We start from the raw sequence: 55,129 nt of genomic DNA, 5'->3' as shown, positions 1-55,129 counted from the left end.
TGTATAGTGCGGAGACTCCCTCAGCAACAAAACTTTGTAGGAGGCACGTCAGTGCCGTATCTAGACCTTAACAAACACATTCATGGCTAAAGTCATTCCTACAACGACACTTTGCCTAGAGCCTAGAGCCTTTATGACTTTACACTCGCAACTTGCTAACTAAAAAAGCCCATACTCTTCGGTTTCTTCTGCCTCGTGGCGCATTAGGTGTTCTGGACGGAAGATGGCGCTTGGGTCTAATAATAAGCTGTGTTTATGCTTCATTTTAATTAGTCCGCGCATCATGTTTTTAGTTTGCGGGTCAACATCAAAACCAACAGAGGTTAATTGATCTAGCGGTTTAATGTCTTCTTTCTTAACGTTGATGCTGTCTTCTACTTTGTCGACTAATAAGCCTATATGTGGCGTAACGCCATCTTTAGTAGTGAAGATGATTATTGGCTTGTAATCAAGAATGATCTGCTCACGTGCCGATTCAAATAGCCTAATAAGCTGATTGAATGTTTGGCGCTTTTTCTCTGCAAATAAGCTAATGACTTTGTCGTGAGGTTGGCTTTTTTGCAATTCTAATAACTCACCAGCCATGGCATGTAATTCGCGGTGTGGCTTATCGAACTTAGCTAATATACTTTTTAAGTCTTCATTATCTGTTTCGAAGTTATTATACCAACGACCAAAAGCACATTTATCTGGATCAGTGGCTTTTGTAAAAGGCGCGCCGGTAACTAAGCTATTTTCTAAGGCATCTAGCCAATCTAAGTGGTCTTTTTCTCTTTCAACTAAAAGGTCAGATAACTCGGCATTGGTGTCTTTGGTGGAGTGATTGTTTAATACAATTCCTAAATCAAAAATAGGCGTAGGAGTTTCCATGTAATCTTTAACCCCAATGAAGCTTTTATTTTCATTTGGCAAAGACGTGAGATTTCCTTCGTAACGCTCAGTTAGAAGAATATCGAGAATTTTTAGTGAAATGGTCTTTTGCCCAACTCGAAAATTAATCAGATCCATATTTCCCTCAAAGCCTTGTTAAGTCTCTATAGCATAGAACATTATTGTATTTTAGTCGTAGTTTAACCTAATTACTTTTAAAATATGAGCGGTAGATTTTTTTGTTATTTCCTGCGGAGTGGGTGTTAAATAAATCAGCGAAATCAGACGTGTCAGTAAACAAACGATTTAATTCGGTAAGTAAGCATTGATTGTTTAATGGTGTTGGACATTTCTTGGCAGCGCTAACCAATGCAACGGCATTCAAATAACCTTCAAAAATAATTCTATTTGCACTAGTGTGATATGGCTCGATATCTTCAATAAACTGCTTACACCAAGAGTTTTTACAGTTATTTGGGTCGGGAACCACTTCGGTGACCATAATGTTGGCGGGTTGTTTGACACGCTTGTATAAATCATGACTGGAAACGAAAGACACAGAAGTATAGTCAGGGTTGAAGCCTTGTTTGTTTGCTGCATTAATAAATTCAGCGAGAGGCTCGTAGGTGCCAACTAAACAAATTGCGGTTGCATTACTTTCCTTTAACAGAGTTAATGCCTTAGAGATATCCTGACTATTACGCTTAAATCGAGCAACTTCTACTGGCTTAATTCCATGTATTTTTAGTGCGTTAACCAGGTTGCTCTCAACCATATAACCAAATTCATCAGCCTGGATCATTAGCCCAATTTTTTCATGCTTTTGCTCTTTGATTAAATAGTTAATTTGCTCAATCGCTTCATCTTGGTAGCTGGCACGGAGGTTAAATACATTTGGCATTGAACTGTTATGTAAAAAGTCAGCGCCCGTAAATGGCATTAGAAATGGAATGCGGTGCCTATCTAGCAGGGGTTTAATTGCATGGGCTGTCGGTGTTCCCATTGAGCCAAAAATTGCATGGATCTTTTGGTCAAATAAAAACTCGCGGGTATTCACTACGGCATTTTTTGGCTCATAGCCATCATCAGCTAATATTAGATCGATACTTTGCCCATTAATACCGTTTTCTTTGTTGATCTTATTGAAGTAAATATTACTGCCAAGCGCTAGTTGTTCGCCTATTTGCTTAGCAGGTCCAGTCAGTGCTGTAGACATGCCAAGTTTAATAGTTGGTTGTTTAAGCTCAGCGAAAGCGAACTGAGATAGCAGTAAGGTATATATACAGAAACACTTAATGGCTGTTATTTTGAAGAGATTTATAGTGAGCATACCAACCTTGCACTGCGGTTTTGAACTTTAAGTCTAAGTCTTTTTTACCTGTAAAACCGGCTTCTTCGATCAAGCTATTTACAGAGGTTTGCTGTAATACTAGTCGAATTAGGATGAATTTTGTATTTTCATCTAATAAATTTAGACTAATTGGTGTGCACCAAATCATTTGCCATAGCAATGGCTGTACTTGAAAGTGGTTAATATCGCTTGTTAAGAGCCGTTCTGCTCTTTCATTTAAGCCTTCAGGACAGTCACTTCTAGGGAGGCCTTTAAATAGTTCCATAATAAGCTGCCAAGGAAGTGAGCTAAAATGGCTGAGTAGTTGCAAAGAGAGGTCTTGTTTAAATTCTTCAATGAATTGTGCAGCTCTATCTTTGCTTTGCTCATCTAAAGCTTTCATCACTAAGGCAGCATGTTCCGCGGTCGCTTTATCGTGACTAAATCCAAGTTTAACAACATTAAAGCCATTACTTTGCCAAAACTTAACTAAAGCAGCGTTTGCCCCAAAGCTGGCTCCGAAATAACTACAATCTTTTAATTGGTTCTCACAAAAGTTTAATAGGGCTGAACCTATACCTTGTTGATGGGACTCTGGTGCGACCGCTATTCTTACCACTCTCGCTGAGCGTTTACACAAATCTTCTGTATTTCGGCTCAATTGAGTCAGAGTTTGCGCCATTAAATGACCATGTGGTCGACGCTTTCCTTTTATTACTTGCTCTGCGATTTCTGCTGTTAAGCCACCCTCAATAGCAATTAAGCAAACGGCTTTTAACGCATTTTCTTGTTTACAGATAGATAGCTGTAACTCAGGGGCATCAAGCAATTGCCGTAAGTCGTTTACCGTGGTTTGGTAATGAGCCAACGCCAATAGCGCCATAATTTGGCTAAGTAGCTGCTCATTATCAATAAGTTGTTCTTTGCTTATATTTTCAAATTCGTATGCTTCACTACTTTGCGTGTCTAGGTACTTTGCATCGAGTAGTAATAGTTCACGTATGATATTTTCTAGCGGGTCATGGTTGGCAAAACGAATTGGCTCGCCCAAAGTGATTGTCTTTAGTGATTTAAATTGGCCACGTAAATAATGTAAAAAGCGTAACGTATAACCACGCCCATTCCCTTCATAACCAATCATAGTGCTAGCAAATACGATTCGTGGGTAATTTTTCAGGATCTGCAATAACATTGGTACAGGAATAGCGGCAGCTTCATCGACAAATAGCAGATCACAGTCTGGTTTTTCGTTTAACAGTGTATCTGGCGCAACATAGCTGAGGTTAGCTAGTTGTTTACAGTTTTGTTCTTTGCTGATACCAAGCTTAGCGGCTAAATGTTTAAAGCTTGTTTGTACGGCTTTAGCTTGTGTTGCACAAATAAGGATTTTCTTATCTTGAAGATTTGCTGCTGCAAGCCCTAAAGCGGCTGACTTACCACGACCTCGATCTGCACTAATAACTAAAGGTCGATTAGCGCGCCCTGTCGCGGTTTTAATTATTTGCTCTACACATAGCTGTTGTTGCTGATAGTTTATCTCAGCAGTTGCTGGCGATACCGGCTGGTAAGCTGGGAGAGAATGCTGAGTTAAATAATGTGGCTGCAACTTTAGCTTGGCGAAAAAACGCTGATTAAAAAAACTGTGTGTAATCTCTTCGCCATAGGAGGTAATACTCCTTAGTGCAGGGTCTTGCCAATGACTGTCATTGGGCAGTAATAATATCAGTACACCACCTGCTTTTACGGTACCTGCAAGCGCTGCTAGTTTATCGACATATAAGCCGCTAAAACCATCAAAAATTGCGTGCTGAAACTCTTGGCCAAGAATTTGGTGAGCATGTTTTGGAAACTCACTACTCACTAATTGTGAGCTACTGCTGAAAACATAGCTATTTTTAAGCGCTAGTTGGCTAGCAAACTGATAGCACCAAGTTTCGCTTCCTTGCACTATGACAAGCTGGCGATGCTTTGCAATCGTCAGCTCGTTGCACAGTGCTGTTATATACTCATTATAAGGCTTGAAGTCTTGCATACTGTGTTACAAGCCATTTGCTGCCTAAGTCATCAAAGTTCACTTGAATACGTGACTGTGCGCCGCTACCCTCGTAATTGAGTACGGTCCCTGCACCAAACTTGGCGTGCAATACACGTTGTCCTAAGTTAAAGCCGCTATCTTCAAATGCTGCATGCGTCACTGATGGACTAAAGCGACCTGCCGCAGGTGGCCTTGAGACCTGGGTTTTAATACGAATTTCTTCGATACAGTCTTCAGGCATTTCACGTAAAAAGCGTGATGGACTATGGTATTTTTCTTGTCCGTATAAACGGCGACTTTCCGCGTGGCTAATGTATAGTTTTTCCATTGCGCGAGTCATACCTACATAGCACAAGCGGCGTTCTTCTTCTAAACGGCCAGATTCTTCATTACTTTGCTGTGACGGGAACATGCCTTCTTCAACACCGACCATAAATACCAGCGGGAACTCTAAGCCTTTTGCTGAGTGCAGGGTCATCATTTGAACCGCGTCTTCGTGCTCATCGGCTTGGCCCTCGCCTGATTCTAGTGAGGTATAAGCCAAAAAGCCCTGTAGTGGCGAGCTGAATTCTTCATCTTCCGGTAGTTCATATTGGCCACACGCACTAATAAGCTCTTCTAAGTTTTCTACGCGAGCACGGCCTTTTTCACCTTTTTCAGCTTGATACATAGCCATTAACCCAGAAGTTTGAATGGCGTATTTAGCTTGCTCTTCTAAGGTCAGATCGCTGATTTTATCTTCGATATGTTCAACAAGTTCTAAGAACTTAGTGACTGCACTCGCTGCTCGGCCAGATAGGTGTTGTTGCTCTACAATTGCTTTTGCGGCATACCAAAGCGGCAGTGACTCATTCCGCGCGCAATCACGAATGTGGCTTAACGTTTTATCACCAATGCCGCGTGCTGGGGTGTTAATAACACGCTCGAAAGCGGCATCATCTTGGCGGTTACCGACTAAACGTAAATACGAAAGTGCATCTTTGATCTCTTGGCGTTCGAAGAAGCGCATACCACCGTATATGCGGTATTTTAAGCCTTCTTGCAACATTGCTTCCTCGAGTACACGAGATTGCGCGTTGTTACGGTATAAAATGGCGGCGTCTTGTAATGCATTACCTGCATTTAGCCAGCTACGTAGCTTGCTGCTAACAAAGCGTGCTTCGTCTAATTCATTAAAAGCGGCATAAACAGAAATAGGCTCACCATCATTGCCGTCTGTCCAAAGGCTTTTGCCCATGCGTTCAGCATTGTTTTTGATCAGCGCATTTGACGCTTTCAAAATGGTTGCTGTTGAGCGGTAATTTTGTTCAAGGCGAATGGTTTCGGCTTCGAAGTCAGTTAAAAAGCGTTTGATATTCTCAATTTTTGCGCCACGCCAGCCATAAATACTTTGGTCATCATCACCTACGATCATAATACTATTCGTATTACCCGCGAGTAATTTTAGCCAAGCATATTGAATAGTATTGGTATCCTGAAACTCGTCTACCAGCATGTGGGCAAAACGCTGTTGATAGTGACGTAAAAGTGTCGGATGATTCTTAAGTACTTCGTAGCAGCGTAGCAGTATTTCTGCAAAGTCGACTAAACCAGCGCGGTCACAAGCCTCTTGATACGCAGCATAGACTTTCAACATCATTTGCTCGTTAATATCGTAGGCTTGAATGTCTTTAGGACGTAGGCCTTCATCTTTTTTCGCACTGATATACCAGCCAAACTGTTTTGCAGGCCACTTTTTGTCATCGATGTTCATCGCTTTAAGCAAGCGTTTGATCATACGTTGTTGATCATCAGAATCTAAGATTTGAAAGCTTTCAGGCAAGTTCGCTTCACGGTGATGGGCGCGCAAAATACGATGAGATAAGCCATGGAAAGTACCAATCCACATACCACCAACCGGTGCTTTTAACGTTTCTTCTACACGGGTGCGCATTTCTTTCGCGGCTTTGTTAGTGAACGTTACCGCAAAGATACTATATGCAGAAGCTTGCTCAACTTGCATAAGCCATGCGATGCGATGGACAAGTACTCGAGTTTTACCAGAACCCGCACCTGCAAGTACTAGCATGTTTTGCAATGGGGCTGCGACTGCATCCCGTTGTTTGTCATTTAAGCCATCGAGTAATTCAGAAACGTCCATCGTTACGCCTTTTCAATCTATAATGAGTGGAGTATAACAGGTGTTTATGCAAGGCTAAATAAAATACTGTTTTTATAAACAGCTATTTTGGCAAGTCATTAAAATTGTAAATAAAAATTGTGAATTTGACCGATTTTTAGCAAAAAGAACTAAAATCAAAAAAACGCTATTTTTTAACGCTTTGATTTGTAAGCCATAATAAGTTGGCATAAAGTATGTTTACTAAAAGTATAATCATTAAAAACTATAGAGGTTAGTATGGCAGAGCAAGGTTCTGGCGGTAATGTAATCGCAGCAATATGTAATATCTTTTTTCCTGGTTTAGGGCAATTGGTACAAGGTCGTTTAATGGCGGCTATTGCATTCTTTTTAGCATGGGTTATTAGTGGTGCACTAATTTATGTGGCAGTTGGTTTTATTTTACTGCCAATCGTATACCTATGGGCGATTATTGATGCTGCACGCTTCAAATCGCGACTCTAGCTATTTAAATAGCACAAACACGAGCGCCACTTAGGCGCTCGTGTTGTTTTAAGGTTGCAAAACTCGCCACGTTTAGCTGCAAACGGTATAATTAGCAGATAATGTATTATGAGTACCCTCCATGGAATATCAATTTATCCGCGACCCTATTAGCGGTTTACGCATTAAAATTTCTTCTGAACATGCCATCATAGGCCGTTGGCTAAACGAAGAAGTTGGTAAAGAAAAAATAGCGATGGTGCAAGCTTTGATCGCTGCGGTTAACACCTGCCATGAGCCTTTAACCTTACAAGGTCAAGAAATTGATTTGATCTTAAGTAAAGACGAAGCATTATTCGAAGCACATGCATTACATCAAGATAATGAAGACTTAGTTGCCTACCAAGATGATGATTTAATGCTTGAAGAAGAAGGCCTGTGCAGTGGCTGCGGCTTTGAAGACTTTGTTGATTTAATTGAATCTTGGCAAGAATTTACACAAGGCCGATAAGCAGAAGCATGTTCTGCTTATCCCTTGCTAATTTATTGTTCGCTCACTGATTTAACAGCTGCTAGTAATAAATCCTCTGTTAAACGTACTTTGTAATTTGGGTTAGCATATTGAAAATGAACTAACCCATTTGTGTCGATTACAAACACTGCAGGTACTGGTAACGCTACTTTCGCTTCACCATCTAGCGACACAAAGTTAACCCCAAGCTTATTGCGGTAAATCTTTGCTGTTTTGTCATCTAAGTAAAATGCTAAACCTAACGTTTGCGCCAAAGTGAGGCTGTCGTCAGAAAGCAATTGATAGCTAGGAGCTGTAATTTTTGTTTCAGCAAGTTTTTCAGGGCTGTCTGGCGAAACGGCAATTAATTGCGCATCTAAATTAGCTAATTCTTTCTCTATTTTTTGTACGCTGGCCAATTGTTTTGAACAATATGGACACCAGCCACCACGATAAACAATCAGCACTGTGGTTTTTTCTTTAAAGCGCTCACTTAATGAGACGGTTTTGCCGTATTGGTCTTTTAATTCAACATTTGGCACCGCTAATCCTGGTAATAATGGACTGACTTGCTCTGCAGATTCGGCAATATTAGAGGCAGTTGCAGCAACAACTTGGCTTGATAGCACAAACAGTGCGCTAATAAGTAGAGATTTAAACATGGGCTTCCTCGGTTATTTTTATCAACTGCAAAGATGACCTGATTGTTGCGGTATTTATTTCATCTTTACTGTAATATATAGGCAAATAAAAAATGCAAGTTGGGATAAAAAATGTCTGCTAATTTACAAAAACTCGTTGTCATGCTCGAGATGCAAAATGCGATGAATACCAAAGTACATGAGCAATGGTTTAGCCAAGGTTTTGAATGGTATCGTGCAATTTGGGTTGAGTGTGCTGAAATGCTTGATCACTATGGTTGGAAGTGGTGGAAGAAACAAACTCCAGATACTGAACAAGTTATTTTAGAGTTAGTTGATATTTTCCATTTCGGTTTATCTTTACGTATCGATGGTGAAACCAGCTATGAGCAGTTAGCAGCACAACTTGAAGCAGAGTTAAGTGCGCCAGTTCAAGCTGATGACTTTAAACAAACACTCGAATTATTAGCTGCTTCAGCTGTCGCTGAAAAGAGCTTTAATGCTGCTGCATTTGCTGGTTGTATGGCACAAATCGGTATGGATATCGACGATTTATACCGTGGTTACGTAGGTAAAAACACTTTGAATTTTTTCCGCCAAGATCATGGCTACAAAGACGGTAGTTATATCAAAGTGTGGAACGGTCAAGAAGATAATGAGCACCTAGTTGAAGTGGTAAAAAGCCTAGATACAGAGCACGCGGATTTCGCAAAGCTTGTATACCAAGGCTTAGAGCAGCGTTACCCTAAATAAACGTGTTTATGCTCATTTTATAACGGGCATAAACTCTCGAAAATCGATGGTCGATAAAAAGCCATCGAACTGCTTGTGCGGTTGCTGACTATCTGGGTTGGCAACCGCAAGAATATGACCAATACCAAACTCTTTTGCCGCATCGAGTACTGCCGGGCTGTCATCCACAAATAAAGTCCGTTCCTTATCAAACTGCCATTCTTGGTGTACTTGTTGCCATAATGGTTGATGCTCTTTACTCACGCCATATTGGTGAGTTGAGATCACGCCATCTAAGTAGTTATCAATCGCAGTTAGTTCAAACTTTAACATGGCACAATCTGGGTGTGCGTTAGTGAGCATGATCAATTGCTTGCCTGCTTTTCTTAGTTCCGTTAGAAATGGCGGAACATCTTCACGAATTCTGATTAAATGTTGAATGTCACGTTTTAACGCCATAATTGGTAAGTCAAGTTGCTGTTGCCAATAATCTAAGCAGTACCAATTAATTTGTCCGTGAACTTGTTGATAACGGTGCAAAATGTCAGCTTTTGCTTCGTCTAAACTGATTTTATGTTTATGCGCATATTGCTCGGGAATAACAGTAAGCCAAAAGTAATTATCAAAATGCAAATCGAGTAGGGTGCCATCCATATCTAACAACACAGTATCGATTTTTGACCAATTTAACATAGGCAATTCACTTTAAAAGATTTATGATGAGCATAACTGCCATGATAGCAAATTAATGCCAATGACACAGAAAAAGCATCCTACACCACCGCAAATTTTGTCTAATGAAGTTGTCGCTAAAAGCCGACTATTTACTGTTGAATCTCTCGAATTGAAGTTCTCAAATGACGAGCAAAGGCAATACGAAAGAATTCGTGGCGGTGGCAGAGGTGCCGTTATGATTGTGCCTGTAACGGCCGATAACGAACTGTTATTAGTGCGAGAGTATTGTGCGGGTACCAATGATTATCAGTTGGGTTTTCCAAAAGGTTTAATTGACCCAGGTGAAACACCTGAGCAAGCTGCCGACCGCGAGCTCAAAGAAGAGGTTGGCTTTGGTGCTAAGCATTTCGCTGAACTTAAAAAAGTCAGTATGGCACCTAGTTACTTTAATGCCACTATGCATATTTTGTATGCCGAAGATCTTTACCCTGAAACCTTGCCTGGTGATGAGCCAGAACCGCTTGTTGTGGTGAAATGGCCAATGAGTGATTGGCAATCATTATTGCAACAAGAAGACTTTACTGAAGCACGAAGTGTCGCAGCTTTGCTATTATTAACAAAGTACTTAGAGTCGGGAGCGGGCAATGAATGATTTTTTAGAACCGTGCATTCGGTTAGCTGAGCAAGCGGGCGATGCCATTATGGCAATTTATCAGCAGGATGATATTGGTGCTGAGCAAAAGTCAGATCATACTCCGGTCACCAAGGCCGATTTAGCATCTAACGATGTATTAATGGCAGGCTTAAAGGCTATAGCACCTGATATTCCAATTATGTCAGAAGAAACACCCATTCCAGCACTTGCAGACAGAAAAGATTGGCATCGTTATTGGTTACTTGATCCAATGGATGGTACGGGTGAGTTTATTCTCGAAAGTGGTGATTTTGCAGTAAATATCGCTTTAGTTGAAAATAATCGTCCAGTTCTTGGCGTTATTCATTGGCCAGCGAAACAAATAACTTATTTTGCAAGTTACCAAAATGGTGCATTTAAACGTGAAAATGGCCAAGATCAGCAAATTTCAGTAGCAACACCCGATAATTTAACCTTAGCTGTAAGCCGCAGACAAAAAATTGAAGCTGTAAGCCAGTATCTAAATACTCAGTTTGCGACTGTGGCATTAGGCTCATGTTCACTAAAAGCTTGTATCATAGCAGAAGGTAAAGCCGATTGTTTTTTACGAATAGGGCCAACAGGTGAGTGGGATACCGGCGCTTCGCAAGTGATTGTTGAAGAAGCCGGAGGATGTATTACGGATGCTGAATTTAACCCACTCACTTATAATCAACGTGAAAGTACCGAGAATCCAGACTTTATCGTCATGGGGCACCCTGATTGGGAATGGCAAAAAATGATTAGTCCTCATCAGCGCGGATTTTAGTGTAGTTTTGTGTGCTTTTTGTTCGGTTGAGGCTCTATTTCAATTATAACGCTTGATTTCTAATTTAATTGCTATATTATAGCGCTCTCTTCGGAACAAGGCATGGTTAACATGTTAACGTTGCTTAGAGATTACAGGCGCGGGATGGAGCAGCCTGGTAGCTCGTCGGGCTCATAACCCGAAGGTCGTCGGTTCAAATCCGGCTCCCGCAACCAATTTTCTGAATTGGCTGACTTCTTAAATTAAGTGAGAAGTAAAATAAACTTAATAATTACAGGCGCGGGATGGAGCAGCCTGGTAGCTCGTCGGGCTCATAACCCGAAGGTCGTCGGTTCAAATCCGGCTCCCGCAACCAATTTTCTGAATTGGAAGCCAAGTTGTCATGTAAAGCAACTTTAAATAAATCTACAATTTCAGGCGCGGGATGGAGCAGCCTGGTAGCTCGTCGGGCTCATAACCCGAAGGTCGTCGGTTCAAATCCGGCTCCCGCAACCAACTGAAATTAAAATTTATAGTAATCAGGCACGCGAAAGCGTGTTTTTTTATGCCTGAAATTTAGGCGCCATGCGCCGAAGGCCGTCGGTTCGCTCTCATTAGCCACAGCTCCCGCAAGCAACTGAAATTAAAATTTATAGTAATCAGGCACGCGAAAGCGTGTTTTTTATGCTTGAAAAAGTTTTAAGCCCTAAGCCCTAAGCTTTAAGCAGATCGAATGGGTGGGTTTTAGACAGAGAACACTTGACTCAAGTTTGTTATTAGTTAGTTTTTTACCGCTTACCGCTTACCGCTTACCGCTTACCGCTTACCGCTTACCGCTTACCGCTTACCGCTTACCGCTTACCGCTTACCGCTTACCGCTTACCGCTTACCGCTTACCGCTTACCGCTTACCGCTTAATTTCCGATGAACTTATTCGTTCATTTGTCACTCTTATAAACAAAAACGGAGCGCTTGGGTGTTAAAAAGGAATTATAAAGCATGGATCATTTCAATTACGCTGCATGTTTTGTTATTGCTGCTATTTATTCAACATGGCAAATTTGTGAAGCTGCCTTCAGTTGTCGAGCGACCAAAAGTAATCAACGCTTATGTGAGTGTTGATTTAACTGCGTTACCGAGTGTGAAGAAAACCCAAGAAAAACCTTCACCAGAACAGCCACAAATAATGCCAGATGAGGCTAAGCCTGTGCCACAAAAAGAAGGTATACCGAAGAATGGCTCTGAACAGATAAAAGATGCTAAAGCACTTGAAAGCTTGGTTAGTGAGCAGAGACAAGTGAGCACTGAAAACTCAAAAGCAGCTGCGATACCCTTTAAAAAGCTCAACCCTTATGCGCCAATTCCACAGCTTAATTTTGAAAATAGCGCTACTAGTGCCTCTGCATTTGGACAGGTTGAAGCCGCACATAATAATTCGTCTGTAGGCAGGGTTACAGTGCCTGCGCAATTAACCGTCTCTGATAAAGCAACCGTTGTTTGGCAAAGTGGCGATGGTAGCAAGCGTACCGAGATGCTTAATGGTCAGTGCTATGACATTGACCTTAATTCGGTGTTTGGTAAATCTGGAGTGCCAAGCGGCTCCCCAAGACCCTGTGAAGATAAAGAAGCAAAACTATTTAAACAAATTATGAATAAATGGGGTAAAAAATAATAACAAAACACTTTACCTCAACTTAACTTGAGCTTTTAAAGTGATTTTTTTTGTTATGGATATCCCTATGAGCTCACTAGAAAACTATTTATTAAGCCTACAGATCAATTGCTATCACACGTCAGTGATACAGGTTTATCAAGTGCAAAAGCACATTTGGCAGTCATTACAAAATAATTCTAGTTATGCGCAGAATGTAATCGAAGAGTTTCAATTAAATGGGCAACCTATGGGTTACCAGCAGAAAGCGCTATTTACACTGGTTTTACAGCACCTCGGTTACAAAATACAGCCAACACCAGAAAACACTTTGTCGGTAAGGCATAACCATTTGTTACATGACATTCGTCTCGTCGAGCAGTTAAACGTATTCGAGGGTTAGGTCATGTTTTGTCGTTTAAAAAGGCACTTAGCCGAAACTAAGCGCCTTGGCTTAACGAAGTTACCAAATCATTTCTACAAATTCTGGGTGATCCACAAATGGGTTGCGGTTACCTTGATGTTCATAAGCAGCTTGGTTACGGTCAAGCTCTAATTGGCTAACAGGATCCTCATTATGCCATTTTAATAACATAGCAACGACCCAGCTCTCAAATACCTGATTTGATGAACCATTCAGTACAGCGTTACTGTAGGTTGTGTTGTTTTGCCATGAGCCAATCACGTTTTCATAGCGTGTTGCCATATAGAAATACGCTCTTGCAAAGTCACCTTTAAATTCATCAATAGGTTCAAAAACCGTTCCTGAGTAATTTAATGAGCTAGCAGCGCTGCCTAATTTGCTGCCGTTACTAGAGGTATAGCTTGCACTAGCTACTTCACCAAATGGGTAGTTACTACGTTTTGAGTTGACATAACCATCAGTGGCAAAAATGTGATGTACGTCTGAATTCATTGGTTCAACTGTTCCACCAAACCAACTTTTCGGGAAAGAATGCTCACGGTTATAGCAATCTGCTTCGCTGTTGTATGTACCACATTGATCGCTCACAGCAACATAGTTGTAGCTGTCTTGGCCTGCCGGGTTTTCTGAATAACGGTCTAAAATTGAGTTGTCATTTTCAAAATACTTATCGCGTGAAGCAACATCGTAAAAACTCCAAATTGCTGAATAGCCCTGCGAGTTGTGACCTTTAATGATGTTGTATAACTCTGTTTTCAGTGCATAACCACTAAGGCCTTGCGTTGTAACATAGTATCCAGTTGGCTCAGTTGGTGTCGTACCACCACCGTCACCGCCGCCTGAGCTATCACCTAAACTAAACGGCGTAGCTTCTGAGCTTTGGAAGCTTGCACCACTAGCAAGTACTGTTTGACCTGACGAAAGGCTATAGCTACCGTTACCGTAAGAGCAACATATGCCATCACCATAACTATCAAAAATAGTAAAGGTATAGTCACCATCAGTTAAACATGCTTGCTCACTGTACTGAGTATTTGCTGCATAGCTGCCGCCTGCTGCCACTGCACTACCTTGGCTATTAGTGATTTGCCAGCTGGTTTCTTCCCCATAGTTATCGGTAGTGAGGGTCAAAGATACTTGGTTATCTGCGCAGCTGCCCATAGGAGGTGGGGTTGAGCCTGTGCTTGGTGCCAAGTTATCTACATAAACTACTTCGCTGCCATCAAAACCTGCGACGTCGTAAAAGCGTAAGCCAACATTAATAGACGTTGTTGCAGAGGCTGTATACTGGTAACTGACTTGTTGCCACTGATTAGTTAATGCTGAATTAGAATAGCCTTGATAGCCATCAACCACTAAGCGTGCTTTTACGCCGCCTTCTGTATGGTAAACCCAAGCAGAAAACTCATAACTTTCGCCCGCCACAACATCAACTAATTGTTGTAAATCGGTATTACTTTGCGTGCCAGTATTTACCACGACTTGCGCTGAGTAATTACCTGAGTAAACCACATTACTATTAGCGCTAAGACTAATACCGCTATCTATGATGCTCCAGTTTGCAGGGCTATTTGCTGACCAAGTTTCGAAGTCGGCATTATTAACATTTGCAAATGCTGAACTCGCTAGACACAGTAAGCCACTGGCTAGCATATATTTATTACATGTCCCGTGTGACATTGTAGTTTCCTTTTTATATTTTAATAGTTTTTGCTGTTCTCAAAATGAACACAGCGAGTATAGGCTAACTGGCTTATGTTGCAATAATGTTAATTAATAAAAGTTTCTTATTTAGGAGTTTTTGCTTTTAACATGTTTTTTTTGGATAAATGCTAAATTAATAACTAAATGGAATATAAAAGCAGATTCTATTCTTTTTTAATCGCATCAGACCTCGTTATTCTTCACGCTCAGATAAACCTTTAAAGCATTTCTATTTGGTCTTTAAAGTCGAAAAAATTGTTCGCGAAATGACAGTAGCAAGTTCATTTCGCAGTTAACTTTTCAGGGTTACGAGGAATAAATTCATGTTGTTAAGTCAACTAAATGCAGCGGCGAGCCCGCTATCGCAAGAGCAAGTACAAAAGCTGCAAGGCTTAGTGGCTGAACTTAATCCAATTCAGCAAGCGTGGGTAAGTGGTTACTTAGCTGCTAATTCCAACGCAGGTGCAATAACGGGTGGTGTTGCTGCCGCTCCAGCTGCTAGTGATGCTGCACCGTTAACTATTTTATACGGCTCTCAAACGGGTAACGCAAAAGGCGTTGCGACTAAGTTAAAAGAGCAAGCAGAGTCGCGCGGTCTAACTGTTAAGCTAGTAAACATGGCTGATTACAAACCAACTGCCCTGAAAAAAGAAAAGTTCATTACTGTTGTTGTTTCAACCTATGGTGAGGGCGAGCCACCAGAAGATGCTGAAAGCCTACATGAATTCTTAACTACTAAAAAAGCACCAAAACTAGATGGTGTTAAAGTGGCTGTGATTGGCTTAGGTGATTCAAGCTACGAGTTCTTCTGCCAAACAGCAAAAGATTTCGAAGAGCGTTTTAACAAGCTTGGCGCAGAAACTATTTTCCAGCGTGCTGACTTAGACGTTGATTACGATGATGAAGCTGCGAAGTGGATTGATGGTGCTCTCGATGCGTTCGAGCCAGATCTTAAAGCGCAGCAAACGAGTGGTGGTCAAGTTGTAGCTATGCCATTTGGGGCAGCTGCACCAGCAGCAAGTCAGTACACTAAGCAAAATCCATTTGCTGCAGAACTAAGTGTTGTACAAAAAATTACGGGTCGTGACTCAAGCAAAGATGTTCGTCATGTTGAAATTTCTTTAGAAGGTTCAGACATCACCTATACACCGGGTGATTCGCTAGGTGTTTACTTCTTAAATGACGAAGCACTTGTAGATGAAGTACTTTCGCTTACACAAATCGATGCATCTAGCACGATTAAATTAGGCGACGAAGAGCTGAGTATTCGTGATGCATTAATCGAAAAATTAGAATTAACCCAGTCATACCCAGGTTTTGTTGAAAAATACGCAACAGCAACTGGCAACCCTGAATTATTAAAGTTAGTTGAAGATAAAGCAGCAATGCGTGAGTACATCGAACCTCGCCAAATCTTCGATATTATTCGTCAAAACCCAGCTCAGCTTGAAGCGCAAACTTTAGTAGATTGCTTACGTAAACTACAAGCACGTTTATATTCGATTGCATCTAGCCAAGCCGAAGTTGAAGAAGAAGTTCACTTAACTGTGGGGCTGGTTGAGTTTGATGCATTCGGTAGCGAACACTTAGGTGGTTGTTCTGGCTATTTAGCACGTCGTGCTGAAGAAGGCTGTAAAGTAAAAGTATTTAGCGAGCATAACGATAATTTCCGTCTACCGGCTAATGATGAAACGCCAATTATCATGGTAGGCCCGGGAACTGGTATTGCACCATTCCGTGCGTTTTTACAAGAGCGTGATGCCCGCGAAGCAAGCGGTAAAAACTGGTTATTCTTTGGTAACCCACATTTTACTCAAGACTTCTTATACCAAGTTGAAATTCAAGGTTACTTGAAATCAGGCTTGCTCACTAAAGTGGATGTGGCGTTTAGTCGCGATCAAGCCGAGAAGGTATATGTTCAAGATAAACTTCGCAAAAACAGCCAAGAAATATTTGCTTGGCTAGAAGCGGGTGCTCATTTCTATATCTGTGGTGATGCAAACCGTATGGCGAAAGATGTTCATCAGGCGCTTGTTGATATCATTAAAGAAAATAGCGGTAAAGATGACGAACAAGCAGAGCAATATTTAAAAGATTTACGTAGCGCAAATCGCTATCAGAAAGACGTGTACTAATCACGTTTAAAAGCTAACAGCCGTCACTGTAACAAATTTAGGAAATACCATGAGCGAACAAGACAAAAACGTAAAGCTTTCTGATAACGAGCGTTTGAAAAGAGAAAGTAACTTTTTACGTGGCACAATTGAACAAGATTTAAAAGACGAGATCACCGGTGGTTTCACTGCTGATAACTTCCAACTGATCCGTTTCCACGGCATGTACCAGCAAGATGACCGTGATATTCGTCCTGAGCGAGCTAAACAAAAATTAGAGCCGTTACATAACGTTATGTTACGTGCTCGTATGCCAGGCGGCATCATCAAACCAGAGCAATGGTTAGCGATTGATAAGTTTGCTGAAGAGAAAACCAGCTATGGCAGTATTCGTTTAACGACGCGTCAAACGTTCCAGTTCCATGGTGTGCTTAAGCCAAACATTAAAGGCATGCACCAAATGCTTAATAGCGTGGGCATTGACTCAATTGCAACTGCTGGCGATGTAAACCGAAACGTATTATGTACGACGAACCCAGTTGAATCTGAGCTTCACCAAGAAGCTTACGAATGGGCTGCTAAGATCTCTGAACACCTATTACCAAAAACCAAAGCGTACGCTGAAATTTGGTTAGATGGTGAAAAGAGTGAAACCACTGAAGAGCCAATTTTAGGTTCAACTTACTTACCGCGTAAGTTTAAAACCACAGTAACAATTCCACCGAACAATGAAGTGGATGTTCATGCTAACGACTTAAACTTCGTGGCGATTGCAGAAAACGGCAAGTTAGTTGGTTTTAACGTGTTAGTCGGTGGTGGTCTTGCGATGACTCACGGTGATACAGCAACGTATCCTCGTAAAGCGGATGACTTTGGCTTTATTCCACTTGAGCACACCCTAAAAATTGCTGAGCACGTTGTGTCTGTACAGCGTGATTGGGGTAACCGCTCAAATCGTAAAAATGCGAAAACTAAGTACACACTAGACCGTGTAGGTTCTGATGTATTTAAAGCAGAAGTTGAAAAACGTGCCGGTGTTCAGTTCGAGCAGAGCCGCCCGTATGAGTTTACTCACCGTGGTGACCGTATCGGTTGGGTTGAAGGTATTGATGGTAAGCACCACTTAACGCTGTTTATCCAAAGTGGACGTATTTTAGATTACCCAAATCAACCTCTTAAAACAGGCTGCCGTAAAATTGCAGAAATTCACCAAGGTGATTTCCGTATGACGGCAAACCAAAACTTGATCATCGCAGGTGTTCCTGCGGATCAAAAAGCCGTGATCGAAGAGATTGCGCGCAACCATGGCTTAATTGATGACAGTCATACAGAGCAGCGTAAAAATTCAATGGCGTGTGTGGCATTACCAACTTGTCCATTAGCGATGGCAGAAGCTGAGCGTTATTTACCAAGCTTAATTGAGAAGACTGAAGCGCTATTAGCTAAGCACGGCATTAGTGATGACAATATCATTATGCGTGTTGTTGGCTGCCCGAATGGCTGTGGCCGAGCAATGTTGGCTGAAGCGGGTCTTGTTGGTAAAGGTCCGGGTAAATACAACGTGTACTTAGGTGGTAACCGTGAAGGTACGCGTATTCCTAAATTGTATTTAGAAAATGTTGGCGAAGAGGTATACCTAGACGCATTCGATAAGCTAATCGGCCAATGGGCAAGTGAGCGTAATGACGGTGAGTGTTTTGGTGATTTTGTAATTCGCAAAGGCATTGTTGCTGAAGTCAAAGTTTCAGTAACCGATTTTCACGCATAATTTTATAAGCGACACCGCTTTAAGGTTTGGAATTAACCATGAGTGAATTTAAAGACATCTTAACGATGAGCAAAGAAGACCAAACAGCCATGCTGGCTGATATTAATGGTCTTCTGGCTGATAAAAGCGCTGAGGAGCGTGTTGCGTGGGCACTTGAAAACTTACCAAGCACGCACTTTTTGTCGTCTAGTTTTGGTATTCAAGCGGCTGTGATGTTGCACTTAGTGACATCACAGCAGCCAGATATTCCAGTGGTACTGACTGACACTGGTTATTTGTTTCCTGAAACCTACCAGTTCATCGAGCAAATGACAGAGCGACTTGCGCTTAATCTTAAAGTTTATAAAGCTGAGCTTAGTCCTGCGTGGCAAGAAGCGAAGTTTGGTAAACTTTGGGAGCAAGGTGAAGCTGGCATCAAACAGTACAATCAACTTAATAAAGTTGAGCCAATGAGCCGCGCATTAAACGAACTGGAAGCCGGTACGTGGTTTAGCGGTTTACGCCGTGACCAATCATCAAGTCGTGCTGATAAGCAGATTGTTGAAATTAGCCGAGGTACAGTGAAAGTGTATCCACTTATTGAGTGGAACAACCGAGATATTTATCAGTACCTAACTAAGCACGATTTGCCGTATCACCCACTTTGGGAGCAAGGCTATGTGTCGATGGGGGATGTACACACGACCCGTAAACTTGAGCCTGGAATGACAGAAGAAGAGACTCGTTTCTTCGGTTTAAACCGTGAATGTGGCTTACATATTGATGGTGATGGTATCTAATCCTAAATTCCTATCAGAATTTTCGTAAAGCGCGACCTAGGTTGCGCTTTTTTTGTATTATTTATATACAATTCTCAGGCGTAATTTTGTGAGAGAAATCTATGACTCGTGTTGTTGCTTTATTACTGTTAATTATTGCGCCATTGACTCGGGCTGAAATGCTCAAAGTTGCGCTGTATGACACAGATTATCCCCCTTATCACTTCGCCGATAGTGGCCAGAAGGGACTTGTTGATGAGCTATTAATTCGTTTTGCTGAAAAATACAATCATAATATTCAATATATCCTTGTACCAGAGGTGCGCTCGCAGCACTTACTTGATGAAGGCAAAGTCGACGCTCGTTTAGAGTCTGAACAATGGTATCGAGGAAACAACCAATATTATTGGAGTGATAGTATTTCCGTTGTTGAGGATATTCTTGTAATGCCAACTGGTTGCCATATTCCTAAACTTGATAAGCTCAATGGCTATGTTTTAATGGCTCGGTTTGGTTATACCTACCCGCAGTTTGAATCTATGTTTGCTTCAGGAGAGCTACATCGCGAGGACTTTTATTCTGAGATTGAAATGCTTAACGCTTTGGTTGATATGGAACAAAACCAACGCGTTGCCGTCATCGCAGAAAATACACTACAGTGGTATAAATCGAAGAATAAAGTTTTTAACAAATTCACTGTGAGTGATTACAGTGTTGGCAAAGCGCCGATGCAACTACAGTTTGCTTATAATGAAAAAGGAAAACGAATGAGTGAGCAATTCAGTAAGTTTATTAAAAATCTTAAATCAACTGGTGAATTTACTAAGATTGAGAGTAACTACCAATAATAGGTAAATGGAATGATTAAGCGTTTTTGTTATCTTGCCGTTATGATGTTACTGACCAGTGTGGCGCTGCTATTTTACATTAAAAAGCCAGACGGTAGGCCTTACCTAGAGCTTAGTATGTTTGAGCGTTACTCAGAAAAAGTCAGCGATGATGTGAGTGATTTTGCTTCGCAGGGTGCCGATACCTTAAGCATTCAAGCTAAAAAACTAACTGAGAAATTGAACTTTAACAAAGATGTAAATGCACCTGTTTTAGTTTATAAATGGCAAGATGAACAGGGTCAGTGGCACTATGCTGATACACCTCACCCAAATTACGCTAGTACCGCGGTAAGTTTAGATCCGAACGACATAACGGTGTTACCGGCAGAGACATTTCAAGCTGATGAAAAGCAACCAGCAGTAGTTAAAGCTGACGAAAAATCTTCAGCACTTGGAGTATACGACCCTAAAAATGTACAAAAGATGATGCAAGAAGCCGAGCAGGTAAAACAGCTCATGGAGCAGCGTACTAAGCAGCTTGAAAAGCAGCTAAAAGAGCAAGGTGGCAATTAACTTTGCTTGTTCTGTGCGGTGAGGTCACTTTCCATTTTCATCAGTAAAATAGTGAGATAAATTTTTGTTGGCAGTGAGAATAGCACACCAACAGCAATACACGCTGCGCTGATCATTATGCCATGCACACCCATGCTATCACCTAAGTAATTGCCGGCTAATAAAGAATGCCCCAAAACGATTAAGCATAAACCTAAAATGATGAAGGTTTTTAAGATTCGAATGATGGTTCGTTCAGTCATACAAGCACCTCACTTTAGCCTTAATTAAAGTGTAGGTGCTGTGGTTATTTAATAGATTGTTCTAAATCAAGCAATTGTTGATTATCTATCCAGTTTTACAGGACCGTTGATGTTATCGATACTTAAATCACCTGAACCTGCTTCGATAATTGTCAGGCCTAGTGTGTCATCAACATAAATACTGCCAGAGCCATCGGTAATAATAACAAGTCCTTTGATTTGTCTTACATCTATATCACCAGAGCCGTCTTCGATAGTAAGTGCACCCGCCAGTGTTTTAACGCTGATACTACCTGATTCATCAATAATACGTGCTGGACCTTGGCTGTTCTCGATGCGGATATCTCCTGAGTCATCTTCAATATCAATACGTCCTTGGCCTTGGTCTATCATAATTGAACCAGAGTCATCTTCAATGTTGATATTTCCACTTACATTGCTAATGCGAATATCGCCAGAGTCATCATCAATATTAATATTGTGACCACCTTCGATCAAAATTGATCCTGAGTCATCATCAATGCTGATATCGTTTTGCATTGCACGTATAACGATGTCACCTGAGTCATCATCGATATCCAGTTTAAGGTTGCTAGGTACAGAGACAATTAAATCAATATGAGGTGATGAACCACTGTAAAACGACAAGCTACCATTATTGAGCTTGCTGATAAGCTCTGCGGTGTCGCCGTGCTTTTCGAGGGTTAGTGTATAGGTTTCATCGCCTTTAGCCGCATAGATATTGGCATTCACAGTGATAGCTGTGGCGTTATGGTCGCCTTTGATGATCAGAGAACCTGCTTCGGCATCAATTTTTAATTCGCTTATATCTGCAGCCGAAACGTTTAAGTCTTGTTGTTTTTGTTCTGCGATTTGACCCGGAGAGACATGAATAACACAGCCAGTTAATAATAAACTTGATGAGATGGCAGTCGCGCAAATTGCGCGTTTGAATGAGGCAATAGTCATATGGATTCCAAAATTATTGTGATTTTTATCTGGTTAGTATTTGCAAACTATGGTCCAATTTTAACATGCTGATTTTTATGTGCTTTTCATTTTTTGTAAATAATTGTGTTGGTCTAAACTGCAATTAATTGGTGTTTTAAACAAAAAAAGGGGCTGAAAATTCAGCCCCTTAGTTAACTTAAATCAATTACTGCTCAGCCAGCATATTACGCAGTACATACTGTAAAATACCGCCGTGCTTGTAGTAATCCCATTCTTTAGGGGTGTCTATACGCACATCAACACTAAAGCTAATTTGTTTGCCTTCACTGTTAGTGGCAATTACGCTTACTTCATTGGTTTTGTCGTATAAACCTTCAAAATCGAATGACTCTTGACCTGTTAGGCCCAGTGATTCATAGCTTTCACCTTCTTTAAATTGCAGTGGTAATACACCCATACCAATGAGGTTAGAACGGTGAATACGCTCATAACTTTGTGCAATAACGGCTTTAACACCAAGTAATAGTGAACCTTTAGCTGCCCAATCTCGTGATGAACCTGTGCCATATTCCGCGCCTGCTAAAATAATGAGTGGCGTGCCATCTTGTTGATATTGCATGGCTGCATCATAAATACTAGCGAGCTCATCGTTTGGTTGTATACGGGTAACACCGCCTTCAGTACCCGGTGCTAATAGATTACGTAAACGCACATTGGCAAAGGTGCCGCGCATCATTACTTCGTGATTACCACGGCGCGAACCATATGAGTTAAATTGTGCTTTTTGTACGCCATGCTCTTGCAAGTAAAGACCTGCTGGGGCATCTGCTTTAATCGCACCCGCTGGTGAAATATGGTCAGTGGTTACTGAGTCACCTAGTTTAGCTAAACAGCGTGCACCACTTATGCTTGGGATCCCTGGAGGCTCAATCTCCATGCCATCAAAGAATGGCGCTCTTTTAATATAGGTTGACGCATCATCCCAATCATAAAGTTTGCCATCAGGAATTTGAATTTTTTGCCAACGATCATCGCCTTGATACACATTGCTATAGCTTGATGCAAACATTTCTTTGGTTACTGTTTCACGGACTAGCTCGCTAACTTCACTGACACTTGGCCAGATATTTTTTAGGTAAATGTCATTACCATTAGGATCTTGTGCAAGGGGCTCGTTATAAACGTCTATATCTGTACGACCAGCTATAGCGTATGCAACCACAAGTGGTGGTGACGCTAAGAAGTTCATTTTCACATCTTGGTGAATACGGCCTTCAAAGTTACGATTACCCGATAAAATAGAGCTGACTACTAGTTTATGTTTTTGAATTGCATCAGTGATTTCATCAGCTAAAGGTCCAGAGTTACCGATACAGGTTGTACAACCATAACCAACAAGATTAAAGCCTAAAGCATCTAAATCATCCATTAAGTCGGCTTTTTTCAAGTAATCAGTCACGACTTGTGAGCCTGGAGCAAGTGAGGTTTTTACCCATGGCTTAACCTTTAAGCCTAATTGCTTGGCTTTTTTAGCAACTAAACCTGCAGCTAAAATAACACTTGGGTTTGAGGTGTTTGTACAGCTTGTAATTGCTGCAATCACACAAGCACCATCTTTAAGCTCAAACTCTTCGCCTTTAAAGTTAACTTTAGCTGCACCCATATATTGCGCTTCGTTCACTGGCTCATCAGGATTGGTTGCTGGGCCTTCATCTTCAATGCGAGCCTCTTGAACATCACTTTTATCACGGTGTTGCATGCGCTCATCTTGGAAGCCTTTTAAGTGCTCACCAATGATATCACCAGCTTTGTCTAGGGCGATTCTATCTTGTGGGCGTTTCGGGCCGGCAAGGCTCGGCACTACATCATCAAGCGATAGCTCAAGTGTGTCGGTATAATGAGCTTCATCGCCAGGATTACGCCACAAGCCTTGATGCTTCGCATAGTCTTCGATGAGTTTAAGTTGTTTGTCATCGCGGTTTGTTAAACGCAGGTAGTTAATGGTTTCATCATCGATTGGGAAAATACCGCAGGTTGCTCCATACTCCGGCGCCATGTTTGCGATAGTTGCACGGTCTGCAAGTGGTAAATCAGCAAGACCATCACCATAAAACTCAACAAATTTACCCACGACGCCATGCTTGCGCAGCATTTCTGTCACGGTTAGCACAAGATCTGTTGCGGTCGTACCTTCAGGCAGGCGACCATTGAGCTTAAAGCCGACGACCTGTGGAATGAGTAAGCTGATTGGTTGACCAAGCATTGCGGCTTCAGCCTCAATACCACCCACTCCCCAACCAAGTACCCCAAGACCATTGATCATGGTGGTGTGCGAATCGGTTCCGACTAGGGTATCTGGGTAGGCGAGTGATTTACCATTTTTACTATCGTTAAACACCACACGGGCTAAATATTCTAAATTAACTTGGTGTACGATGCCGGTAGCTGGTGGCACGACTTTCAAATTATCGAAGGCGGTTTGTCCCCAGCGTAAAAATTCGTAACGCTCTTTGTTACGCTCATATTCAAGTTTTGCATTTAAGTCGAATGAGCCATCTTCACCATAGCCATCAACTTGCACTGAGTGGTCTATTACCAGCTCAGCAGGCGATAGCGGGTTAATTTTCGCAGGGTCGCCACCAAGTTTTTCCATGGCATCACGCATCGCAGCTAAATCAACAATGGCTGGAACACCCGTAAAGTCTTGCATTACAACACGAGCAGGCGTAAACGCCACTTCTGCTGACGGTTTGGCTTGTGGGTCCCAGTTTAATAAGGCATCGATGTCTTGCTTTTTAATATTTACGCCGTCTTCATTGCGCAATAGGTTTTCAAGTAAGATTTTTAATGAGAATGGCAGACGTTTTGCTTTGTCGCCTAACCCTTGTAAAGAGTGAATATGATATTGCTCACCATTAATCGTAAGCTGCTTTTGGGTATCAAAACTGTTATTCATTATTTGCCCCTGTGGTTTGAGCAAGCAGTTTGGCTTGCCTTGTTGTTTCCTTTTCGAAATTGACACAGCGTTATTGCAAACTTAATACCAGCTGAGAAATTCATCTAGCTGATGAAAAAATATGCTATCTAATATAGTTGATGCCGATGTGATTTATTTCAAGGGATAGGGACAGATAAATGGGTAGTTATTTTAAACTACCCTCAGAAATAAGTGCTTTTAGTTGAGCCAGTTTTGTTGTTTACCTTTATGGCTAATAAACAGTAATAGTAAACCAATAACGATCACGCAGAATGGCATTGCTAATGCGCTAGTACCAAACATGGCAAGGCTATCTATCACCACAAAATTATAATATTGCTGGACTAATACGGCGATAAACGAGATTAAAAATAGCTCGCGTGCCAGGGCTTTTTTTGCCAGTAATAAGATGCTCGCAAAGCTTGCTGCAAACACGGCTATTGCAAAGGCAGCCGTTGACCAGAGCGGGATGTCGCGGTATGCGGCTTGTTGTGCTTCAGGGAGTTGGCTAATCATTTCGGGTGTTATAAACAGCTGCATTACAAATGCAATGACGCCTAAAAGATTCCAAACAAATGCTGCCCAAGCAAGTGGCTTGAGCCAAGACGGAGGAGCCATAAATCACCTTTTATTGTTGTTATTATCGCATCCAATTAAAGGTGATTTATGCTAACTAAGCAAGATTTAGTTAACCAAAAGAGATAGGGCGGCGGCCGGTTTTTTCGTCCACTTTTGGCTTTCTAGTACGTTTACGCTTTGATTTTTTTGGCGCTTCTTCACTGTTTTGTGGTTGTGCATTTTGAACAGATTCCGGTGGGCGAGGGTTCGGTGTAGCATCTTCACTTAATGTAAGTTGGAACAACTCACCATCAAAAGCCAGCACGTCACCACTGTATAATTTTTTCCGCTTTATTGTACAAATTTCATAGTTAACCCCAACATAACCTTCACCAATTAAGGCTTTTGCTTGGCCACCTGTTTCGACTAGGTCGAGCACTTTTAGCAAGTTGCATAGTTCTATTGGCTCTTCTTCTAGTTCAATTTCGATGAAATCTTCGTTCATGTTGGTCTCTCTTAATTCAATCGCAGCCATTATAAAGCCTAGCACTCAATTGAACCAAGATTAAATTTTTAAGCTCTTCAAGCGGTTAAAATTTACAGCAATAAATAATCTTAAATTTTTACAAAAAGTAAAAAAACTGCAGTATTTACTGAGTACACTGCGCGCGTTTGGAATTGGTGTACAAATTGCTAAATGCATGTCCGTTTCATTTTTTATTCGTTCAGGAGAAGTTGTAATGGGCGTAAGATCAGCGCTAAGAAAAGAGTTAATGGGTTTGCAAGATTCGTCATTGCTTGCAGCAGATGATGTGCGAGCTTTGTTAACACAAACAATTAAGTCTCAGCCTGAAAAATCAGAACAAGGTTTTGCGTTAATTTCGCGATTTAATGATAATCATAGCCAGCTGAGTTCAGGGGAAACAAATAAAGAAAAACTGCTCCAGCATCAAACCCACCGTTTATTTAAAGATATTCTATATACCCGTCAAAGTGTTAATAGTTGGCTGAAAAAACATCTTAATTAATTGATTTATTGTTTTTCTCACTTTAGACTACAGTTGTAATCCAAAGTGAGAAAGAAAATGAAAAGGATAATTTCAGCAGCCCTATTTTTAATTTTGGCAGGTTGTCAGCAACCAACAGTGTACGTATACATTGAAAAACTTGATGAACAACAGCTGCACACATTAGAGCAAGCTTTAAATAAGCAAAGCTTACCTTATGAATACACAAAGCTACCTATTCCAAGAGACTTTGCTGATGCGACCTTAATGTTATCGAGCGATAAAATTCTGACTCATGAAACCGAGCAACTTGCAGAAATTATGCAGGGGCTGGGTTATCAAGCTGAAATTAAGTACACCACAGATGCCAATCACTTTTACAATCATGGAAATATTGGCTTTTACTTAAGAGCTAAAAATACTGCAACTAGTTTTACTATGCCGACTCGTGTACTCACCACTGGATGTGTTGAAGACAAGTACAATGATCTTGCTGTTACATTTAATGACAAGCAGGCACACTTTACCCTTGCAAGCGGTAGAAAAGTCTCACTAGATTGGGATTATTTATATGGCTACTTAGTCATTTATTATAAAAATTACTCGCAAACATACAGTCATTTAACGCCAAAAGTGAGTACCCCTTTTGGTCTAAAACCATCTGATACTTATCGTTATACGGCTCGCGTTAATAAGCCCAGTTGGTTGAATTGCTCATTGCAAGTGGTGTATATGGACTAACTACCTGATTCGAGGTAATTACTGAGTTTAGTAATACGCTCACTCATGCCTTCGATTATGCGATCTTTAATTTTCTCGCGGATCACATTGGGTAAGCGGATGAGTGCTTCAGGGGTGATAGCTAACAAAATGGTATCGACTCTAGCGCGTGCACTGGTGCTGTGCTCTCGGTTATTAATAAATGCGCCTTCACCGATAAACTCACCGGGCTCGATTGTGCCAAGTTCAAGTAAGTGACTTTGTTTGAACACCATGAGTGAGCCACTTAGCACAATATAAAGTCGTTTATCAGTATCATATTGTTTGAAAACTGCGCGGCCCTGTTTGACCAAATATAAATGACTGAAGGACTCTAATAACACTTGTCGCTCACTGAGAGTAAACTCCCTAAAAAACGGCAATCTGTTAATAATTTCCATTTGTTTAATGAGTGGAATGTGCTCGATTAAATTCATTGACTCACATCGGTATAGCTTAAAATTAGCTAATATTGCGCTCTTTTAGCTTGCGGGTCAATGTATTGCGACCCCAGCCAATCTTTACTGCGGCTTCTTGCTTGTGGCCAGCACAGTTGGCAAGAGCTGTTTTAATCAAGCGAGTTTCAAGTTGAGCTTGAATAGCTGGCCAAATATTTGTTTTGCCTTGCTTAAGTTCAAGGTTAAGCCATTGTTGAAATGCATCCAGCCAATCACCTTCTTGCTCAGTAGGCTCGACAGCAACAATCTCCGGTGGTAAATCTTGTTCACTGATAAGCTCACCCGGTGCCATTACGGTTAACCAGCGGCAAGTATTCTCTAGTTGTCGCACGTTACCAGGCCAATTAAACAAGCGTAGCTGCTCTGTGGCTTTTGGGCTTAATATTTTGCTTTCAACTTGTAGCTCTTTGGCACTTTTATGTAAAAAGTGTTGTGCTAGTCGTTCAATATCTTCAGTACGTTCGCGTAGGGCAGGTAAGCGTAAGCGCACAACATTCAAACGATGAAATAAATCGTCACGAAATTTGCCTTGTTTTACTAAATCTTCTAGATTCTGGTGCGTAGCAGCAATAATACGTACATCAACTTTAATGCTTTGATGACCACCAACACGATAAAACTCGCCATCAGCTAAAACGCGCAATAAACGTGTTTGTACGTCGAGTGGCATGTCACCAATTTCATCTAAAAATAAGGTGCCGCCATTTGCTTGCTCGAAGCGGCCTTTACGGATGCTGTCTGCCCCTGTAAATGCGCCTTTTTCGTGACCAAATAGCTCTGACTCTACTAACTCTTTAGGAATTGCAGCCATATTCAGGGCGATGAATTGGTTTTCTTTGCGTGGGCTGTGATTATGAAGGGCACTGGCGACAAGCTCTTTACCTGTCCCTGACTCACCGTTAATCAACACACTCATACTTGATGCTGATAATTTACCAATCGCGCGAAACACCTCCTGCATAGCGGGTGCTTCACCTATTATATGTGCATTAGTTTGTGGTGCTTGTTTTCGCTTAGTTTTTTTCGTGGAATTAGCTCGGCATGCACTTTCTACCAGCGCTACAGCTTCATCTAAGTCAAACGGTTTGGCAAGGTACTCAAATGCGCCTTTTTGGAATGCATTAACCGCCGAATCTAAGTCAGAGTGAGCAGTCATGATGATCACCGGTAAGCCCGGGTTTTGTTCAGCAATGGTTTCAAGTAACGCCATACCATCCATACCTGGCATACGCACATCAGATACCAATACCGTGGGCTGGCTAAACTTTAATGCATTAAGCACATCTTGTGCGTTTGCATAGCTTTCAGTTTCAAATCCTGCACGTGCCAACGCTTTTTCTAGTACAAAGCGAATTGAGGCATCATCATCAACTAACCAGACTGTTTTCATGACTACTCCAAAAAACCATTAATCCGTAAAAGGCAAATAGATATTAAACTCTGTATGGCCTGGCCAACTGTCACAATCAATGTGGCCGTCATGTTGGTCAACCAAGGTTTGCGCTATCGATAAACCAAGCCCTGATCCATTTTCTTTGTTGGTGATCATTGGGTAGAACAAGGTTTCACGTAAACTCTTGTCTATACCTGGGCCGTTATCTGAAATTTGTATCAGCAAGGTCTTTTTCGGTGCTTTACCAGGGCGTCTGTGTTGATGATTGATGCGGGTTTTTATTCTTATCTCACCACCATCAACGAGTGCCTGTTGTGCATTACGAATAATGTTCAGTACCACTTGTTGAATTTTACTTTGATCGATGTATACGCTTGGTATACTTGGATCATAGTCTTTCACTAAAGTGATATTGGCATTGTTGTCTAACATGCTCAGTTTAATCACTGACTCTAAAGCTTGGTGAATATTGCCATAAGATTTATGTGGCAATTGATTCGGACCAAGTAAACGGTCTACAAGCTCGCGTAAACGGTCGGCTTGTTCAATGATTAATTCAGCACATTGATCTCGTTCTTGCTGATCAACCTCATACTGCAATAATTGCGCCGCTCCGCGAATTCCACCTAAAGGATTTTTAATTTCGTGTGCTAAACCACGAATTAAGTTTCGTGCAGCTTGATATTGATGCATTTGATTAGAGGCCTGATCGTGACGGATTTCATCATCCATTTGACGGCATTCGAACAATATATAGTGACTATCGTTGTGACTTATACGTCGTGTACTAATGGTCAATTTTGCATGACGAGAATCAACGAACACTACGTCAGCTCTATGCTGATGGCAATCGACACCATCGAATAATGAATACTGAGCTATGCGCTTTAAGTCTATTGAGTGGTAGTTAAATAAGTTGTCGAAAGGTTGATTGATGATTCGCTTCGGGCCTAAACCTAAAAGCTCACTGGCGCTATCATTGGCATAAACCAGTTTAAAATCATGGTCGAGTAGAATAACGGCAGTACTTAAATTTTTCCAAATACTGTCGAGCAATTCAGAATTAAAGTGTGTATCACTGAGCATGGTTGCACCATTTTAGTGCGTTTCGATTTATTGCAGCTTAGCATATTCTTTTTGCGTTGCGAGACGTTAAGTTGAAATATTAGTTTCCACTAATTACAGAAGCTCTATGCATGAAAAAGGTGCTGATTGGGCTAACCGAAACGAGTTTATTATTAGCATCATAAAGTTTTGCTTGTAATGTGTGTTCACCGCGGTTGACCTCTCTTAGTGCAAAGGTCGTACTATTACTAGGTTCACTATGGGGCGTACCGTCAAGTAAAAGCTGTACTTTAAACCCTGTTTCAAAGCGTGGGCTAATTCGCGCAGTAACGTATACTGAGCCGGTATTTTCGCGAACAGTGGCTTCGTTTTTAGGAGATGAAATACTGACTTTAAATTTAATAGGTGTGGTGTTTGGCGCGCCCCTATCAAGTATACTGGTATCGGTAGCTGGCATAGTCAAATTTTGGGTATTTATTTTTACTTCGATAGCACCAGGTCGCGGTGTATCAGAAAATACTAAAACGCCGTTCTTATCTTTCCAAGAATATACTTTTTGCGCTGCACTATAGCCAAAAAAGCTTATAAAAATCAGCAATAATACTAATAAAGTTGTGCTTTTCACCCTGCAACCCTGCATTTTTTATTTAAATAAAACTGTAGAGTAGAACCCGCTCAATTACCATTAAAAAAGCCCGCAAAGCGGGCTTGAGAACACACATTTATTATCTTTCAGATAATTCTGATACAGCGTTAAATTAAACGCTGTAGTACATTTCGAACTCAACTGGGTGAGTTGTCATGTTAAGCTTTTCAACTTCTTGGCTCTTAAGAGCAATGTAAGCATCGATTAGGTCATCAGTGAACACACCACCTTGAGTTAAGAACTCACGGTCAGCGTCTAGTGATGCAAGTGCTTCAGATAAAGAAGATGCAACTTGTGGGATCTCAGCAGCTTCTTCAGCAGGTAGATCGTACAAGTCTTTGTCCATTGCATCGCCAGGGTGGATCTTGTTTTTGATACCGTCAAGGCCCGCCATAAGCATTGCTGAGAATGCTAAGTATGGGTTTGCTGTTGGATCAGGGAAACGAATTTCGATACGACGTGCTTTTGCAGACGGTACCACTGGAATACGGATTGAAGCAGAACGGTTACGTGCAGAGTATGCAAGCATTACTGGTGCTTCGAAGCCTGGAACTAGGCGCTTGTATGAGTTAGTAGACGCGTTAGCAAATGCGTTGATTGCTTTAGCGTGCTTGATGATACCACCGATGTAGTAAAGAGCTTCTTCAGAAAGGCCAGCGTATTTGTCACCAGCGAAGATGTTTACACCATCTTTACCTAAAGATTGGTGACAGTGCATACCTGAACCGTTATCACCTACAATTGGCTTAGGCATGAAAGTCGCTGTTTTACCATATAAGTGAGCCATGTTATGGATAACATATTTCATCTCTTGGATTTCGTCAGCTTTTAATACCATTGTATTGAAGCGCGTTGCGATTTCATTTTGACCTGCAGTTGCTACTTCATGGTGGTGAGCTTCTACAACTTGACCAAGTTCTTCAAGAACTAAACAAGTTGCTGAACGCCAGTCTTGTGATGAATCAACAGGTGAACACGGGAAGTAACCGCCTTTAACACCTGGACGGTGACCCATGTTGCCACCTTCGTAATCTTTATCTGAGTTCCAAGCTGCTTCTACAGAATCGATTTTATACATAGAACCAGACATGTCTGATTTGTACTTAACATCGTCAAATAGGAAGAATTCTGGTTCAGGGCCGAATAACACAGTGTCAGCAATACCTGTAGAACGCATGTATTCTTCAGCGCGTTTTGCAACAGAGCGCGGGTCACGCTCGTAACCTTGAAGTGTTGAAGGCTCAACTACGTCACAACGTATGATTAGTGTAGCTTCTTCAGAAAACGGGTCCATTTTCGCAGACTCAGGAACAGGCATAAGTACCATGTCTGATTCATTAATACCTTTCCAACCAGCAATTGAAGAACCGTCAAACATTTTGCCGTCTTCGAAGAAATCTTCATCAATTTGGTGATGAGGAATAGAAACATGCTGTTCTTTACCTTTGGTATCAGTAAAGCGTAAATCAATGAACTTAACGTCATTTTCTTTGATAAAATCTAAAACCGATTGTGACATGTGTCCTCCAATTGTTGGGTTTTATTTTTGCTGCATTATTGCTTTTCGCTATTGTAAGCTGGTTTCGTGCCATGTTTTTAACACATTGTTTAGGCTTATAAAAATAAACACGGCTCAGTTTTGTTAACTCTTCAAGCACCAAGTTGGTGCATAAAAAGTTCATTGTGGTGCATAAAAAGTGCAACCTTATTTTTGCACAATTATTGCGCGTGCCAATTTTTCTGCTACGAACACGATTTAGTGCCAAAATATGGTTCAAAAACTAAATTTTCGCCAGTTTTGCGTTCAGATTCACTTTAATTTTCATAAATTTGTCATTTATAAAACAGATACTTATAAAAAGCCTGAAGAAAGTTTATAAATTTATATTGGATAAACTTTCATCCATGCCATTATTAAGGGATAATATGCGCCCTTTTAAATCCTATGCTGGGACATCTGGTGAAAACGCAGGTGACTGCGTAGATCTTGCAGGATCAATGAGATTCAATTTCTCTGAGAAAAAATATGAGCATCGAAAAGTTAAGAAATATAGCGATTATCGCCCACGTTGACCACGGTAAAACAACTTTGGTTGATAAACTGCTTGAGCAATCAGGCACATTAGAAACGCGCGGCGGTAACGAAGAGCGCGTAATGGACTCAAACGACATTGAGAAAGAGCGTGGTATTACCATTTTAGCTAAGAACACAGCTATTTCTTGGAACGACTACCATATCAATATCGTAGACACCCCAGGACACGCCGACTTCGGTGGTGAAGTAGAGCGCGTACTTTCGATGGCTGACTCAGTATTACTACTTGTTGATGCTCAAGAAGGTCCAATGCCGCAAACGCGTTTCGTAACGCAAAAAGCATTCGCACAAGGTTTAACGCCGATTGTTGTTATCAACAAAATCGACAAACCAGGTGCACGTCCTGACTGGGTTATGGACCAAGTTTTCGATTTATTCGATAACCTAGGTGCAACTGACGAACAGTTAGACTTTAAAGTAATCTATGCATCAGCGATCAACGGCTGGGCAACAATGGATTTAGACGAGCCATCAGATAACATGGAACCAATGTTCAAGATGATCGTTGACGAAGTATCTCCACCGGATGCAGATCCTGAAGGTGCTTTCCAAATGCAAATTTCTCAGCTTGACTACAACTCATACATCGGTGTTATCGGTGTAGGTCGTATCAAGCGTGGTACTGTTCGTCCTAACCAACAAGTAACAATTGTTAGTGCAGACGGTACTAAGCGTAACGGTAAAGTTGGCCAAGTAATGAGCTACTTAGGCCTTGAGCGTCATGAAGCAGAATCTGCAGGCGCGGGTGACATCATTGCTATCACAGGTCTTGGTGAGCTGAAAATCTCAGACACTATCTGTGATGTAAATACCGTTGAAGCATTACCACCGCTAAGCGTTGATGAGCCTACAGTAACAATGACGTTCTCTGTAAACACATCACCATTTGCTGGTAAAGAAGGTAAATTCGTAACTTCACGTAACATCCTTGAGCGTTTACAAGCTGAGCTTGTACACAACGTAGCACTACGTGTTGAAGAAACTGACAATCCAGATAGCTTCCGTGTTTCTGGTCGTGGTGAGTTACACTTAGGTATCTTAATCGAGAACATGCGTCGTGAAGGTTACGAGCTTGCGGTTTCTCGTCCACAAGTAATCCTTCGTGAAGTTGATGGTCAAAAAGAAGAGCCATACGAAACACTTACAATCGACTGTCAAGAAGAGCACCAAGGTTCTATCATGGAACAAATTGGTCTTCGTAAGGGTGAACTAACAGACATGTCTCCAGATGGTAAAGGCCGTGTACGTATGGACTTTATGATCCCAAGCCGTGGCTTAATTGGTTTCCAAACTGAATTCATGACATTAACGTCTGGTTCTGGTCTTCTTTACCACACATTCGATCACTACGGTCCACATAAAGGCGGTACTATCGGTGCGCGTAAGAATGGTGTAATGATTGCAAACGCAACTGGTAAAGCACTTACTAACGCATTATTCAACTTACAAGACCGCGGTAAGTTATTCATCGGTCACGGTGTTGAAGTTTACGAAGGTATGGTTATCGGTATCCACAGCCGTGATAACGACCTAACAGTAAACGCACTTAAAGGTAAGCAACTTACTAACGTTCGTGCATCTGGTACAGATGAAGCACAAACGTTAACACCACCACTTAACTATACGCTTGAACAAGCGATTGAATTCATCGATGATGATGAGTTAGTGGAAGTTACACCTCAGAGCATCCGTATTCGTAAACGTCACTTAACTGAAAGTGAGCGTAAACGTGCGAGTCGTGCAGCTAAAGACTAATAAGGTCTTTTAGTTTTTCAAAATTAAAACCGCCGTATTGAAAAATACGGCGGTTTTTTGTTGTATGATTAGCCGTCAGCCGTCAGCCGTCAGCCGTCAGCCGTCAGCCGTCAGCCGTCAGCCGTCAGCCGTCAGCCGTCAGATCTCAAGTGACTTACACTATGTGTCGCAACTAATGTCCCAACCTGAGTGGGATGGTAATCCTGACCTTGATATTACTTTTCTTGTTGGCGTAATATTTCGTACCACAGTGATTAATGTTTTATCGCTACCTACAGGAATTTTAGGAAAATATTTCCATAACAAAGTTAATGCCACTGGAATTTAGCCTAAGCTCATTCACTAGGAGTAAATTGTTCCAACATTGCTATTAGAGCTATAGCTTTGCTTATTTTTTGTATTTCTAACCTAACTAATTAGTTTAATGAGCAACTCGCAACTTTTTACTAACCCCCCCACTTGTACTATCTTTTCTAAATCTACCTTGCAGGAGAGTAAGATGTATTTAGTTAGACTGATTTACACAAGTGAAATTAGCGATGGATTTGGACCTAATGACATCGAAAATATTCTAGAGAAAGCTAAACAGAATAATGCTAAATGTAATGTAACAGGGCTACTTTGTTTTAATAGTTCTCATTTTATGCAATGCCTCGAAGGGTCACGAAAAGCAGTGAATGAGACTTATCATCGTATTCTTAATGACAAGCGTCATCGTAATATTATCATGCTGAATTATTGTGAAATTTATGAAAGGGAATTTGAAAATTGGTCTATGGGTTATATTCCTTACACTAAACAAGTAAGCCCTATTAATCTTAAATATTCAGGGACCAGCGAATTTAACCCATTAGCCATGTCTGCAGGAAGCGCGCATAAACTTATGCTAGCTTTACGTGACTCATTGCTCAAACATACGATGTAATGCTTGCAGGTGTCACTACAGTGACACTTGCTCGCCTTCATTTAATATGTAAAGAGGAACTTGGCTGTTCATCTGCTTTTGCATATGTAGTAATCTCAATAACGCAGAGTGACTCGAGTGATCACCCATTTGCCAGCTTGAGTTGCCATAACCCCATGGGATCATCACTTTACAGCTTAGTTCCTCTGCCGCGTTTAATGCATCTTCTGGCGTTGTGTGAACATAACGATACCATTTGCCATTTTCTTCATGGTAATAGGAAGCTATCGGCAGCAAACACACATCAATCTCGCCATATTTTTGGTTAATATCTTGAAAATGTTTTGAGTAACCGGTATCGCCAGCAAAAAATAAGGTTTTACCATTTTGTTCTAGTAACCAGCCATTCCAGAGATCTTTGTTGTGGTCGTCGTAAATGAAAGGCACCATAATACGGCTACTAAAATGGTGCGCTGGCACCGCATTAACAGTTAAGTCATTAATTTGTGTACTTGCGTACCATGCCATTTCTGAAATATTAAAGCCACCCGTCGGGAAGTTATCTGCAAACCCTAATGGCACTAAATAGCGCGGAGCATTGCCAATTTCTTCTATATCCGCTTTGTTAAAATGGTCATAGTGAATATGTGAGTACATTACCGCATCTAAGCCATTAAGTTGTACTTTTGATGGCCAAAAACCGGGTTTGCGATAGATGCCCCCTGCTAGCTTAAAGGCTAAGTCTACGGGTGAATCAAACTGATCCTTAACAGGGTCAAACAACAGCTGTTCACCATTGGGTGACTGAATATAAAAGCTAGCATGGCCTAACCAACGAACCTTAAAGCCTGAGTTGATTGCAGGTACATTTTGCTGTGCTTGATATTGGCATTGTGAGTTGCTGTCGTCGCACACGAGTAGTTCTGACGCTTCATAGCAATTGTCAGTGCAGGTTGTTGGGTATTCTTTATCACCAGGATAAAGGTTGTGGTAGCGACCTTCGTACTCACCCTCGGTTTTTAATGGAGTGATGGTGCCTTCACCGGCAATAACATTAACAGTGTTTGAATTACTGCATGCACTCAAGAGTGCTGCTGCAATAAGTGTTGAGAGAGTTTTTAAATGCATACCATGCTTACTTTTTATTCTTTGCCGTGAGTTTAGCAAAATAAAATTTAAGATAAATCATTAAAAAGTAACAAGAGGTTACACAAAAAAGCCTACGTTTAAGTAGGCTTTTGTTACTAATAGCTTGAGTTGGTTAGCCCGCTTTATTCATTTGCTCAATGAACTTATTAGAGTCTTCAATTGATTTGTTCATGTCGTCCATTAACACTTTTATATCGCGTTTTAGGCTTGTGAACTCACCTTTGATTGCAGTAACGGCCTGCGCATTGAGGTTATGTTTTAAATACAGAACATTATCATGTAGTGATGATAATACCGGCTCCATTTTGCTTTCTGCACTGCGCATTGAGCGAAGTAGTTGATCAAATTGGCGCTTAGTTGCATTGAGCTTTTTGCTGCTTTCACGTTTTAGTGAGGCGCTTTTGTATTGCTCTAGCTCATCGGCCCATTCATCAAATAGGGCTTCAGCTACATCTTCTACTTTATTGATGTTACTTGTTACATCATTCGCTGCCGCTAAGCTCGACTCGTAGTCATCATTAAGTTGATTGTAGGCATCTTGTAGTTCACCACCTTCAAAGTTGATTAGTGTGGTTAATCTATCTAATGCTGATTGAAACTCTTCTTGCGATTCTTGCTGCGCCTCTTTTGTTTCTTCTACGCGATCAACTAAAATGTCGCGCTTATGCACACCGACAGACTCCATGGCTGAGTAATAAGCTGACTGACAGCCTGTTAATGCCATTGTTACTGCAAATAGTGGTGCACTTAAAAGTGTCAGTTTTTTCATTGAGAATCCTTTTTAGGTACCTGTCATTTCAAATTATGTGGTGGATTGCTATGATTATCAAAACATTTTAGCAGAAATTAGATTCTATGGATGAGAAGCTCAGTCGTTATAAGCTGCAAATAAGCATTTTCTTGAAGCAACAACCTACTTGGTGGATGCAGTATCTTAATCGTTGTATTGACGATCAAATAACTGTAAATGCTGGTTATTTGGCTTATGTAACCCTGTTATCAATCGTACCTTTAGTGGCTGTCGGTGTGGCAATCTTTTCTGCTTTTCCTGGGTTCGAAAGCACATTGGTGACCATAGAAAACTTTTTGTTTACTAATCTTGTGCCGACCTCTACAGATGTAATTAAAGAGCATATCAGTGCTTTTGCAGGTAATGCTAATAAAATGACTGCTGTCGGTGTGGGCTTTTTAGCAGCGGTTTCCTTACTACTTATCCGGAATGTTGATGCTACATTAAACCGAATTTGGCGTATTAAGAAAAAACGCCCAATGATGATTTCGTTTGCCGTATACTGGATGGTGCTCAGTTTAGGCCCTGTACTACTAGGTGCAAGTATTGGTGTGACCTCATACATTGTCTCTTTAGTGTCATTTGCTGATCAGGGGATTCCCGGGTTTAGCGGCTTTTTATTGAAATTATTACCTTACATAATTTCAATGATTGGCTTCATTATGCTCTATACTTTAGTTCCTAACACACGAGTTCCATTTAGAGCGGCAATTCCGGGCGCTTTGTTTGCAGCTATGTTGTTTGAGCTGACAAAAAAAGGCTTTGCTTTGTACATCAGTCACTTCCCATCGTACGAGGTTATTTATGGGGCGTTGGCAACAATACCTATTCTGTTTGTATGGGTGTATTTGTCGTGGATTGTCGTATTACTCGGTGCAGAATTTACTGTATGTATCAGCCCTGAGAATATTGAGGACACGCCTGATATAGAGGTTTAAATATACTGCACCTAAGGAGAGCGAGGTGCAGTTACATCCACATTATGTTGCTAACCGTGACTATCATTTGAGTGTTGGTGATGGTCATCAAATCCATGTTCAAGAATATGGTGCGTCTACGGGAATTGCAGTGGTGTTATGTCATGGCGGTCCTGGCGCGGGGCTGTGCCCAGAAAATTGCCGCTTTTTCGACTTAGAACGTTTTCGGGTGATCATGTTCAGCCAGCGTGGCTGTGGTCATTCTACACCTCATGATATATCTAAAAATACCACTTCCGAATTAGTCGCAGACCTTGAGTTGTTACGCAACCAGTTAGGTATTGATAAGTGGCTTGTTTGTGGCGAATCTTGGGGCGCCACGTTGGCACTTGTATACGCAATAAATCATCGGGAACATATTGCAGGACTTATTTTACGGGCCAGCTTTCTAGCTTGTAATAGCGACTTTGAATGGCTCTATACAAAAAATGGAGCCGGCGCGCATTTTTATCCAGAGTGCTTCAATGAGTTTGCGCACAATTACTCCGATTGGCATGCCTTACTCGATTTTTATCAGCAACAGTTAAACAGTGACGATCAAATAAAAGCAAGTAAATTTGCCAAACTATGGTGTCATTGGGAACAGGTGCTGTGCCATGGTGAGCCATTAACAAACTGGGGTTTACAAGAGCCCCATGTAGGGTTAAATCAAGCAAGGTTAATGGTGCATTATTTTCGTAATCACTGCTTTATCGAAGAGGCCTTTATCGCAGAAAATGCACATTTACTTACTCATTTACCTATTTGGTTTATTCATGGCCGCGCCGATTTGATCTGTCGATATAGTGCGGTACAGCAGCTTGCTGAACAGTTAAATGCACAATTATTGATTTTAGATGGCATTGGGCACAGCAGCGATAATCAGGTATATTTGGCGGCAATGCGACGTGCCGCAGATTTAATGTATATCAAGTTATCGAGGGATCAATGCAAGGCTTAATTCAAAGAGTAAAACAGGCAAAAGTAGAAGTGGCAGGCGAGGTAGTGGGTGAAATTTCACAAGGTATTTTGTTGTTATTAGGTGTTGAAAAACAAGACGCCGAGCAAAGCGCTCAGAAGCTTTTACATAAAGTCAGTAATTACCGCATTTTTACCGACGAACAAGGAAAGATGAATTTAAGTTTGAAGGATATTAAGGGTGAGCTATTAGTGGTTTCGCAGTTTACGTTAGCAGCTGACACTAAAAAGGGCATGCGTCCGAGCTTCTCAAGTGCTGGCACACCTGAACAAGCAAATACGCTCTATGAGTATTTTATCGCTGAAGCTAAAAAATCGGGCCTAACAGTCGCTGCTGGGCGTTTTGGTGCTGATATGCAAGTAAGCTTATGCAACGATGGTCCAGTTACTTTTAATTTAGCTGTGTAATACCAACTCGCAATAATACTTAATCATTTTGAGGGATTAAACCTGTCGCTAACTGCGTTAAAAATTTCTCATTTAGAACAACTAAATAACGAAATTTTTGCCTTGTTATCAACGAGGTTTTATTGCCTCAAAATAGACTACTTAATTAAGCGGGTTGGTATAAGTATTTTTACTTTTTGATCATCACTATGTGGTTCACATAGTCTGGGATTTTCATAATACTTGGGCGCTTACCAAACTCGGTGATCAGTAGGTGCTCAAGTTGCTTTAGTTGCGATGGGTGATTAGATAAAAAATTAATAAACAATAAACCACCTTTTGCCATTGCAGCTCTTAATTTAGTGTAAAACTGGTGCTTATATAAAAATAGCGGTGCGTCTACTTCACTGAATAAATCTAAGATAATCCAATTGTATTTGTTATTTTGCTCTAAAACTTGTTGCGCATCAAAACAGTGTAGATTATTGGCATGATCGCCACCAAAGTAGCGTTTATAGCAGTGGATTATGTCGGGATTTTTATCAACTGATGTCAGCTGGCTGTCGGGGTAGGTGTGCTGTAAGTAGTTACGAATAGCACCGCCACCTAACCCTAATTCTAAAATTTTTTTAGGCTCTTCTAAGTCTTGCCAAAGCTTTGCAAGGTATTGTAAATGAGGAAAAAGCAACCTCGCAGGGCGACGTTTCTCAATGACGGATTGTAGAGTTTCGTTGATCAGTAACCAGCGTAATTGGTTAAGTTGTCTAACTTGAATACTGTAATTGCCTTGCTTATGCCAATAGATGAGTTGCCCTAATCGGTGGCAGTCCTCAATAAAACTATGTTTTACTGCGCCACTGGGTTCAATAAAATGTTCCATATTTCGGACTTTTAGCTATTTATTTATAAAAATAAGACAATTATTTCAGCATAGACCAGTAGGCATAAAGTGCAATTGTGCATTAGTTTTTACAGCTTGGAATAATAATTTAGACTGGGTCACCAAAGTATTATTCCAACTTGTTAGAAGATCGCGTATCGTAATTCGCATTCCAAAGGCCACGTGAGAAAAACAACAGACAGTGGCTGAATTATCACAGGAGTTTTTATGTTTAAAGTGACCACCCCACAAAGCAGCGAAGATTGGCAAGCGTATTATTCACTACGTTGGCAGGTTTTAAGAGCGCCTTGGGGCGAGCCGCGTGGTTCTGAGCAAGATGACTTGGAGCAAGACGCAGAGCACCGCTTTATCAAAAATAATGACGGCGAAGTTTTAGGTGTAGCTCGCCTACATTTTAATAATCATCAGCAAGCGCAAGTTCGCTATATGGCGGTGGCTGAAGGTAACCGTAACCAGCATATCGGTAGTCGTTTATTACATGAATTAGAAAAAATAGCATGGACTCAAGATGCCGATGAATTGGTATTGTTTGCTCGTGAACGCGCGCTTGATTTCTACAAGCGTCATGGCTACGAAGTAAAAGAAAAAGCGCATCTCGCGTATGACGATGTGCAGCACTGGAAAATGGTAAAACAAAAACCGTCTGAACCGGGTTGGTTTCGTCATCCAAACTGGACACAAGTACTACAAAATACTTGGCGTGAGTCGATTCCAATCAGTGATGCGATGGGGATTAAAGTTGAAAGCTATACTGATTGGCAGTTTACTACTCGTGCTGATTTAGATGCGAACTTAAACCTTCATAATACAATGTTTGCTGGTTCTATTTATAGTTTAGCAACGCTAACAGGGTGGGGAGCAACTTACCTTGCGCTGAAAGAAGCAGGCCTTGAAGGAAATATCGTGTTAGCTGATGCTAATATTAAATACCTTAAGCCACTGAATAACGACCCTCGCGGGAGCGTTGAATTGGCTGGTTGTAAAGGTAAGTTAGCGGATTTAGAGTCTAATGGTAAAGCAAGCTACCATGTGCCAGTGAATGTATATGATGGTGATGTGTTAGTTGCTGAATTTGAAGGCCACTTCATCGTTAAAAAATAACGACTATTTAGAGCGAGCTAACTAAAGCTCGCTCTTTATTACAGTTAAAGCAAGTCAGTTAACAGAATACCGACACCAAAGCGTTCAATATCAGCATTGTAGTCAATCAAGCTCTCGCCATAGCCATTAAAGTATTGTGCGTAACCACGTAACCTGCCCCAAAGAGGAAAAGACCAATCTAACTGGATTGCACCACGGTTATCTGAGTTTAAGTTATTACGCGTCATAAAGCTGAATTCATGCTCGTTGTAACGGTATGCACCTGAGAATTCAAAATAACCCATGTATTTGTAGATATCTGGATTATCATCGCCACGTGCTTTTAGCTCATCATCTTTTTTATCTTCAGGAATGCGATACCACGGCTTAAAGCTAAATACAAAGCCATCTTTTTCCCATAAGAAATCAGCATAGATACGGTTCCACGAGCGTGAATTAGGTTGGCTTCGACCATTAGATTGATGCGAGGCACCAATTGCGATTGCCATTTCATCACCCCACAGTACATGCTCAGGATCAAGATAGTTCATCCAGAATATCTCCGGTTCGTAATTGGTTTCACGAAATGGTGATGAAATATCTTTGTTATAAAACTGCCAAAACGACTGCAATGTAAAAGCAAAAAAGATACCTTGGTCTTTATCTGAGAAGCCTTCGAAGATAGGTACTTTAATTGATAGTTGGTATTTCACTTCAAGGTTATCGAGTGGTTCGCCATCGACCTCTTCAGCAAGGTCTTTTAAACCATCAAAAGGGCGCTCATTAGGGTTAGACACGTAAGAGAGCGGTAAAATGTAGTTACGCTTATGTGGAGTGATTACATTACGGTTTTTCTTGCTCACTTCTTCACGAGCTTTGCGTTTGTCTAAAGCCGTGAGCTTTTTGCTCTCGTCTAAGTCAGAGCACTTTTTACGAAGTTCTTCGAGTGTTTGTTTACCGTCACCGCCAATAGCTTCGTTCAAAATACACTGCTTTACGAGTTCTAGCGCGTCATCTTGTTCGTTAGTTTGTGGTTGTTCAGTTTGAGCGAATACAGGTACAGAAAATAAGCCAGCGGCTGCCAGCCAAATGCGCCATCCCATTGCAGTTCCCTTTCAGTAGACTTGTAAGTAGGTATAATTATAACGATTTTTACATAAGTAACCGTGAACTTGTACTGAATTGTTGAAATTTTGGGTAAATAGAGAGCCCCAAGCTAAGCTTGGAGCTCTACTGTAACGGCCTAAGGGCATAAGCCGTCGACTCTCACGCAATGAGAAGGTGTGAGCTTATAGCTCAAATATGTTTGTAAAAAACTTATAAAGTTCAGTACCTTGATTCACGCTTGCTGAAGCAAAATGCAAAATAGCGATGGCGTCTTTATCAAAACTTAATGTTTGAAGGGGTTGCTCAGAAAGGTAGCGCTCCATTCGTAAAATGTGGGCTATAGGCTCGCCTGCTTTTACATGGCCTCCAAGCGGGGCAAGATATTCCACCATGCCACCCATAGGCGCATAGTAAGCAACATAATCTTCAAGCATACAGGCATAGCGTGTTATCGCTTTTGGTTTATAAGCAGCATCCACAAATACCTCTTTGTGAGTGAGGTAACTTAAAATACTATTTGCATCTTCAAGGGCTGCACTTAAATCGATTTTTTCTTGGCTACCTAATTCAACGGTAAATGCTTCAACTTGAACTGCAAATTCACGGCCTTGTTTGGCAAGTTCTTCAGAAAGCGACCACCAAGGACAGAAGCTCGCTTCATCCATCGCTCCATCAAAGTCACTTGGGATCAATAAGATATGTTCAATGTTGAAATAGCTTGCGCTGTCTTTGGCATATTCTGGGCAATAGAGGTGCTGACTTGAGATAGGTCCTGTGTGTAGGTCTAAAACAATATCCGCCTGATGCGCAAGCTTTTGCAGGTTCAGAGCAATGCGCTTACCTGTTGTTAAGCTGTAGTCAGGACCGGTTAGTTGGCTGTCGATGTCAGTAACGAGTGCCTCTTTGAATGCAGCTTTAAGAGTCGCATCATCACTGCCTTTGTGCAGTTCAGCAATCTGTGAGGGTAATGCTTTGTTAAAGCGGTACATGCGGTTCCAGTTGGTACCAGTAATTGGATCGAAGCGACCTAGAGTAAACTCACCTGATTTTTGGTTACAACCAATTGGGTTGGCATAAGGCACAAGAGTAATGTCGCCACGTAGCTTTAGAGATTTTAGCTGTTCAAGTAACTGATAAATTACTGCATTACCTTGTACTTCTGCGCCATGCATATTAGCTTGTATATACACGCTTGGTCCTGTGCCATCGCCTTTTAAGCGATACACAGGGATTGTCAGTGGAAGGCCGTTGGCAATCTCGCCAACCACAATATTCTCTTGGCTGATTAGTTCTTTACTCATGGCGATTACCTTAAATAATAGCTAGCATCTTCAACGCTACGGATGCACTCAATACTGCCTTGTTCAAGGATGTATTCAGCCGCTAATTCGTGGCATAAAAAGTACGGCATACTTTCGGTAAAGCCGTATGCGCCACACTGGCTGAATACCAACCAGTCTTGCTCATTTAAATCGCTAGCTAAGAGGTGCTCACCTAAGCAATCAAGCGCGGTGCAAAGTGGGCCGTATAACGTCATTGCTGAAGGCTCAGCCGTCGATTCGCGTAGTAACGCCGCAGGAAAATCTTGGCTTGTCACAGCTGGGCGAAGTAAATGGTTAATACCGCCTGATAAAATCACCTGCTGTTGATTGTAATTTTCTTTACGCTCAACAATCGGCGTTACGTAATGACCACATTCGCCCACTGCATAGCGACCAAGTTCCATCCAAAGCTCATTGACACCGGCATCCGCTTTAATGCTCGCCAGAGTCTCGATAAGTGCAGACCAATCAAGTCGGTTAGCATCTTGAGTATAAGGAATGCCTAGGCCACCACCCAAATCGAGAACATTAAGGTTAATATTTAATGAGTTAGCGAGTCGTTGTAATGGCTCAATCATGGCACGCCATAGCTCAGCGAGTTTATCGGTGCTGAGCATGTTGCCCCATTGGAAAATATGCAGACCATCAAAGTTAAGTGCTGGGTAATTACTTACTGTTAGTGCTTGCCATTCATCACAGCCCAAACCAAAGGGGGTGAGACTATCGCCGCCAAGTGGGTTCTTTTCACTGTCTGGCCAACGTAGTTGTACACGCAATAATACTTGCAGCTGGCAATTTGCTTTTGTTGCTTGTTCGTTTAACCAGCGAACTTGGTTAATGCTCTCGGCCACAAAAGTACGTACACCGCGAGCAATAAAATGTGAAATTTGTTTAGGGCTCTTTGCAGGCCCAGTATTGAGCACGCGCTCGCTATCGATGCCTTGAGCAAGTACTTGCTCAAGTTCACCTTTACTTGCAACATCAAAATTAAACCCTACGCTGTCTAAACATTGAATAATGCGAGACAGTGGGTTGGCCTTGACTGCGTACCAAAGTTTCACATCGGTTTGCGCCGTCAGTTGATTTAAATGTGCAGTTAATTTATCTAAATCATAGATAAAAAATGGCGTATCAAGGTGCGTTGCTACTTGTTCAACTGCTTGCTTGATGGGCGTGCTCATAAAGCTCATTAACGTAAAACCTCTTCTAACAGTAATGATGCATCGCTTTGTTCATCTCGGTATTTCACGATCAATGCACAAGACATGCTTAGGCCTTGCTCACGAGCCCATGCGTTTGAAGCAGGACGAGAACCTGGGATCACAATCGCGTTTTCTGGGATTGCTTCACCTTTGTTTAGCTGGCGCTCATTAATACAGTCGTAGACTGGAATGGTTGCAGATAAACGCACACCCGGCGCAAGTACCGCGCCTCTTTTCACAACTACACCTTCAACAATTACGCAGCCTGCGCCGATGAATGCATCATCCTCAATAACCACTGGGCTTGCACCAATAGGCTCAAGCACGCCACCTAATTGTACTGCTGCACTTAGGTGAACATTTTTACCCACTTGTGCACATGAACCCACTAATGCGTGGCTGTCGACCATAGTACCTTCGTCGATGAACGCGCCAATATTCACATACGCTGGTGGCATAATAATAGTGCCTTTAGCAACGTGTGCACCACGACGAACACTGCTACCACCTGGTACCATACGTACGCCTGCATCTGCTGCAAAGCCTTGTGGTGCTAAGTTGTGCTTATCAACAAAACCACCTGGGAACTCGGTGTTAGTGCCATTTTTAAATGCTTCTAAAATGCCTTGTTTAACTTCAATATTAGCATGCCAGTTGCCGTTCTCGTCTTGTGTTGCTGCGCGAACTGCGCCTGATTCTAAGTTGTTTAATAATTCTAACCAGCTCATGATAAAACCTGTTTTTAGTTCCAAGATAAAATAGTGTTATTTGCGTGGGTGATGCCGTCTGTTTGCTCAAGCTCTAAATGCGTAAGTGGCGGACGTAAATGCGGGGTATTTATTTTACCTTGCAGGTGCATCAGTACTTTTACGGGGATTGGGTTTGCTACAGCAAATAGACTTTGAATTGCTTGCGACCAATCAGTGAATAGATTTGGGTATTGACCACTTAAACAGCGTTTAACAAACTCATGGGTTTGGCTTGGCCAAGCATTAGCGGCAACCGAAACTAAACCTTTTGCACCGGCTTGAGCAAAATACGGCATAAGTGCATCATCGCCACTGAAAATGGCAAGTTTTGGCGATGCCGTTCTAAAGCCTTCAAACTTGCTAATATCGCCGCTGGCTTCTTTTAAAGCCCAAAGGTTTTTGTGGTCGGCAAGGTTTTTAATTACCTGTGGTGAAATTTCAACTGCGCTGCGCCCTGGTACGTTATACAACATACAAGGGTGATGACTTGCGTTAAGTAGGCTTTCAAACCAATGTGTTTGACCCACAACACCAGGTTTTGCATACAGAGGTGAGCCTAACAGGTAGCCATGAATTGGCAGCTGATTGCAGTATTCAACCCATGCAATTTGCTGCTTTAGGTTCATGCCACCCACAGCGATCATCAGTGGCACACTCGGTGCCAATTGGCAAACATGCTCGACAATGGCTTGTTGTTCTTTAAGTGAAAGCGCTAGTCCTTCACCGGTACTGCCAAGCAATAAAATGCCGTTATTTGCGGCTTGCTGTTCAGTGACCAGTTGCTCTAGGGCCGTGTAATCGACCTCGCCAGATTCAGAAAATGGCGTGACAAGCGCTGTCCATAATGGATAGTCATTTAAATCAAAATTGTTGATCATCTCTCACGAACTTATAAGGTATTCGAAGAGTATATGCGGGAACATTTGAATGGGGCCGCATGTCGTCATTCGAACAAGGTATAATTCGAAGAGCGAATGGGCTTAAAATAATAAAGACGCGACGGCCTTATTATACTAAGACCAGAAGCTCTCCACCAAACTAATCAATAGCGCTTTGCTATTGTTGGTGACAGTCGCTGGGATTCAGCCCAGTCGCCCGAAATAAGCACCTCACAAACGGTGTTACTTCTCGGCGTTAATTCCCCTCACGTATGATCAACAGAGTCTGTGCTCTTCCCATACGTTACCTGAATAACGCACCTCTTCCAGCCCTTTATGCTCGCTTTTAAGGTAAAAGCCAACATAGTTAAATAGGGTATTGGAGGCGATTAAAGCATTTTAGCCATCTAGGTGTCAAGCTGATGAGTTTGTTTTTTAGTGACCAATTTTGCAACATGGTTACGTATAACCGTGTTTTTACGTACACTTAGCGTTAACCAAATAAATTGGAAAAATGATGGAAAAATTTAACGATATTTATCAGCGAGCCGTATCTCGAAAGGGTAGCGAAGACATGCTGCGTGCACTGCTATCAAACCCGCTCGATGATACTGATATTGCCAAAATGCATGATGATTTATGGTTAGAAGAGTTTACTCGTAAAATCTTTCAAAGTGGTTTTTATTGGTCAGTTATTAACAATAAATGGGCTGGTTTTTGCGAAGTGTTTTGGGATTTTAGCATTGAAAAATTGTTAATGATGCCGCCGGATATGCTCGAGCAAAAAGCCAGTGATGAACGAATTGTTCGTAATTTTAAAAAAGTACAAACAATCCCTGAAAATGCGTATATGATCCATGAAGTCGCGGAGAAACATGGCAGCTTTAGTCAGTTTATTGCTGACTGGCCAAGTGATAATATTATTGGGTTATGGGCTTATCTCAAAAAGCATGGTGCACGTTTAGGCGGGAATACTGGCCCATACGCTTTACGGGCGCTAGGTAAAGATACCTTCTTGCTTTCTCGTGATGTAGAAGCCTACTTGCGTGCCCACGAGTTGATAGACGGTGGCTTACAAACTAAAAAGTCACTACAGTCAGCGCAAAACTTCTTCAATGAATTACAACAGCAAAGTGGCTATAGTCTGCAGGCACTTAGTCAGCTTGTTGCCTATGGTGTAGGTGATAACCGCGTAGGTGTAGCAACGCGTTAAGGAAAATTATGAAACTGCAACCTCGATACACAGACATTAGTGAACTGCTCACGATTGAAGATATGCCTAGTGCTGTAGCTGAGCCTAAATTGCTACTGTTTAATGATCAGTTAGCTGATAATTTTTCGATTAATCATGACAGCGAGTTTTTAGCTAAATTCTTAACTGGTTCAACAATAAGTAACGACGTTGCACCAGTTGCACTTGGTTACTCAGGTCATCAATTTGGTCATTTTTCACCGCGTCTGGGTGATGGCAGAGCACATTTACTTGGTGCTATTGCAGATCAAGATGGCACATTGTGGGACTTACAGCTAAAAGGCGCTGGCGCAACTGTATTTTCTCGTGGTGGTGATGGTCGCTGTGCAATTGGTCCTGCGGTGCGAGAATATATTATGAGTGAAGCTCTTAATGCTCTAGGTATTGCTACTACACGTTGTTTAGCAGTCGTTGCTACCGGTGAAACCGTATATCGCCAACCGCCTCGTACAGGCGCCGTAGTTACTCGTTTAGCTAAAAGTCATATTCGTGTCGGCTCATTTCAATACTTAGCAACGCAAGGGGATATTGAAGGGCTAGAAAAGCTGGTCGATTACGCAATTAATTGTCATTTCTCTGAAATTAGCAGTGCTGGTGAGCAACGCTACATTGAGTTTTTAACTGCTGTATTAGATAAACAAGTTGAGCTGGTCGTAAGTTGGATGCGAGTTGGCTTTATACATGGTGTAATGAATACCGACAACACTTTGATTAGTGGTGAAACTATCGATTATGGCCCATGTGCGATGATGAACCAGTTTGACCTAGACACGGTGTTCAGTTCGATTGATCACCAAGGGCGCTATTCATTTGGTAATCAGCCCAATATTGCCAATTGGAATGTTGCGCGTTTAGCTGAAAGCTTGATTCCTTTATTTGATGAGCAAGATGGTGCCGTAGAAAAACTTTCGTCGGTTGTGAATGGTTTTGCTGATAAATTTAATGATGCATTTAATGCTATGTGGCAGCAGAAATTAGGGTTAGCAGGTCAGCAAGAAGGTGATCATGTTTTGGTTTCAGAATTACTTGCTTTAATGAAGCAGCATCAACTCGATTATACCAATACATTTAATGCACTCACTGAATCTTTAGTAAGTGATTTTACTGTGGATTGTAGGTTGAAAGGGTGGGTTTTAAAGTGGAAGCTAAGAACAACTGCTGAAAGTTACAGCGTCATGAGAGCCGTTAATCCTGCAGTCATCCCGCGTAATCATAATATAGAAAGCATAATAGCTGAATTTGAAAAAGCAGGTAGTAGCTTATTATTAAATGATTTTCTTGAAGTGATTTCAGAGCCATACACATACTTTAAAGAACATCAAAGTTGGTACGAGTTGCCAAGTGATGGTGACAAAAACTATCAAACTTTCTGTGGCACATAAATGATAGTTACACCTCTGAAAGAAAAAAGTTATTTATCGCTTTAAAATGTTCGTAGATTGAGCAGGACATTGACTGGTGATATCATTGATTTAAAGTAAATTATTGCTTTAAGTGGTGTTACACTACTATGCTGGTAGTTTGGAAGTTTTAATTAGTATAAATTGCCACTGAATAGATTACTTTTATTAATAGTAAAGTATTAGTAAATATAAAATATAGCTGTTTATAAAATTTCATTAAATTAGTTTTTAAGCTGCTATATAGTTTTAAGTACTCGAAATACATTAGCTTCAATAGCTTTATTGTGAAAATGGGAAGGAAATAATGAAACTAAAATCACTTACTATTGCGTTAGCACTTGCTGCAACTAGTACAACAGGCTTCGCTGCCGAAAAAGAAGGTTTTTATATTGGCGCATTCGGCGATTACTATGATAACTCTTGGGAAAATGTTCGCGATTATCCGCCAGGTGGATTAAATGTAGATGATTCAACTGGATGGGGTCTGGAATTAGGTTATCGTTTTAGCGATTATTGGAGCGCTCGTTTAGAGTACGCTGATATGGACTTCGATTGGAATGCAGAGCTTAATGATGGCACATCTGTAAGTGGTTCAGAAAGCGGCAAGCGCTACGGTATCGATGCGCTATACCATTTAGGTGGCGGCCCTTTCTACGGTATTTTCGGTCTTAAAAATCTGGATGCAGTTGACGAAGATCTAATGTTCGCAAACGTAGGTGCTGGTTACCAGCACTACTTCACAGATAACTTCGCTTTTAATGCTGAAACATCTTTATACCAAGGTCTTGATCGTGGTTATACAGATGTTGGTGCTAAACTGGGTATTAGCTATATCTTTGGCGATCAAAGTGCGCCTGCTCCGGTAGAGCCTGCACCTGTAGTCGCTGCACCAACTGACAGTGATAATGACGGTGTAATGGATGCAGATGATCAGTGTGCAAACACACCGATGACTGATGCTGTCGACAGCACTGGTTGTACTCTATATGAAGAAAAAGAGGCAACTATAACTTTACTAGTTACGTTCCCGCATGACGTTGCAGAAGTACCTAATCAATACTTTAGCGACATTGCAGATGTTGCAGCCTTTATGAAAGAAAATGAAGGTACTTCAGTAGTACTTGAAGGGCATGCATCAGCAGTTGGTGACGCTGATTACAACATGATGCTTTCTGAAAAGCGTGCTAAAGATGTTGCTGAAGAGCTAGTTAAAGACGGCATTTCTTCAGATAGAATCTCTACGGTTGGCTATGGTGAAGAGCGTTTGAAAAATAAAGCGTATACACTTGAGGCACATGCAGAGAATCGTCGCGTAGAAGCTCAAATCACGAGCGTTGAAAAAGTTAAAGTACTTCGTAAGTAAGTTATTATATTTAAGGTAGAAATTCCTTATTTAATTAATAATATATAACTAGGGCCGGACTAATTTTATTAGTCCGGCCTTTTTTGAATGAAATTCAATATTTACTTTCCTAAGAAACAAGTTAATCTTAATTTGTACCAATTTTAGATGTAATAACCATCATATATTGATATGAATCACCTAATCAAAGTTCAAATTATTGTAGTATGGTGTTTAATCACCTTGTTGAATTATTATTAGGTTATATAATTATTTTTAATGACGTGTAATTTGCACCAGTCCGACATGGATTATTAAGGTGCTTTATGTCGCTGTATTTAGTTGATGCTATGGAATTATAAAAATTTACTAGTTGTTTGAGTTTATTAAGTTTGGATTAATTACTCATCACCTATCTTGACTGAGTGTAGGCTACACTGCCTTTAGTTACTAAAATGGAAGGGAATGAAACATGAAACTAAAATCACTAACTATAGCTTTAGCGCTTGCTGCAACAAGTGCTTCAGGTATCGCTGCAGAAAAACAAGGTTTTTATATAGGCGCATTTGGCGATTATTATGATAACTCTTGGGAAAATATCCGTGACTATCCACCTGGCGGTTTAGATGTAGATGACTCAACTGGGTGGGGTTTGGAATTAGGTTACCGCTTCAGCGATTATTGGAGTGCTCGTTTAGAATATGCTGATATGGATTTTGACTGGAGCGCTGAAACCACAGCCGGTACCACTGTAAGTGGCTCTGAAAGTGGTAAGCGTTACGGTATTGATGGCTTATATCATTTTGGCGGTGGTCCTTTCTACGGTATTTTTGGTTTAAAAAATCTTGATGCTGTTGATGAAGATCTAATGTTTGCTAACGTAGGTGCCGGTTACCAACATTACTTCACCGATAACTTTGCATTCAACGCTGAAACATCTTTATATCAAGGTCTTGACCGTGGTTACACAGATGTTGGTGCAAAGCTAGGTCTTAGCTATATATTTGGTGATCAAAGCGCTCCTGCTGAGCCAGTAGAGCCAGCTCCAACTGTCGTTCCTGTAGCTGTTGAGCCAGTAGATAGCGATGGAGATAATATCCCAGATGCTGATGACCAGTGTGCAAATACACCAATGACAGATGCTGTTGATGGTACTGGTTGTACATTGTATGAAGACCGTGAAGTGTCTAAGACTTTACTAATCACATTCCCTAACAATACATCTAAAGTATCTCAACAATACTTAGACGATATTGATGCTGCTGCTGCGTTTTTGAAAGAGCACCCAGGAACAGACGTAGTACTTGAAGGTCACTCTTCGTCAGTAGGTAAAGCTGACTACAACAAGTGGTTATCTAAAAAACGTGCTGATGCTGTTGCTAAGAAACTAATTGAAGATGGCATTGACCCAATGCGTCTTACTACTGTTGGTTTAGGTGAAGAGCGTCTTAAAAACCCAGCAAATACGCCAGAAGCTCACGCTGAAAACCGTCGTGTTGAAGCGAAAGTGACTGTTATTGAGCGTGTTAAAGTAGAGCGTTAATCTAACCCTTTACGCAAATTTTAAAACCCAGCCTAGTGCTGGGTTTTTTCATTTTAAAGCCCTAGAAATTGATAGATAGGAATGATTCTTAATAAATATTCATTTGAATAGCGTTTTTTTCTAGTACTATTCATGCTATTTATAGTGAGTATTAAAGCCTCTAACTACAGCATGGATTTTCATCTATACTTAAAAGCTTTATAATTAACCGTCAGAATACTATAAGTACTGGGTCTTAATTGGTATTTAGCTTACTACTACCGAGTACTTTCACGTCACCAAGAGGGCAATATTGTGCTACAAGAATATCGTAAACACGTAGAAGAACGTGCCGCGTTAGGTATCGTACCAGCGCCATTAGATGCTCAGCAAACGGCTGATCTTATTGAACTAATCAAAAATCCACCGGCAGGCGAAGAAGAATTTATTGTTGATCTTCTAGTTAATCGCGTACCACCAGGTGTTGATGATGCTGCTTACATCAAAGCAGGTTTCTTAGCTGCAGTTGCAAAAGGTGAAGCGAGCTCTCCACTTGTATCAAAAGAAAAAGCAGCTGAGCTACTTGGTACTATGTTAGGTGGTTACAACATCGCACCTATGATTGATCTTTTAGATGACGAAGCGCTAGCACCAATCGTTGTTAAAGGTTTATCAAACACATTATTAATGTTCGATGCTTTCTACGATGTAGAAGAAAAAGCGAAAGCAGGTAACGAGTTTGCTAAGCAAGTAATCGAATCTTGGGCAAATGCTGAGTGGTTTGTAAACAAGCCTGCAGTTGCTGAAAAAATCTCAGTTACAGTATTCAAAGTAACTGGCGAAACAAATACTGATGACCTTTCTCCTGCACCTGATGCATGGTCACGTCCTGATATTCCACTACATGCTTTAGCAATGCTGAAGAATGAACGTGATGGCATCAATCCTGACAAACCAGGTGAAGTTGGTCCAATCGCACAGCTAGAAGAGCTTAAAACGAAAGGTTTACCTCTTGCATACGTTGGTGATGTAGTTGGTACGGGTTCTTCTCGTAAATCTGCAACTAACTCTGTACTTTGGTTCATGGGTGATGATATTCCTCACGTACCAAACAAACGCGTTGGTGGTGTATGTTTAGGTGGTAAAATCGCTCCTATCTTCTTCAACACAATGGAAGACTCTGGTGCGTTACCAATTGAGCTACCTGTTGATGAGCTAAACATGGGTGACCAAATCGATATCTTCCCATACGAAGGTGTTGTTAAGCGTCACGGTACAGATGAAGTTATCTCTACTTTCTCTCTTAAATCAGACGTAATTCTTGATGAAGTTCGTGCTGGCGGTCGTATTCCACTTATCATCGGTCGTGGTTTAACTGATAAAGCGCGTGCATCACTAGGTATGGAAGCTGAAGATATCTTCCGTAAGCCAGCTCTTGTAACTGATTCTGGTAAAGGCTTCACATTAGCTCAGAAGATGGTTGGTAAAGCATGTAACATGCCTGGCGTACGTCCTGGTCAATACTGTGAGCCGAAAATGACAACTGTTGGTTCGCAAGATACAACAGGTCCTATGACGCGTGACGAACTTAAAGATCTAGCGTGTTTAGGTTTCTCTGCAGATTTAACAATGCAGTCTTTCTGTCATACGTCAGCTTATCCTAAACCAATCGACGTAAATACTCACCACACACTTCCTGATTTTATCATGAACCGTGGCGGTGTATCACTACGTCCAGGTGACGGTGTAATCCACTCATGGTTAAACCGTATGTTATTACCAGATACAGTAGGTACTGGTGGTGACTCGCATACTCGTTTCCCTCTAGGTATTTCATTCCCTGCGGGTTCTGGTGCGGTAGCATTCGCAGCAGCAACTGGTGTAATGCCTCTTGATATGCCAGAGTCAATCTTAGTACGTTTCAAAGGTGAAATGCAGCCAGGTATCACATTACGTGACCTAGTTCATGCTATCCCTTACTACGGTATCAAAGAAGGACTTCTAACTGTTGAGAAGAAAGGTAAAATCAACGAATTTTCTGGTCGCGTGCTAGAAATCGAAGGTGTTGAGCACCTAACTGTTGAGCAAGCTTTCGAACTTTCTGATGCGTCAGCTGAACGTTCAGCTGCAGGTTGTACAGTTAAGCTTTCTAAAGAGTCTATCGCTGAATACCTAGAGTCAAACATCGTAATGCTTAAGTGGATGATCTCTGAAGGTTACGGTGATGTGCGTACTATTGAGCGTCGTATCAATGCAATGCAAGAGTGGTTAGCTAACCCTGAACTTATGGAAGCTGATGCTGACGCAGAGTACAAACATGTACTTGAAATTGATCTTGCTGACATCAAAGAGCCAATCCTTTGTGCTCCAAATGATCCTGATGATGCACGTCTTCTTTCAGACGTAACAGGCGAGAAAATCGACGAAGTATTCATCGGTTCTTGTATGACTAACATCGGTCACTTCCGTGCTGCAGGTAAATTACTAGATGGCTTCAGTGGTCGTATCCCAACTCAACTTTGGGTTGCACCACCAACGAAGATGGATAAAGACCAGCTTACTGACGAAGGTTACTACGGTATCTTTGGTCGCGTAGGTGCACGTATCGAAACTCCAGGGTGTTCACTATGTATGGGTAACCAAGCACGTGTTGCTGATAAAG

51 protein-coding genes, 3 tRNA genes and 1 riboswitch (1 of these 55 running past the window's edge) are annotated in these 55,129 nt (G+C 41.4%); of the genes, 29 read left to right on the top strand and 25 right to left on the bottom strand.

What is annotated here, in order from left to right:
• Window positions 1-159: 159 nt before the first annotated feature.
• The 4 genes from J3455_RS18085 to uvrD form a co-directional block, all read right to left on the bottom strand.
• The gene (locus J3455_RS18085; RefSeq protein ID WP_250661521.1) at window positions 160-1,008 is read right to left on the bottom strand and encodes a CZB domain-containing protein; all 849 of its coding nucleotides are present in this window, start codon (window positions 1,006-1,008) and stop codon (window positions 160-162) included.
• Window positions 1,009-1,075: 67 nt separating this feature from the next.
• Window positions 1,076-2,200, bottom strand: coding sequence for an ABC transporter substrate-binding protein (locus J3455_RS18080; RefSeq protein WP_130050024.1), 1,125 nt, complete (start codon window positions 2,198-2,200; stop codon window positions 1,076-1,078).
• The gene (locus tag J3455_RS18075) at window positions 2,163-4,232 is read right to left on the bottom strand and encodes a GNAT family N-acetyltransferase (RefSeq protein ID WP_250661522.1); all 2,070 of its coding nucleotides are present in this window, start codon (window positions 4,230-4,232) and stop codon (window positions 2,163-2,165) included. The genes J3455_RS18080 and J3455_RS18075 overlap by 38 nt, the downstream gene beginning before the upstream one ends.
• Window positions 4,210-6,375 (bottom strand): DNA helicase II, encoded by a 2,166-nt coding sequence (uvrD, locus tag J3455_RS18070; protein WP_054563945.1) that lies wholly within the window; start codon window positions 6,373-6,375, stop codon window positions 4,210-4,212. Before uvrD ends, J3455_RS18075 begins: the two co-directional genes overlap by 23 nt.
• A 258-nt stretch (window positions 6,376-6,633) precedes the next feature.
• Here uvrD and J3455_RS18065 point away from each other — a divergent pair, with 258 nt between their 5' ends.
• The gene (locus J3455_RS18065; RefSeq protein ID WP_054554878.1) at window positions 6,634-6,858 is read left to right on the top strand and encodes a hypothetical protein; all 225 of its coding nucleotides are present in this window, start codon (window positions 6,634-6,636) and stop codon (window positions 6,856-6,858) included.
• 121 nt (window positions 6,859-6,979) lie between these two features.
• A complete protein-coding gene (locus tag J3455_RS18060) occupies window positions 6,980-7,348 on the top strand; it encodes a YacL family protein (protein WP_178926483.1) in 369 nt (122 codons plus the stop codon).
• Window positions 7,349-7,380: 32 nt separating this feature from the next.
• Here J3455_RS18060 and J3455_RS18055 read toward each other — a convergent pair whose 3' ends face one another.
• A complete protein-coding gene (locus J3455_RS18055; protein WP_130050021.1) occupies window positions 7,381-8,010 on the bottom strand; it encodes a peroxiredoxin-like family protein in 630 nt (209 codons plus the stop codon).
• A gap of 111 nt (window positions 8,011-8,121) precedes the next feature.
• On the opposite strand from J3455_RS18055, the gene J3455_RS18050 reads away from it, so the two are divergent.
• Window positions 8,122-8,742: a dUTP diphosphatase gene (locus tag J3455_RS18050; RefSeq protein ID WP_055199370.1), complete on the top strand. Its 621-nt coding sequence runs from the start codon at window positions 8,122-8,124 to the stop codon at window positions 8,740-8,742.
• Window positions 8,743-8,754: 12 nt separating this feature from the next.
• On the opposite strand, the gene yrfG is transcribed toward J3455_RS18050, so the two are convergent.
• A complete protein-coding gene (gene yrfG, locus J3455_RS18045) occupies window positions 8,755-9,414 on the bottom strand; it encodes a GMP/IMP nucleotidase (protein ID WP_130050020.1) in 660 nt (219 codons plus the stop codon).
• Between the two features lie 61 nt (window positions 9,415-9,475).
• Between yrfG and nudE the strand changes: the two genes are divergently transcribed.
• The 8 genes from nudE (at window position 9,476) to J3455_RS18005 (ending at window position 12,871) form a co-directional block, all read left to right on the top strand.
• A complete protein-coding gene (gene nudE / locus J3455_RS18040; protein ID WP_205987937.1) occupies window positions 9,476-10,048 on the top strand; it encodes an ADP compounds hydrolase NudE in 573 nt (190 codons plus the stop codon).
• Window positions 10,041-10,838 (top strand): 3'(2'),5'-bisphosphate nucleotidase CysQ, encoded by a 798-nt coding sequence (gene cysQ, locus J3455_RS18035; RefSeq protein WP_130050018.1) that lies wholly within the window; start codon window positions 10,041-10,043, stop codon window positions 10,836-10,838. The genes nudE and cysQ overlap by 8 nt, the downstream gene beginning before the upstream one ends.
• 138 nt (window positions 10,839-10,976) lie before the next feature.
• Window positions 10,977-11,053, top strand: a tRNA-Met gene (locus J3455_RS18030).
• Window positions 11,054-11,116: 63 nt separating this feature from the next.
• Window positions 11,117-11,193 (top strand) — tRNA-Met (locus J3455_RS18025).
• A 63-nt stretch (window positions 11,194-11,256) separates the two neighbouring features.
• Window positions 11,257-11,333 (top strand) — tRNA-Met (locus tag J3455_RS18020).
• A gap of 221 nt (window positions 11,334-11,554) precedes the next feature.
• Window positions 11,555-11,800, top strand: coding sequence for a hypothetical protein (locus J3455_RS18015; RefSeq protein WP_349562130.1), 246 nt, complete (start codon window positions 11,555-11,557; stop codon window positions 11,798-11,800).
• The gene (locus tag J3455_RS18010; RefSeq protein WP_167659047.1) at window positions 11,794-12,489 is read left to right on the top strand and encodes a hypothetical protein; all 696 of its coding nucleotides are present in this window, start codon (window positions 11,794-11,796) and stop codon (window positions 12,487-12,489) included. The genes J3455_RS18015 and J3455_RS18010 overlap by 7 nt, the downstream gene beginning before the upstream one ends.
• A gap of 67 nt (window positions 12,490-12,556) precedes the next feature.
• On the top strand, window positions 12,557-12,871 hold the full coding sequence (locus J3455_RS18005) for a hypothetical protein (RefSeq protein WP_130050015.1): 315 nt from the start codon (window positions 12,557-12,559) through the stop codon (window positions 12,869-12,871).
• A gap of 60 nt (window positions 12,872-12,931) precedes the next feature.
• Here the strand turns inward: J3455_RS18005 and J3455_RS18000 are convergent, their stop codons facing one another.
• Window positions 12,932-14,572 carry an endonuclease gene (locus tag J3455_RS18000; protein WP_349562129.1) on the bottom strand — a complete coding sequence of 547 codons (1,641 nt, stop codon included), beginning with the start codon at window positions 14,570-14,572 and terminating at the stop codon, window positions 12,932-12,934.
• A 347-nt stretch (window positions 14,573-14,919) separates the two neighbouring features.
• Between J3455_RS18000 and J3455_RS17995 the strand changes: the two genes are divergently transcribed.
• The 5 genes from J3455_RS17995 (at window position 14,920) to J3455_RS17975 (ending at window position 20,639) form a co-directional block, all read left to right on the top strand.
• Window positions 14,920-16,731 carry an assimilatory sulfite reductase (NADPH) flavoprotein subunit gene (locus tag J3455_RS17995; RefSeq protein WP_349562128.1) on the top strand — a complete coding sequence of 604 codons (1,812 nt, stop codon included), beginning with the start codon at window positions 14,920-14,922 and terminating at the stop codon, window positions 16,729-16,731.
• Window positions 16,732-16,780: 49 nt separating this feature from the next.
• Window positions 16,781-18,478 carry an assimilatory sulfite reductase (NADPH) hemoprotein subunit gene (gene cysI / locus J3455_RS17990; protein ID WP_130050012.1) on the top strand — a complete coding sequence of 566 codons (1,698 nt, stop codon included), beginning with the start codon at window positions 16,781-16,783 and terminating at the stop codon, window positions 18,476-18,478.
• A gap of 38 nt (window positions 18,479-18,516) precedes the next feature.
• Complete coding sequence (locus tag J3455_RS17985) at window positions 18,517-19,257, top strand: phosphoadenylyl-sulfate reductase (protein ID WP_130050011.1); 741 nt, start codon at window positions 18,517-18,519, stop codon at window positions 19,255-19,257.
• A 101-nt stretch (window positions 19,258-19,358) separates the two neighbouring features.
• Window positions 19,359-20,084: a substrate-binding periplasmic protein gene (locus J3455_RS17980; protein ID WP_349562127.1), complete on the top strand. Its 726-nt coding sequence runs from the start codon at window positions 19,359-19,361 to the stop codon at window positions 20,082-20,084.
• Between the two features lie 12 nt (window positions 20,085-20,096).
• Window positions 20,097-20,639, top strand: coding sequence for a DUF4124 domain-containing protein (locus J3455_RS17975; protein WP_178926487.1), 543 nt, complete (start codon window positions 20,097-20,099; stop codon window positions 20,637-20,639).
• Here J3455_RS17975 and J3455_RS17970 read toward each other — a convergent pair.
• From J3455_RS17970 to J3455_RS17950, 5 genes are all read right to left on the bottom strand, one after another.
• Window positions 20,636-20,881 (bottom strand): hypothetical protein, encoded by a 246-nt coding sequence (locus J3455_RS17970; protein WP_167659049.1) that lies wholly within the window; start codon window positions 20,879-20,881, stop codon window positions 20,636-20,638. The genes J3455_RS17975 and J3455_RS17970 overlap by 4 nt on opposite strands.
• A gap of 81 nt (window positions 20,882-20,962) precedes the next feature.
• On the bottom strand, window positions 20,963-21,850 hold the full coding sequence (locus J3455_RS17965) for a DUF4097 family beta strand repeat-containing protein (RefSeq protein WP_178926488.1): 888 nt from the start codon (window positions 21,848-21,850) through the stop codon (window positions 20,963-20,965).
• Window positions 21,851-22,037: 187 nt separating this feature from the next.
• On the bottom strand, window positions 22,038-24,788 hold the full coding sequence (acnA, locus tag J3455_RS17960; protein WP_130050006.1) for an aconitate hydratase AcnA: 2,751 nt from the start codon (window positions 24,786-24,788) through the stop codon (window positions 22,038-22,040).
• Between the two features lie 219 nt (window positions 24,789-25,007).
• Window positions 25,008-25,427, bottom strand: coding sequence for a hypothetical protein (locus J3455_RS17955; RefSeq protein ID WP_349562126.1), 420 nt, complete (start codon window positions 25,425-25,427; stop codon window positions 25,008-25,010).
• Between the two features lie 70 nt (window positions 25,428-25,497).
• Window positions 25,498-25,872, bottom strand: coding sequence for an RNA-binding S4 domain-containing protein (locus J3455_RS17950; RefSeq protein ID WP_349562131.1), 375 nt, complete (start codon window positions 25,870-25,872; stop codon window positions 25,498-25,500).
• 235 nt (window positions 25,873-26,107) lie between these two features.
• Here J3455_RS17950 and J3455_RS17945 point away from each other — a divergent pair, with 235 nt between their 5' ends.
• Together J3455_RS17945 and J3455_RS17940 are read left to right on the top strand one after the other, a co-directional pair.
• A complete protein-coding gene (locus J3455_RS17945) occupies window positions 26,108-26,395 on the top strand; it encodes a hypothetical protein (protein WP_062566674.1) in 288 nt (95 codons plus the stop codon).
• A gap of 57 nt (window positions 26,396-26,452) precedes the next feature.
• Window positions 26,453-27,115, top strand: a complete 663-nt coding sequence (locus tag J3455_RS17940; RefSeq protein WP_349562125.1) for a hypothetical protein — start codon at window positions 26,453-26,455, stop codon at window positions 27,113-27,115.
• On the opposite strand, the gene J3455_RS17935 is transcribed toward J3455_RS17940, so the two are convergent.
• From J3455_RS17935 to glnA, 5 genes are all read right to left on the bottom strand, one after another.
• A complete protein-coding gene (locus tag J3455_RS17935; RefSeq protein WP_130050002.1) occupies window positions 27,112-27,570 on the bottom strand; it encodes a Crp/Fnr family transcriptional regulator in 459 nt (152 codons plus the stop codon). The genes J3455_RS17940 and J3455_RS17935 overlap by 4 nt on opposite strands.
• Window positions 27,571-27,595: 25 nt before the next feature.
• Complete coding sequence (gene ntrC / locus J3455_RS17930) at window positions 27,596-28,981, bottom strand: nitrogen regulation protein NR(I) (RefSeq protein ID WP_130050001.1); 1,386 nt, start codon at window positions 28,979-28,981, stop codon at window positions 27,596-27,598.
• A gap of 18 nt (window positions 28,982-28,999) precedes the next feature.
• On the bottom strand, window positions 29,000-30,070 hold the full coding sequence (glnL, locus tag J3455_RS17925) for a nitrogen regulation protein NR(II) (RefSeq protein ID WP_130050000.1): 1,071 nt from the start codon (window positions 30,068-30,070) through the stop codon (window positions 29,000-29,002).
• A 79-nt stretch (window positions 30,071-30,149) separates the two neighbouring features.
• A complete protein-coding gene (locus J3455_RS17920; RefSeq protein ID WP_233786779.1) occupies window positions 30,150-30,674 on the bottom strand; it encodes a DUF4124 domain-containing protein in 525 nt (174 codons plus the stop codon).
• Window positions 30,675-30,807: 133 nt separating this feature from the next.
• Window positions 30,808-32,214 carry a glutamate--ammonia ligase gene (gene glnA, locus J3455_RS17915; RefSeq protein ID WP_130049998.1) on the bottom strand — a complete coding sequence of 469 codons (1,407 nt, stop codon included), beginning with the start codon at window positions 32,212-32,214 and terminating at the stop codon, window positions 30,808-30,810.
• 507 nt (window positions 32,215-32,721) lie between these two features.
• Between glnA and typA the strand changes: the two genes are divergently transcribed.
• Together typA and J3455_RS17905 are read left to right on the top strand one after the other, a co-directional pair.
• On the top strand, window positions 32,722-34,545 hold the full coding sequence (gene typA, locus J3455_RS17910) for a translational GTPase TypA (RefSeq protein ID WP_130049997.1): 1,824 nt from the start codon (window positions 32,722-32,724) through the stop codon (window positions 34,543-34,545).
• A 499-nt stretch (window positions 34,546-35,044) separates the two neighbouring features.
• Window positions 35,045-35,470, top strand: coding sequence for a BLUF domain-containing protein (locus J3455_RS17905; RefSeq protein WP_130049995.1), 426 nt, complete (start codon window positions 35,045-35,047; stop codon window positions 35,468-35,470).
• A 15-nt stretch (window positions 35,471-35,485) separates the two neighbouring features.
• On the opposite strand, the gene J3455_RS17900 is transcribed toward J3455_RS17905, so the two are convergent.
• Both J3455_RS17900 and J3455_RS17895 read right to left on the bottom strand, forming a co-directional pair.
• Entirely contained in the window at window positions 35,486-36,577 is a 1,092-nt protein-coding gene (locus J3455_RS17900) for an MBL fold metallo-hydrolase (RefSeq protein WP_130049994.1), read from the bottom strand.
• 133 nt (window positions 36,578-36,710) lie between these two features.
• The gene (locus J3455_RS17895) at window positions 36,711-37,367 is read right to left on the bottom strand and encodes a DUF2959 domain-containing protein (RefSeq protein ID WP_130049993.1); all 657 of its coding nucleotides are present in this window, start codon (window positions 37,365-37,367) and stop codon (window positions 36,711-36,713) included.
• 86 nt (window positions 37,368-37,453) lie between these two features.
• Between J3455_RS17895 and J3455_RS17890 the strand changes: the two genes are divergently transcribed.
• From J3455_RS17890 to dtd, 3 genes are read left to right on the top strand one after another with little or no spacing between them, the layout of a single operon-like run.
• A complete protein-coding gene (locus J3455_RS17890) occupies window positions 37,454-38,326 on the top strand; it encodes a virulence factor BrkB family protein (protein ID WP_055198935.1) in 873 nt (290 codons plus the stop codon).
• A 25-nt stretch (window positions 38,327-38,351) separates the two neighbouring features.
• Window positions 38,352-39,305: an alpha/beta fold hydrolase gene (locus J3455_RS17885; RefSeq protein ID WP_286256620.1), complete on the top strand. Its 954-nt coding sequence runs from the start codon at window positions 38,352-38,354 to the stop codon at window positions 39,303-39,305.
• On the top strand, window positions 39,293-39,730 hold the full coding sequence (gene dtd / locus J3455_RS17880; protein ID WP_349562124.1) for a D-aminoacyl-tRNA deacylase: 438 nt from the start codon (window positions 39,293-39,295) through the stop codon (window positions 39,728-39,730). The genes J3455_RS17885 and dtd overlap by 13 nt, the downstream gene beginning before the upstream one ends.
• 169 nt (window positions 39,731-39,899) lie before the next feature.
• Here dtd and J3455_RS17875 read toward each other — a convergent pair whose 3' ends face one another.
• Window positions 39,900-40,589: a spermidine synthase gene (locus J3455_RS17875; protein WP_349562123.1), complete on the bottom strand. Its 690-nt coding sequence runs from the start codon at window positions 40,587-40,589 to the stop codon at window positions 39,900-39,902.
• Window positions 40,590-40,817: 228 nt separating this feature from the next.
• Between J3455_RS17875 and J3455_RS17870 the strand changes: the two genes are divergently transcribed.
• Window positions 40,818-41,711: a bifunctional GNAT family N-acetyltransferase/hotdog fold thioesterase gene (locus J3455_RS17870; RefSeq protein ID WP_130049989.1), complete on the top strand. Its 894-nt coding sequence runs from the start codon at window positions 40,818-40,820 to the stop codon at window positions 41,709-41,711.
• A gap of 44 nt (window positions 41,712-41,755) precedes the next feature.
• Here J3455_RS17870 and J3455_RS17865 read toward each other — a convergent pair whose 3' ends face one another.
• From J3455_RS17865 to dapA, 5 genes are all read right to left on the bottom strand, one after another.
• On the bottom strand, window positions 41,756-42,793 hold the full coding sequence (locus J3455_RS17865; protein ID WP_130049988.1) for a phospholipase A: 1,038 nt from the start codon (window positions 42,791-42,793) through the stop codon (window positions 41,756-41,758).
• A gap of 186 nt (window positions 42,794-42,979) precedes the next feature.
• On the bottom strand, window positions 42,980-44,098 hold the full coding sequence (locus J3455_RS17860) for a succinylglutamate desuccinylase/aspartoacylase family protein (RefSeq protein ID WP_239977793.1): 1,119 nt from the start codon (window positions 44,096-44,098) through the stop codon (window positions 42,980-42,982).
• 5 nt (window positions 44,099-44,103) lie between these two features.
• Complete coding sequence (locus tag J3455_RS17855; protein ID WP_349562122.1) at window positions 44,104-45,309, bottom strand: PLP-dependent decarboxylase; 1,206 nt, start codon at window positions 45,307-45,309, stop codon at window positions 44,104-44,106.
• Window positions 45,309-46,049, bottom strand: coding sequence for a 2,3,4,5-tetrahydropyridine-2,6-dicarboxylate N-succinyltransferase (locus J3455_RS17850; protein ID WP_130049985.1), 741 nt, complete (start codon window positions 46,047-46,049; stop codon window positions 45,309-45,311). The genes J3455_RS17855 and J3455_RS17850 overlap by 1 nt, the downstream gene beginning before the upstream one ends.
• A gap of 14 nt (window positions 46,050-46,063) precedes the next feature.
• Entirely contained in the window at window positions 46,064-46,948 is an 885-nt protein-coding gene (dapA, locus tag J3455_RS17845; RefSeq protein ID WP_130049984.1) for a 4-hydroxy-tetrahydrodipicolinate synthase, read from the bottom strand.
• Window positions 46,949-47,085: 137 nt separating this feature from the next.
• Window positions 47,086-47,282, bottom strand: a riboswitch (Lysine riboswitch).
• A gap of 183 nt (window positions 47,283-47,465) precedes the next feature.
• On the opposite strand from dapA, the gene J3455_RS17840 reads away from it, so the two are divergent.
• The 5 genes from J3455_RS17840 to acnB form a co-directional block, all read left to right on the top strand.
• Window positions 47,466-48,161, top strand: coding sequence for a DNA-3-methyladenine glycosylase I (locus tag J3455_RS17840; protein WP_130052214.1), 696 nt, complete (start codon window positions 47,466-47,468; stop codon window positions 48,159-48,161).
• Between the two features lie 8 nt (window positions 48,162-48,169).
• Complete coding sequence (locus J3455_RS17835; RefSeq protein WP_167659059.1) at window positions 48,170-49,582, top strand: protein adenylyltransferase SelO; 1,413 nt, start codon at window positions 48,170-48,172, stop codon at window positions 49,580-49,582.
• A gap of 325 nt (window positions 49,583-49,907) precedes the next feature.
• Window positions 49,908-50,966, top strand: a complete 1,059-nt coding sequence (locus J3455_RS17830) for an OmpA family protein (protein ID WP_130049982.1) — start codon at window positions 49,908-49,910, stop codon at window positions 50,964-50,966.
• Between the two features lie 451 nt (window positions 50,967-51,417).
• Window positions 51,418-52,488: an OmpA family protein gene (locus J3455_RS17825; RefSeq protein WP_130049981.1), complete on the top strand. Its 1,071-nt coding sequence runs from the start codon at window positions 51,418-51,420 to the stop codon at window positions 52,486-52,488.
• A gap of 294 nt (window positions 52,489-52,782) precedes the next feature.
• Window positions 52,783-55,129 carry the 5' portion of a bifunctional aconitate hydratase 2/2-methylisocitrate dehydratase gene (gene acnB / locus J3455_RS17820; RefSeq protein WP_130049980.1) on the top strand. 251 nt of this gene lie beyond the right edge of the window, so 2,347 of the gene's 2,598 nt are visible here — the first part of the coding sequence; its start codon is at window positions 52,783-52,785; the stop codon falls past the right edge of the window.

Source organism: Pseudoalteromonas sp. NFXS39, assembly GCF_040148775.1.
Lineage (GTDB): Bacteria > Pseudomonadota > Gammaproteobacteria > Enterobacterales > Alteromonadaceae > Pseudoalteromonas > Pseudoalteromonas apostichopi.
Note: the sequence above shows the minus strand (reverse complement) of the source record. Positions and strands in the feature narration are given on the sequence as shown.

What these genes read in the sequence shown, in the direction of transcription:
- J3455_RS17875 (WP_349562123.1), bottom strand. Translation starts at nt 40,589, where the DNA reads ATGGAACATTTTATTGAACCCAGTGGCGCAGTAAAACATAGTTTTATT.
- J3455_RS18000 (WP_349562129.1), bottom strand. Translation starts at nt 14,572, where the DNA reads ATGTCACACGGGACATGTAATAAATATATGCTAGCCAGTGGCTTACTG.
- J3455_RS17965 (WP_178926488.1), bottom strand. Translation starts at nt 21,850, where the DNA reads ATGACTATTGCCTCATTCAAACGCGCAATTTGCGCGACTGCCATCTCA.
- J3455_RS18050 (WP_055199370.1), top strand. Translation starts at nt 8,122, where the DNA reads ATGTCTGCTAATTTACAAAAACTCGTTGTCATGCTCGAGATGCAAAAT.
- J3455_RS18075 (WP_250661522.1), bottom strand. Translation starts at nt 4,232, where the DNA reads ATGCAAGACTTCAAGCCTTATAATGAGTATATAACAGCACTGTGCAAC.
- J3455_RS18080 (WP_130050024.1), bottom strand. Translation starts at nt 2,200, where the DNA reads ATGCTCACTATAAATCTCTTCAAAATAACAGCCATTAAGTGTTTCTGT.
- J3455_RS17865 (WP_130049988.1), bottom strand. Translation starts at nt 42,793, where the DNA reads ATGGGATGGCGCATTTGGCTGGCAGCCGCTGGCTTATTTTCTGTACCT.
- J3455_RS17970 (WP_167659049.1), bottom strand. Translation starts at nt 20,881, where the DNA reads ATGACTGAACGAACCATCATTCGAATCTTAAAAACCTTCATCATTTTA.
- J3455_RS17945 (WP_062566674.1), top strand. Translation starts at nt 26,108, where the DNA reads ATGGGCGTAAGATCAGCGCTAAGAAAAGAGTTAATGGGTTTGCAAGAT.
- J3455_RS17860 (WP_239977793.1), bottom strand. Translation starts at nt 44,098, where the DNA reads ATGAGTAAAGAACTAATCAGCCAAGAGAATATTGTGGTTGGCGAGATT.
- J3455_RS17985 (WP_130050011.1), top strand. Translation starts at nt 18,517, where the DNA reads ATGAGTGAATTTAAAGACATCTTAACGATGAGCAAAGAAGACCAAACA.
- yrfG (WP_130050020.1), bottom strand. Translation starts at nt 9,414, where the DNA reads ATGTTAAATTGGTCAAAAATCGATACTGTGTTGTTAGATATGGATGGC.
- dapA (WP_130049984.1), bottom strand. Translation starts at nt 46,948, where the DNA reads ATGATCAACAATTTTGATTTAAATGACTATCCATTATGGACAGCGCTT.
- J3455_RS17995 (WP_349562128.1), top strand. Translation starts at nt 14,920, where the DNA reads ATGTTGTTAAGTCAACTAAATGCAGCGGCGAGCCCGCTATCGCAAGAG.
- J3455_RS17940 (WP_349562125.1), top strand. Translation starts at nt 26,453, where the DNA reads ATGAAAAGGATAATTTCAGCAGCCCTATTTTTAATTTTGGCAGGTTGT.
- J3455_RS18060 (WP_178926483.1), top strand. Translation starts at nt 6,980, where the DNA reads ATGGAATATCAATTTATCCGCGACCCTATTAGCGGTTTACGCATTAAA.
- J3455_RS17840 (WP_130052214.1), top strand. Translation starts at nt 47,466, where the DNA reads ATGGAAAAATTTAACGATATTTATCAGCGAGCCGTATCTCGAAAGGGT.
- J3455_RS17900 (WP_130049994.1), bottom strand. Translation starts at nt 36,577, where the DNA reads ATGCATTTAAAAACTCTCTCAACACTTATTGCAGCAGCACTCTTGAGT.
- J3455_RS18065 (WP_054554878.1), top strand. Translation starts at nt 6,634, where the DNA reads ATGGCAGAGCAAGGTTCTGGCGGTAATGTAATCGCAGCAATATGTAAT.
- J3455_RS17975 (WP_178926487.1), top strand. Translation starts at nt 20,097, where the DNA reads ATGATTAAGCGTTTTTGTTATCTTGCCGTTATGATGTTACTGACCAGT.
- cysQ (WP_130050018.1), top strand. Translation starts at nt 10,041, where the DNA reads ATGAATGATTTTTTAGAACCGTGCATTCGGTTAGCTGAGCAAGCGGGC.
- J3455_RS17855 (WP_349562122.1), bottom strand. Translation starts at nt 45,309, where the DNA reads ATGAGCTTTATGAGCACGCCCATCAAGCAAGCAGTTGAACAAGTAGCA.
- J3455_RS18005 (WP_130050015.1), top strand. Translation starts at nt 12,557, where the DNA reads ATGAGCTCACTAGAAAACTATTTATTAAGCCTACAGATCAATTGCTAT.
- J3455_RS17935 (WP_130050002.1), bottom strand. Translation starts at nt 27,570, where the DNA reads ATGAATTTAATCGAGCACATTCCACTCATTAAACAAATGGAAATTATT.
- J3455_RS17850 (WP_130049985.1), bottom strand. Translation starts at nt 46,049, where the DNA reads ATGAGCTGGTTAGAATTATTAAACAACTTAGAATCAGGCGCAGTTCGC.
- J3455_RS17980 (WP_349562127.1), top strand. Translation starts at nt 19,359, where the DNA reads ATGACTCGTGTTGTTGCTTTATTACTGTTAATTATTGCGCCATTGACT.
- J3455_RS17830 (WP_130049982.1), top strand. Translation starts at nt 49,908, where the DNA reads ATGAAACTAAAATCACTTACTATTGCGTTAGCACTTGCTGCAACTAGT.
- acnA (WP_130050006.1), bottom strand. Translation starts at nt 24,788, where the DNA reads ATGAATAACAGTTTTGATACCCAAAAGCAGCTTACGATTAATGGTGAG.
- J3455_RS17870 (WP_130049989.1), top strand. Translation starts at nt 40,818, where the DNA reads ATGTTTAAAGTGACCACCCCACAAAGCAGCGAAGATTGGCAAGCGTAT.
- J3455_RS17895 (WP_130049993.1), bottom strand. Translation starts at nt 37,367, where the DNA reads ATGAAAAAACTGACACTTTTAAGTGCACCACTATTTGCAGTAACAATG.
- cysI (WP_130050012.1), top strand. Translation starts at nt 16,781, where the DNA reads ATGAGCGAACAAGACAAAAACGTAAAGCTTTCTGATAACGAGCGTTTG.
- J3455_RS18055 (WP_130050021.1), bottom strand. Translation starts at nt 8,010, where the DNA reads ATGTTTAAATCTCTACTTATTAGCGCACTGTTTGTGCTATCAAGCCAA.
- J3455_RS17835 (WP_167659059.1), top strand. Translation starts at nt 48,170, where the DNA reads ATGAAACTGCAACCTCGATACACAGACATTAGTGAACTGCTCACGATT.
- uvrD (WP_054563945.1), bottom strand. Translation starts at nt 6,375, where the DNA reads ATGGACGTTTCTGAATTACTCGATGGCTTAAATGACAAACAACGGGAT.
- J3455_RS18085 (WP_250661521.1), bottom strand. Translation starts at nt 1,008, where the DNA reads ATGGATCTGATTAATTTTCGAGTTGGGCAAAAGACCATTTCACTAAAA.
- J3455_RS17955 (WP_349562126.1), bottom strand. Translation starts at nt 25,427, where the DNA reads ATGGCTCCTCCGTCTTGGCTCAAGCCACTTGCTTGGGCAGCATTTGTT.
- glnL (WP_130050000.1), bottom strand. Translation starts at nt 30,070, where the DNA reads ATGCTCAGTGATACACACTTTAATTCTGAATTGCTCGACAGTATTTGG.
- dtd (WP_349562124.1), top strand. Translation starts at nt 39,293, where the DNA reads ATGCAAGGCTTAATTCAAAGAGTAAAACAGGCAAAAGTAGAAGTGGCA.
- ntrC (WP_130050001.1), bottom strand. Translation starts at nt 28,981, where the DNA reads ATGAAAACAGTCTGGTTAGTTGATGATGATGCCTCAATTCGCTTTGTA.
- J3455_RS17825 (WP_130049981.1), top strand. Translation starts at nt 51,418, where the DNA reads ATGAAACTAAAATCACTAACTATAGCTTTAGCGCTTGCTGCAACAAGT.
- J3455_RS17905 (WP_130049995.1), top strand. Translation starts at nt 35,045, where the DNA reads ATGTATTTAGTTAGACTGATTTACACAAGTGAAATTAGCGATGGATTT.
- typA (WP_130049997.1), top strand. Translation starts at nt 32,722, where the DNA reads ATGAGCATCGAAAAGTTAAGAAATATAGCGATTATCGCCCACGTTGAC.
- J3455_RS17950 (WP_349562131.1), bottom strand. Translation starts at nt 25,872, where the DNA reads ATGAACGAAGATTTCATCGAAATTGAACTAGAAGAAGAGCCAATAGAA.
- glnA (WP_130049998.1), bottom strand. Translation starts at nt 32,214, where the DNA reads ATGTCACAATCGGTTTTAGATTTTATCAAAGAAAATGACGTTAAGTTC.
- nudE (WP_205987937.1), top strand. Translation starts at nt 9,476, where the DNA reads ATGACACAGAAAAAGCATCCTACACCACCGCAAATTTTGTCTAATGAA.
- J3455_RS17890 (WP_055198935.1), top strand. Translation starts at nt 37,454, where the DNA reads ATGGATGAGAAGCTCAGTCGTTATAAGCTGCAAATAAGCATTTTCTTG.